Here is a 56,218-nt window from a genome sequence, read left to right as displayed (position 1 = left end):
GTGAGGACGCGGTAGCCGCCGGTGCCGGGCAGCAGCGGGCCGGGCAGGGTGATGACCCGGCCCTGCTCGGTGTCGCGGTCGGTGTGCCGTTCGCCGGGCACGATCAGGACCGGTTCGTGACCGGCGGCCCGGAAACCCCTGCCGAGTTCCCGCAGGGCGGTGCGCAGGCCGCCGGAGGCGGGGGCGACGAAGTTGGCGAGGCGGACGATGCGCAGGGACTGCCCGGTCATGCCGCCACCGCCGTCTTCCGGTCCGCGAGGACGTCGTCGTAGTGGGCGATCAACTGGTCGCCGACGGCGGCCCAGGTGCGGCCCTCGACCGTCGCGCGGGCGGTGGCGCCGTACGCGGCGCGCCGCGCGGGGTCGGCGGCCAGGGCGCGGACGGCCTCCTGTACGGCGGCGGCGTCGCGCGGCGGGACCAGCAGACCGGTACGGCCGTGGTCGACCAGGTCGAGCGGGCCGCCGACGGCCGGGGCGACGACCGGGACACCGCTGGCCATGGCCTCCTGGACGGTCTGGCAGAACGTCTCGAAGGGACCGGTGTGCACGAACAGGTCCAGTGAGGCGAAGATCCGGGCCAGTTCGTCGCCGGTGCGACGGCCGAGGAAGACGGCGCCGGGCAGGGCCTCGGTCAGATGGGCCTGGCTGGGTCCGTCGCCGACGACCACCACCCGTACGCCGGCCAGCCCGCAGACTCCGGAGAGCAGTTCGACGTGCTTCTCCGGGGCGAGCCGGCCGACGTAGCCGACGATCAGTTCGCCGTCGGGCGCGAGTTCCCGGCGCAGCGCCTCGTCGCGGTGCTGTGGCCGGAAACGTACGGTGTCCACGCCGCGCGGCCAGAGCCGTACCCGCGGTATGCCGTGTTCCTCCAGGTCCGACCGGGCGGCGCTGGAGGGGGCCAGCGTGCGGTCGGCGGCGCCGTGCACGGAGCGGATCCGCCGCCAGGCCGCGGCCTCCCCGGCGCCCATGTAGGTACGGGCGTAGCCGGCCAGGTCGGTCTGGTAGACGGCGACGGCGGGAAGGCCGAGCCGGGCGGCGGCCGCCATGCCACGGACGCCGAGGACGAAGGGACTGGCCAGGTGGACCACGTCGGGGCGGTGCGCGACGAGGGCGGCGGCGAGACGCCGGCTGGGGAGGGCGACGCGCACCTGGGGGTAGCCGGGGAGCGGGAGGGAGGGAATCCGGACGACCGGGCACGGGGCGTCCGTGTCCGGGCCGCTGCCGGGTGCGGGAGCGGGGGCGACGACGAGCGGGAGGTGACCGCGATCTACGAGGTGCCGGGCGGTCTGGAGCGCGCAGTGGGCCACGCCGTTCACATCGGGGGGAAAGGATTCGGTCACGATGACGACACGCATACGGGTGTTGTCGCCGCGCTGGACGTGCCCGCGTCAACTTCGATCTTTCGGCGCGGGGAACGTCCCATGAGCGTTGGGCTGCACACCCGAGCAGGTCAGGCAGCCGTCATGGCCACCTGACCCGCGGGTCATCCGGTGTTCACCCGGCGGGCGCTCGTCCGCCGGGGCAGATGTACGGGTGGGGGGCGGGCAGCCACGCCTCGCAGCCACGCCTCAGCCGGGGCTCACGCCCGGCCCCCGGCGATCCAGCCGAGGCTCACGCCCGGACCCAGCGGTTCGGTAGGCGCTCACGCCCGGTCCCCAGCGGTTCAGCCGAGGCTCACGTCCGGTCCGAAGCGGCTGCGTACCGCGGTCTGGACCTCGTCCTCCTCGGCCGGATCGGCGGCGAGGCGGCGCAGGCGCTCCACGACCCGGGCGTCACCGGTCTCGGCGTGCCGGGCGGCCAGTTCGCGGGTGGTCTCCTCGCAGTCCCACAGGCATTCGACGGCGAATCCGGTGGCGAAGGAGGGGTCGGTGGCGGCCAGCGCGCGGGCGGCGCGGCCGCGGAGATGGGAGGAGGCCGTCTCCCGGTAGACATGGCGCAGGACGGGGGCGGCGCAGACGATGCCGAGGCGTCCGGCGCCGTCGACGAGCGTCCAGAGGGTGGGCGCGTCCGGCCCCTCGCCGCGCACGGCCTCGCGGAGGGCGCCGAGGACGAGGTCGCGGTCCTGGGCGCCGCCGCGGCAGGCGAGCATGCGTCCGGCGGCGGCACCGAGCGCGTCGGGGCGCTGGGCCCAGCCGCGCGCCCGGTCGACGGCGGCGACGCTGCGCATCCGCTCGAAGGCGTCGACGGCGGCCTCCACGACGGGTGCCGTCCCGTCGACGACGGCTGCCTCGATCAGGTCGAGGGCGTCCCGGTCGTCGCTGTCGGCGAGGTAGCGCAGTGCGGTGCAGCGGGCTCCGTCGGTGCCGGTCCGGGCGGCCTGGAGGATCTCGGGCCGGTCCTCGGGACCGGCCACGGCGACCAGGCAGCGGGCGGCGGGCACATGGAGGGCGGCGCCGCGCTCCATGCCCTGCTGGGCCCACTCGAAGACGGCGCGGACGCTCCAGCCGGGGCGGGGGCCGGCGGGCCGCATCTGCCGCTGCCAGCGGTCGAAACAGCCGGCCTCCTGGGCGGCACGCACCCGTGCGGCGATCGACGCGCGCGGATCCTCGGCCCACAGCCGCCAGGGCCGCGGCTCGAAGGCGTCCCGTACGGCGGCGGCCAGCTCGGCCTCGCCCTCGGGATCGGTGGCGAAGCGGGCCAGGACGGGGGCGGCGAGGGCGCGCAGACCGGCGTCGTCGTCCCTCAGGGCCAGCTCGTCCAGGGCCCACGCCCAGTTGGAGCCGTGCGCGGCGTACCTGCGCAGCAGCTCCAGGGCGTCCCGCCTGCCGTAGGAGGCGAGGTGGCCGAGGACGGCCAGGGCCAGGCCGGTGCGGGACTCGTCGGTGTCGACGACGTCCTCGGGGTCGAAGAGGTGCGCCTCCACGGCGTCCAGCTCGCCGTTCAGGTCGAGGTAGAGCCGGGCGTAGTAAAGGGAGCGGTTCTCCACCTGCCAGTCGTGGCGGGGGTCGCGCAGCACACAGTGGTTCAGGGCCGCGAGCGCTTCGGCGCGCGGGGCCGTGAGCGCGTGCAGCGTGCCGTCACCACGGCCGCGCTGGAGCAGGCCGAGCAGCGTACCGCTGGGCGCTATGACCGGATCGAACATGGGAAACAGCCTCACATCAAGCGTCGACGCAACCGGGGAACACGCATTACCTGGCCGCGTGACACAACGTCGGAGCGCCCGCCGTCTCTTGCTTGCTGTAGACCATCTCTCTCTGCCTCTCGTCGGTGGCCCATGCGGACCGCATCACGGCCCGCGCGGTGCGGCAACACCTGCCCAGCCATCGCGTCCGTGAATCACGTCGTCATGATGACCCGCGGTGTGTGCTGCCGCGACCGTATTTCCGGCGGCCCTGTACCGCCTCCCCCGTTTTCCGTGTCGTACCTGATCAGTGCGTCGACGTCAGTGGACGCCGAACAGTTGCAGAAGCTCTGTCCTGCCGAACATCCGGGCCGTGTCGACGGCCGACGGCGTGCCTGCGGAAGGATCGGCTCCGCCCTCCAGGAGGGCCTTGATGACGTCCGTCTCACCCTTGAAGACGGCACCCGCGAGCGGGGTCTGGCCCCGGTCGTTGACCTGATCCACCGCCGCGCCACGGGTGAGCAGCGCGCGTACCGCGTCGGCGTGACCGTGGTAGGCGGCGAGCATCACCAGGGAGTCGCCGCGGTCGTTGGTGAGGTTGGCCGGAACACCCGCGTCGACATACGCCACGAGCGCCTCGGTCTGCCCCTGCCGGGCCAGATCGAAGATCTTGGTCGCCAGCTCCACGACCTCGGGGTCGGGAACTTCACTCATCGGCCGGACCACCTCTCCATGCTGATTCGGGGACTGCTTCGTACGGGTGAATCGCCAGCGTACTGGCTCGCGTGGCACATGACCCGATCTGCCCGAGGTAAAGATCAGCAGCAGTGCCCACCGGGCGCCCCGCACCGACATCACGCCTGGTCAACCGTGCTCTGACACACTCACCCGAGTGAGGGAAATCTACCGCTTTTCACCCAGTTGCACCTTTAATCGTATGGATACATCCTGTGATCCTGGAAGAACTCATGGTGACTGTCCCCCACCATCGACACCAGGAGGCCCCAAATGATCCTCTCGCTCTCAGGTGTGCTGCTGCTCGGCGTCGTCGTCTTCCTGTTCTTCCGCAAGGACGGACTGAAGGGCTCGCACGCCACGGTGTCGGCACTCTTCGGCTTCTACCTGTCGACCACAGGCATCGCCCCGAGCATCAAAGCCGGAGGAGAGAGCCTGGCCAGCCTCCTGGGCGGCATCAAGTTCTGACCCCTCCAGTCCCGCCCGCACGCACCATCAGGAGACAGCAGTGGCCCGGCGCCCTCTCCCCCGCATTCTGAGCAAGGACAGCGCCCAGATCGCCCGGACGCAGATCGCCCGGAGCAGGGAGCTGGCCCGGACGGCGGCGGACAGCGCCACCGACGTCCTCCAGCCGCTGATCACCGTGACGCGCGGGCTGCGCCTGCTGGCCTCGGCCGGCCGGCGCAGGTGGGCGGACACGCCCAAGGACAAGCGCGGGCCACTGCTGTTCTTCGTGGCTTCCATGGTCCTGATCGTGGCCCTGATGCCGTACGGGCCGCTGTTCGCCGTCATCGCCGTGATGGCGGCAGCGGCCTGGCACGGCCGCGACCGCACCCCGTCGGCGCCCGAGGGACCCGACGAGTCCCAGACCCAACGGCTCCAGGCGCTGTACGAGGCCCTGGTGCCGTGCTTCTCCAGCTCCGAGGACCCGGCGCCGCTGTACACGCACGGCGGGGAGTGGGAGAAGGCCTACGTGGCCCACGAGTTCGACGACGCCGGACGCATCGGCCACCTCGTGATCCGCTACCCCGCCTACTTCCCGGACGGCGAGCCCGCGGCCCGCGCGCGGATCGAGCAGTTGCTCACCGCGAAGGCCGGGCGGAGCCGCGAGTACCACTTCGCCTGGGACGAGGAGGGCAACCAGCTCACCGTCACCGCCCTCCCGCCGCTGCCCGCCGACATCCCCGCCCAGCGCTTCGTCACCGCGCCCGGCGAAACAGTCCTCGGCTTCACCGACCCCAGCGAGGTCCAGCGCACGCTCCCCCTCTCCTACGGGGAGGAACGGGTCGACGTGCCGCCGGTCGTCTGGCGCACCGGCATCCGCTCCACCGAGCCGCACCTGCTGGCCATGGGCCACCCCGGCAGCGGCACGTCCACCCTGTTGCGCTCGGTCGCCATCCAGGCCCTCCAGTACGGCGACGTGCTGATCGTCGACGGCGGCGGCACCGGCGAGTACGCCTGCCTGACCGGACGGAGCGGCGTCCTGGCCGTGGAGTGCGCGCTGCCCGGGGCGCTGGCCAGCCTGGAGTGGGCCGCGCGGGAGACCGAGCGGCGGCTCGTCGCGATCAACCTGGCGCGGCAGGCGGGCGACCCGCCGCCCCCGGACACCCGGCGCCCGCTGTGGATCGTGCTCGACCGCCCGGGTGTCTTCGCGCACCTCGCCCTGGCGGACGGCCGCAAGGACCCGCAGGCGCTGCTCCAGGTGCCGTTGCGGCACGGCCGCGCGGCGAACGTGACCGTGGTCGTGGCCGAGCAGTTCGACAGCGCGGAGGTGCTCAGCGACGCGGTACGGCAGCACACGCGCGCGCGTGTCGTGCTCGGTTCCGCCGCGCCGGAGGAGGTGGAGGCGGTGCTGGGGGCGTCACCGCACACGACGTCGATGGCGCACGTGCCGCCCGGGCGGGGGTACGCCCGGCTGGGGTCCGGTCCGGTGCACCGGCTCCAGGTGCCGCGTACGCCGGATCCGTACGACGACGCCACGAGTGACGCCGACCGGCAGGCGGTCCTGGAGCTGCTGCCACCGCGGACCACCGCCGTGGAGGAGGAGCCGACGGCTCTCTCGAAACCGACGGCGGGGAAGGCACCGGTCCCCGCGGAGGCTCTGGCGGCGGAGCCTTCGTAGCACCCTGGCGGCAGCGGAGCCCCGCGGCCGACGGGACTGCGGTTCCCCAGGGGACGCGGGGAACCGCGTGTCCGGCCACGACGGTCCCGCAGCCGGACACGCATCCGAACCCCGAACCGCCAGGGCCCCGGACCGCCAAGGTCCCGGACCCGCCCGCCCTACGCCACGAACGTCCTCGGCGCCTCGCCCGCCCCCGTCGCCCCCGACTCCACCAGCCGGGCCGCGGCGGCGAGCCGTGCCGCCGCCTCGTCCGCCACCGCTCCCCCGACGGTGAACGGAAGCCGGACATAGCCCTCGAACGCGCCGTCGACGCCGAAGCGAGGGCCGGACGGGACCCGTACGCCGGTCCGTTCGCCCGCTTCCGCGAGGCGGGACCCGGACAGGCCGCCCGCGCGCACCCACAGGGTCAGGCCGCCCCGGGGCACCTCGAACTCCCAGCCGGGCAGTTCCCGGCGCAGCGCGGCCACCAGGGCGTCCCGGTTCTCCCGGGCCTGCGCCCGGCGCAGCTCGACCGCCTGCTCCCAGCCCCCGGTGCTGAAGAGCCAGTTCACGGCCAGCTGCTCCAGCACCGGCGTGCCCAGGTCGGCGTAGGCCCGCGCGGCGACCAGGCTGCGCACGACGTCGGGCGCCGCCCGCACCCAGCCGATCCGCATCCCGGCCCAGAACGCCTTGCTGGCCGAGCCGACCGTGATCACCGTGGAGCCGGCCGGGTCGAAGCCGCACACCGGGCGGGGCATACCGCCGTCCCGGAACTCCTCCTCAAGCCACAGCTCGCTCATCGTCTCGTCGGCGACCAGCACCGTGCCGGCCGCGCGGGCCGCGTCCACCAGCCGGCGCCGCTGGTCCTCGTCGGCGAGCGCCCCGGTGGGGTTGTGGAAGTCGGCGACCACGTAGGCGATCCGCGGCGCGGCCTCGCGCAGCACCTGGCGCCAGCGGTCCAGGTCCCAGCCGGACAGGCCCTCGGCCATCGCGACGGGCACGAGCCGGGCGCCCGCCTCGCGCATCAGCTGCAGGATGTTGGCGTAGGACGGGGACTCCACGGCGATCCGCTCGCCCCGGCCCGCGAAGAGGTGGCAGATGGCGTCGATGGCGCCCATCGCACCGGTCGTCACCATGATCTGCTCCGGCATGGTGGGGATCCCGCGCGCGGTGTACCGCTCGGCGATCATCGAACGCAGCGCGGGCAGTCCGGCCGGGTAGTCGCCGTGGGTGTGGGCGTACGGCGGCAGTTCCTCGAGGGCGCCCTGCACGGCCCGGGTGAGCCACGGCTCGGGCGCCGGGAGCGAGGCGCAGCCGAGGTCGATCACCGAGCCCAGGGCCTCGGGCGGCAGGGGTTCCAGGCCGCGGGCGGGGATGGGGTTGCCGGCCGGTACGGCGGTCCAGCTCCCGGCGCCGCGCCGGGACTCCAGGAAGCCCTCGCCGCGCAGCGCCTCGTAGGCCGCCGCGACGGTGGTGCGGCTGACGGACAGGGCCAGGGCCAGTTCGCGTTCCGCGGGCAGGCGCGCGGCCACCGGGACCCGGCCCTCCAGCACGAGCAGCCGGACGCCGTCGGCGAGGGCGCGATAGGCGGGGGGACGGCGGGTGCCGGGGCCGGCCGGGCGGTCCTGCTGGGAGTTGAGGAGCCGGGCGAGCTGCGCGGCCCCCACGGCCGAGGTCCACTGCGCCATGAAGATCAGTCCACCTTCCCGGAATTGGCCATGGATGACGATTCATCCCAAGCCACAGAGTGTCATGCGTCAGGCCACAGCCACCACCCAGGGGGGTACGTCCATGTCCGCTCCCAGTCCATCCGCTCCCGGCCGCCACCTCGGACGGCGGCTGGTCCAGCTGTACGCCGGGCTCGCGCTCTACGGCGCGAGTTCCGCGCTGCTCGTGGCGGCGGGCCTGGGCCTGGAGCCGTGGAACGTGCTGCACCAGGGGCTCGCGGAGCTGACCGGGCTGAGCATCGGGGTGGTGTCGATCATCGTGGGCGCGACGGTGCTGCTCCTGTGGATCCCGCTGCGCCAGCGCCCCGGGCTCGGCACGGTCTCGAACGTGTTCGTGGTCGGCCTCGCCATGGACGGCACGCTCGCGCTGCTCCCGGACGCGCACGCCCTCACCGCCCGTGTCCCGCTGCTGCTCGCGGGGATCGTGCTGAACGGCGCGGCGACCGGCCTCTACATCGCGGCGCGCTTCGGGCCGGGCCCGCGCGACGGGCTGATGACGGGCCTGCACCGGCGCACCGGCCGGTCGATCCGGCTGATGCGGACGGCGGTGGAGGTAGCGGTGGTGGTCACCGGATTCGTCCTGGGCGGCACCATCGGGGTGGGCACCGTGCTCTACGCCGTGTCCATCGGACCGCTGGCGCAGGCCTTCCTGCGGGTGTTCGCCGTCCCGTCGGCACCGGCGGGCAGCACCGTCGTTGCCGCGGCGACACCCGGGCGCGCGATACTGCGACCGTGAGCCTCACGACATCACGCCCGCGGCACCCCTTCCTGGACCACCGGGGGCCGATCGCCTTCGCCCACCGGGGCGGGGCGGCCGACGGGCTGGAGAACACCGTGGCCCAGTTCCGGCGCGCGGTGGAGCTGGGCTACCGCTACATCGAGACGGATGTGCACGCCACGGCGGACGGCCGGCTGGTCGCCTTCCACGACGCGACCCTGGACCGGGTCACCGACGGCGCGGGCCGGATCGCCGACCTGCCCTGGGCGGACGTGCGGCACGCGCGCGTGGGCGGCCGTGAACCGGTGCCGCTGTTCGAGGAGCTGCTGGAGACCTTCCCCGAGGTGCGCTGGAACGTCGACGTCAAGGCGGAGCCCGCGCTGCGGCCCCTGCTGGACCTGGTCGAGCGCATGGACGCCTGGGACCGGATCTGCGTGGGCTCCTTCTCCGAGGCACGCGTGCTGCGGGCCCAGCGGCTGGCGGGGCCCCGGCTGGCCACCTCGTTCGGCACGCGCGGGGTGCTGAGCCTGCGGCTGCGCTCGTGGGGGCTGCCGGCCGCGGTGCGCCGGTCGGCCGTGGCCGCGCAGGTGCCGGAGGCCCAGTCGGGCGTGCCCGTCGTCGACCACCGCTTCGTCCGCGCCGCCCACGCGCGCGGGCTCCAGGTGCACGTGTGGACGATCAACGAGGCGGAACGGATGCACCGGCTCCTGGACCTGGGAGTTGATGGCATCATGACCGATCACATCGACACGTTGCGCAAGGTGATGGAGGACCGCGGCGTCTGGGTCTGACCACCCGGCCGCCCCGGCCCGGGCCTTCGCGGTTGAGCGGGGAAGCGAGGGCACGGGTGAGCACCGACACCGTGCGGGCGGAGGCCGCGGACGAGTCCGCCGGCCTCAGGCGCGAGCAGCGCGGCTGGTACGTCTACGACTGGGCGTGCTCCGTCTATTCGACGAGTGTCCTCACCGTCTTCCTCGGCCCGTACCTCACCTCGGTCGCCGAGCACGCGGCGGACGCCGACGGCTATGTGCACCCGCTGGGCGTCCCGGTCCGGGCCGGCTCCTTCTTCGCGTACGCGGTGTCCCTGTCGGTGGTCCTGGCCGTCGTCGTGATGCCCCTGGTGGGCGGCGCGGCCGACCGTACGGGCCGCAAGAAGCCGCTGCTCGCGGCGGCGGCGTACACCGGCGCGGCGGCGACCACCGGGATGTTCTTCCTGGACGGCGACCGGTATCTGCTCGGCGGGGTGCTGCTCGTCGTGGCCAACGCGGCGCAGTCCGTCGGGATGATGCTCTACAACTCCTATCTGCCGCAGATCGCGCCGCCCGAGCAGCGTGACGCGGTCTCCTCCCAGGGCTGGGCCTTCGGCTACGCGGCGGGCTCACTCGTCCTCGTCGCCAACCTGGTGCTGTACTCGGCGCACGACTCCTTCGGCCTCTCCGAGACCGCCGCCGTCCGGGTCTGCCTGGCCTCGGCGGGCCTGTGGTGGGGCGCCTTCACTCTCGTACCGCTACGCCGGCTGCGCGACCGCCACGCGCGCGTGGGCCAGGCCACGGCACCGGGGCTGCGGCAGCTGGCCGCGACGGTCCGGGACATGCGCCGGCATCCGCTGACCCTGGCGTTCCTGCTGGCGTACCTCGTCTACAACGACGGCATCCAGACGGTGATCACCCAGGCCTCGGTCTACGGCTCCGAGGAGCTGGGTCTCGGCCAGTCGACCCTGATCGGGGCGGTGCTGCTGGTGCAGGTGCTGGCCGTGGCGGGGGCGCTGGCGATGGGCCGGCTGGCGCGGACGTACGGCGCGCAGCGGACGATCCTGGGCTCGTTGGTGGCCTGGACGCTCACCCTGGCGGCAGGCTGGTTCCTGCCCGCGCGGGCGCCGGTGTGGTTCTTCGTGCTGGCCGCCGGGATCGGCCTGGTCCTCGGCGGCAGCCAGGCGCTGTCCCGGTCGCTGTTCTCCCATCTGGTGCCCCCGGGCAAGGAGGCCGAGTACTTCTCGGCGTACGAGATGAGCGACCGCGGGATGAGCTGGCTGGGGCCACTGCTGTTCGGCGTGACCTACCAGCTGACCGGCAGCTACCGGTCGGCGATCATCTCGCTGGTGGCCTTCTTCGTCGTCGGCTTCGTCCTGCTGGCGCGGGTCCCGGTGCGGCGTGCGATCTCCGAGGCGGGGAACCCGTTTCCGGAGAAGATCTAGCGCCGATTTAGCACTCGGCGTGAAAGGGCGGTAGTGTACGCGTTTGGCCTGCCAGGCGTACCGTTACTGCGCGTCAAAGATGCCGAAACGCTGGGTGACATCTGCTAGCAGATGTGACAAACCGGGCGCCTGTGGGTAGAACAAGGGGCGGCTACGACGGCGACGCATGACCCGGAACGGGACTCGGAACGGGAATCTTTACCGCCGACCGGACGTTGACCGGATGACGACGACAGCGACACCTGTCCTGTGGGCGACAAGCCCGGGAGGCACGATTCATGAGTGAGCGAGCTCTTCGCGGTACGCGCCTCGTGGTGACCAGCTACGAGACGGACCGCGGTATCGACCTGGCCCCGCGCCAGGCCGTGGAGTACGCATGCGAGAAGGGGCACCGGTTCGAGATGCCCTTCTCGGTCGAGGCGGAGATCCCGCCGGAGTGGGAGTGCAAGGTCTGTGGTGCCCAGGCACTCCTCGTGGACGGCGACGGCCCTGAGGAGAAGAAGGCCAAGCCCGCGCGTACCCACTGGGACATGCTGATGGAGCGACGCACCCGCGAGGAACTCGAAGAGGTCCTTGAGGAGCGTCTGGCGGTGCTGCGCTCGGGGGCGATGAACATCGCGGTCCACCCCAGGGACAGCCGCAAGAGCGCGTAACGCGCATACAGCACAACGACCGCGGGCGCCGTACGTCTCCTACGTACGGCGCCCGCGGTCGTTTGCCGGTTCTCGTGCGGGATGCTCAGCGCGTGAGCGGGGGCCTCTGCTCCCCCGGCTCGGGCCGGTCCTCCCTGAGGACCTCGCCCTGCACCACCTTGCCGTCCGGCCGGTGGATGCGGACCTGCTGGAACGCGTCGCCCAGGCTGCCCGGGACGGCCTTGCGCAGACTCCGCTCCAGGGCGTTCTCCGCGAAGCGGCTCGCCGCCTTCTGCACCGGCGGCAGCAGCAGGAGCAGGCCCGCCGCGTCCGAGACCAGGCCCGGGATCATCAGCAGCAGGCCGCCGAGCATCATCAGGCCGTTGCCGCCGCCGCGCGCCGGTGAGCCGCCCCGCTGCACCGCCTCGTTCAGACTCCGGAAGGCGCGGCGGCCCGCCCGCTTGATGACCACGGACCCCGCCACGAGGCCCGCGACCAGCAGCAGGAACACCGTGAGACCGCCCGCCGCGCCCGCGACCAGGGTCAGCAGCCAGATCTCCAGCACCAGCCACGCGGCGAGACCCAGCGGCAGGTACCTGCGCAGCCGGGAGCGCCGGCGGCGGGCGGTGTGCGGAGAGGTCGGAGCGCCAGTCGTCATGGTCCCAGTGTGCCTCGGCACGCCTCAGCGCGGGATAAGGGGGTGATCGGCCGGCGGGAACCGGCCGACCGGCGCAGCGGCGGGCCCGCCGCTACGCCTGCCTGTCCCTGCCGGTGAGCTTGCCGAGGCGGTCCCCGACGCCCCAGGAGGTGACCCGCCACAGGGCCTCGACCACGATGTCCCGGCTCATCTTGGAGTCGCCCAGTTCCCGCTCGACGAAGGTGATGGGGACCTCGACGACGTGGTAGCCGGCCTTCACCGCGCGGCGGGCCAGGTCGACCTGGAAGCAGTAGCCCTGCGAGGCGACCTCGCCGAGGCCGAGGCCCTCCAGCGTCTGGCGGCGGAAGGCGCGGAAGCCGCCGGTCACGTCCTTGATCGGCACGTCGAGCATGAGCCGCGAGTACGTGGAGCCGCCCCGTGAGAGGAACTCCCGGGACTTCGGCCAGTTCACCACGCGGCCGCCGGGCACCCAGCGGGAACCGAGGACCAGGTCGGCGCCCTTGAGCGCGGTGAGCAGCCGGGGCAGTTCCTCGGGCTGGTGGGAGCCGTCGGCGTCCATCTCGATCAGCACGCCGTAGTCCCGCTCCAGGCCCCAGCGGAAGCCCGCGAGGTAGGCGGCGCCGAGGCCCTCCTTGCCCTTGCGGTGCAGCACATGGACGTGCTCGTCGTCGGCGGCCAGTTCGTCGGCGAGCTTGCCGGTGCCGTCGGGGCTGTTGTCGTCCGCGATCAGCACGTGCGCCTCGGGGACGGCCTTGCGCACCCGGCCGACGATGGACTTGATGTTCTCCGCCTCGTTGTAGGTCGGGATGATCACCAAGGCCGTGCCGAGCGGGCCGAACTGCCTCCCCTGGGCCTCGGCCGCGAGGGTCCCGTCGCCGTCGTTCACTGCTGCCCCTTCATGTCGTACGCAGGGGTCCACCATAGTGGCCGCGGCCTGGGAAGAGGTGACAGCGCGTTCGTATGGTGGTGTCGGTTCCACAAGAGCGGGGTAAGAAGGAACTTTTCGGTACTTTTCCACCACGTGCTGAACATCTTCGTACCACGACGGATGGGGGCCCGGCGCCCTTCGGTCCGACCCGGGACCCGCTGGCTGCGGGTCGACCGGAAGCCGTTGTCTACTGAGCGCCCGGGCCCCACCCGGGTCACACCTGGCCGACCCGCGAGAACGTTCCCCTCGTCGGCGCGGGCGCTGAGCCTGGCTCCCAGCGACGGTGCTCCGGTGCGGCACACCGTCCCTGACCCAGCGGCGCTGCGACGAGTCGGCTGAACGTCCCCCGGTCGGGCGTCCGGTGGTGGACTCGGACGAACCTACCGGCCCCTGGCCGCCGACTGTCAACAGCCCTCTGAAGTGCGCGGACGGCACCGGTGGCGCGGCCGGTGGGGAGGATGCGCAGGTGGGGCGGCGGGGCCCCGGCGGCCGGGGCGGCCCACGCCACCCCGGGAGATCACTCGCCCGGCCGTACGAACACCGTCCGCCCGCCGACCACGGTCCGCAGGCAGACCGGCAGGTCACGGCCCGGAGTGAGGTCGGGCAGGCCGGGCGTGCCGGAGCGCGGATCGGTGGACCAGCGGGCGACCCGGTCGTCGGGGGCCTGGACGATCAGCTCGTCGGTGCGCCAGACGGCGTAGTCGGCGGGGGCGCCCGGGACCAGGACACCCGCGTCGTCGCGGCCGACGGCGCGCCAGCCGCCGCGCGTGTGCGCGGTGAAGGCGGCGCGGACGGAGATGCGGTGCTCGGGCGTGCGGTGGAAGGCGGCGGCACGGACCGTGCCCCAGGGGTCGAGCGGGGTGACCGGGCTGTCGGAGCCGAACGCGAGCGGTACACCGGAGCGGAGCAGGGCGGCGAACGGGTTGAGGGTGCGGGCCCGCTCCGCCCCCAGGCGCCGGGCGTACATGCCGTCCTCGCCACCCCACAGCGCGTCGAAGGCGGGCTGGACGGAGGCGATCAGGCCCAGCTCGGCGAAGCCGGCGACGGTGTCGGGGGTGAGCATCTCGGCGTGCTCGACTCGGTGCCGGGCGGCGCGGATCCGGGCGAGGCCCACCTTCTCGGCGGCGGCGCGCACGCCCTCCACCACGGTGGCCACGGCGGCGTCGCCGATGGCGTGGAAGCCGGCCTGGAGGCCCGCCTCGGTGCAGGCCACGACGTGGGCGGCGACGGCGTCGGCGTCCAGGTAGGCGGTGCCGCTGTGGCCGGCGTCGGCGTACGGCTCGTGCAGGCAGGCGGTGTGCGAGCCGAGGGCGCCGTCGGCGAAGAGGTCGCCCGCGGCGCCGGTCGCACCCAGTTCGCGGGCCTTCGCGGTGTCCTCTTCCGCCCAGTAACCCACGACGCGGGGGCCCGGCACCTCGGTGGCGAGCCGCAGCAGGCCGGTGAAGTCGTCCTCGGAGGAGATCCGTGGGCCGCCGCACTCGTGCACGGTGCCGATGCCGAGGGAGGCCGCGTGCGCCAGGGCGGTGCGCTGGGCCTCGGCGCGCTGGGCGGGGGTGATGGCGGCGAGGGCGGCCTCGCGGACGGCGTGGTGGGCGTCCTTGGTGAGCGGGCCGTCCTCGCGCGGGACGTCGGCGGCGACCAGGTCCAGCAGGGCGGTGCTGACGACCGCCGAGTGCACGTCGATGCGGGACAGGTACAGCGGGCGTCCGCCGGTGGCCTCGTCCAGCTCCGCGCGGGTCGGCGGCCGGCCGCCGGGCCAGCGGGCGGCGTCCCAGCCGTGCCCCAGCAGGACCCGGTCGTCGGGGCGGGCGGCGGCGAACTCGCGGACCCGGGCGAGGGCGGCCTCCAGGGAGGGGGCGCCGGACAGGTCGAGACCGGTCAGGGCGAGGCCGGTGGCGGTGGTGTGCACATGGGCGTCGGTGAAGGCGGGGGTGACCAGGGCGCCGTCGAGATCGACCACCTCGTCCACGCCGTCGGCGAAGGCGTCGGCCGCGCCTTCGGAGCCGACCCAGGCGACATGGCCCGCCTCGACGACCATCGCCGTCGCGAAGGGGTCCGCGGGGCTGTGGACCTCGCCGCGGCGGAGCAGGACGGTCTCGGGGGGCTCGGCGGTGCGGTTGCTCATGGCCGACAGTTTCTCCTGGCGCCGGGGCAGAGGCGCACCCGGGGCGCCCGCACGGCACCCGGCGCGGTCGGCACGGCGGCTGTCAGATCTTCGGCGGCCGGGCCTCGTACGGTGTCGAGAGGACCACCGTCGTCCGCGTCGAGACCCCTGCCAGCGAGCGCAGCCGGGCCAGCAGTTCCTCCAGTTCGTGCGGGGTGGACACGCGCACCTTGAGGATGTAGTTCTCGTCGCCCGCCACGCTGTGGCACGCCTCGATCTCGGGGACCCCGGCGAGGCGGTCGGCGATGTCGTCGGGGGCACTGGGGTCGAACGGCTTCACCGAGATGAACGCGGTGAGCGGCAGCCCGACGGCCTCGGGGTCGACCACCGCGGCGTAGCCGCGGATGACGCCACGCTGCTCCAGCCTGCGCACCCGCTGGTGCACGGCCGACGTGGACAGGCCCGTGGCCTTGCCCAGGTCGGTGTAGCTCATCCGCCCGTCCTTGACGAGCAGCTGCACGATCTGACGGTCCAGCTCCTCCATGCCGCCAAAACCTACAGTGCGCTTGATCTCCACGGATACCTCAGAGGTGCAGGTCATTGCCTGTTCGGGAGAAAATGCACCGGGACGGGCACCTGCACACGGCATGTGACGAAGACCACACGTCTCGAACACAGGCTCCGTGATGTCCTCGTGATTACCGCCGAGGGCGGACGGGAAGTGCTTGCTGTGGTCGAGGCCGCAGCGCCTTCACGGCCCAGCCTTAGGGGGAGAATCCCATGCAGAGTACCCATCGCCCTGGTCGATCCGCGTCCACGCACCGGCAGTCGGTCGCCGAACCCGAGCCGGAGGGCGTCGAACCCGACGCCTTCGAAGACGATCTGGACGCCTACGACACCTTCGAGATGTACCGGGTGATCTGCCCGGACTGCGCGCAGCCGATCGCGCTGCTGGCGGACGAGGAGGTGCTGCCGGAGCACGCGCTGTGCGCCTCGCCGTGGAACCCGTTCGGGCTCACGGTGTGCGCGGGCACCGGCCGTGCGGCGGCCGACGCCCGCCCCGCGGACGAATCCTTCGAGCCGCAGGAGCAGGACACCGCCCTGCTGCTCACGCTTCCCCAGGGTCTGAACTGGCGGACGCAGCCCTTCTCGCACGTCGGCGGCCCGGGCTCGCGCCCGATGCGCGTGCCGTCGATGCGCCGCCAGGCCGCCTGAGCCGGCTCACCCCGCCCACTCGTACGCGCCTTGCCGGGCACGCCGGCCGCCGTGGCGCGGGATCAGCGTGTCCGGGTCCCACGGAAACGGCGACCTCCTCGCGCACGCCCGGCAGCAGGCGACGCCCAGCATGACGATCACGTGCCGCCGGGCGCTGCACAGGAGTCGCCGTCTCCAGGCGGTCGGTCGCGCCCGACGTCACTTCCCGGGTGCGGCGCATCGCCCTCGCAGCTGTACGGCATGACGCCCGGCGGGGCGCATCCGTGCTCGGGGTGCTCGTCGAGCGGTACGGGAAGGCCGGCGGTCGCACACGACCCTGGGCGACGATGAGTTGACGGTGCGTCAGCCGTCGTGCGGGTGCCTGGGGAGGGACCCGGACGGGGATGAACTGAAGCTCGATTCCGTGGGAGGGTGACCTGCCCGGCCGTCGCCGCGTTGCCCTGGTATGACCCCCACGTACTCGGCAACCGGGCGTCAGCGCCGTATCTTCGTCCCCCGCCCCGGAGAATCGGTTCCGCCGGCCGCGCCGCCGGACCCGCCCATCTACCGCGACCTCATGCGGACCTGGGCCGACCGCGGCCGTACCCTGCCGGGCCGCCATGACCCGGAGTGGGTCAGGCTGGCGGCCCCGACGGTGCTCACGGGCCAGTTCAGCGACCTTCTGGCCCCGCCACGTGACGGGCGATGACCATCCGCTGGATCTGGTTGGTGCCCTCGACGATCTGCAGGACCTTGGCCTCGCGCATATAGCGCTCGGCCGGGAAGTCGGCGGTGTAGCCGTAGCCGCCCATTATCTGCACCGCGTCCGTGGTGACCTTCATGGCGGTGTCGGTGCAGTGCAGCTTGGCCATGGCGGCCTGCTTGGCGAACGGCCTGCCCGCGTCCCGCAGCCGGGCGGCGGCGAGGTACAGCGCGCGGCCGGCCTCGATCTGCGTGGCCATGTCGGCGATCATGAAGCGCAGACCCTGGAAGTCGGCGACGGGCCTGCCGAACTGGCGGCGCTGGGTGGCGTAGCGGACCGCCTCGTCCAGTGCGGCCTGGGCGAGGCCGATGGCGCAGGCCGCGATGCCGAGCCGGCCCGAGTCGAGCGCCGCCAGGGCGATCGAGAAGCCCTGGCCCTCCTCGCCGATGCGCCGGTCGTCCGGGACGCGGACGCCGTCGAGGTGCACCTGCGCGGTGGGTGAGCCCTTCAGGCCCATCTTCTTCTCCGGCGCGGCACCGCTCAGGCCGGGGGCGTCGCCGGGCACGAGGAAGGCGGTGATTCCGCGCGGGCCGTCCTCTCCGGTGCGGGCCATCACGGTGTAGAAGTCGGCGATGCCGCCGTGCGTGATCCAGGCCTTGGTGCCGTCGATCACCCAGCGGTCGCCCTCCCGGACGGCCTTGGTGCGCAGGGAGGCGGCGTCCGAACCGGAGGACGGCTCGGACAGGCAGTACGCGCCGAGCAGGCCGCCGCCCAGCATCGCGGGCAGGTGCTCGACCTGCTGCTGCTTGGTGCCGTAGGTGGCGAGGGCGTAGGAGGCGAGCGTGTGGACGCTGACGCCGAGGCCGACGGTGAGCCGGGCCGCGGCCAGCTCCTCCAGGACCTGGAGATAGACCTCGTAGGGCTGGTCGCCGCCGCCGTACTCCGAGGGGTACGGCAGGCCCAGCAGCCCTGATTCGGAGAGCAGAGTGAAGATCTCGCGCGGGAAGCGTCCCGCGTCCTCCTCCTCGGCGGCCCCGGGCGCGATCTCGCGCTGGGCGATCTCCCGGACGAGGGCGAGCAGATCCCTCGCCTCTTCCGTCGGCAGTTGACGCTCCACCGGCTGCGGGTCGCGGTCGGACATGGCGTCGGGCTCCTCCCTGTTCGGGCACCGGCGGTCCGGCCCGGGGTGGGGGGCGGCTCCGCCTGGTATCGCGCTTCGCCGAAGGCGCCCGCTCCCGGGTCTCGGAAGCTGCTGACCAGCGGCATGCGCAGTGAGTATGCCCGATCAGCGACCTCCCGTCACCAGTTAACGACCGCTTACTTCAGGAGTCCAGTCGGAGCCGTGCGCAGCGGCGATATTGGTCCGAACCATTGACCTACTGGTCTAGTCCTCCTAGGGTGCATGACCAACGCTTTACCGCGTTCATGCCAATCGGCGCGCGTTCCCCTCTCCCCCACGAGGAGACACCCGAATGCACACTCCCCACCGCTCCCTCGTCCGGGCCCTCGTCTCGGCCGCGTGTACCGCCGCCCTCGGCGCCGGCCTGCTGGCCGGGACGGGCACGGCGACCGCGGCGGCCCCGAGCGCCCCGCGGCTGGCGGCCGGCTCCAAGGTCGTCGGCTACTTCACCGAATGGGGCACCTACGACCGCAAGTACTACGTCAAGAACGTCGAGACCTCCGGCTCCGCCGCCAAGCTGACCCACATCAACTACGCCTTCGGCAACGTCACCGGCGGCAAGTGCGCCATGGGCGACTCCTACGCGGCCACGGACCGGGCCTACACCGCCGCCGAGTCGGTCGACGGCGTCGCCGACACCTGGGACCAGCCGCTGCGCGGCAACTTCAACCAGCTGCTGAAGCTGAAGAAGAAGCACCCCGGTCTGAAGGTCCTGTGGTCCTTCGGCGGCTGGACCTGGTCCGGCGGCTTCGGCGAGGCCGCGAAGAACCCGGCCGCCTTCGCCCAGTCCTGCTACGACCTGGTGAAGAACTCCAAGTGGGCGGGGGTCTTCGACGGTATCGACATCGACTGGGAGTACCCGAACGCCTGCGGCAACACCTGTGACACCAGCGGACGCGAGGCGTTCAAGAACCTCATGGCGGCCCTGCGGTCGAAGTTCGGCTCCGGGAACCTGGTGACCGCGGCGATCACCGCGGACGCCACCAGCGGCGGCAAGATCGACGCGGCGAACTACGCCGGCGCCGCCCAGTACGTCGACTGGTACAACCCGATGACGTACGACTACTTCGGCGCCTGGGACGCGACCGGCCCGACCGCCCCGCACTCCCCGCTGAACTCCTACTCGGGCATCCCCAAGGCGAACTACTACACGTCGGCGACGATCGCCAAGCTCAAGGGCCTCGGCATCCCGGCCTCGAAGCTGCTCCTCGGCATCGGCTTCTACGGGCGCGGCTGGACCGGCGTCACCCAGGCGGCCCCCGGCGGTACGGCCACGGGCCCGGCGGCCGGGACGTACGAGCAGGGCATCGACGACTACAAGGTGCTCAAGACCAAGTGCCCGGCGACCGGAACCGTGGGCGGCACCGCCTACGCCAAGTGTGGCAGCGACTGGTGGAGTTACGACACCCCGGCCACCATCGCCACGAAGATGACGTACAAGAACCAGCAGGGCCTCGGCGGCACCTTCTTCTGGGAGCTGAGCGGCGACACCGCGAACGGTGAGCTGATCAAGGCGATCAACTGACGGTTCCTCCCGGATCAGCCGTCCCGGCGGGCGGGCGGCGGGGCCGGGTGGGCGGGGTCCAGCTCCTCGATGGCGCGCAGGGCCCCGCCCAGCGTCTTCACCAGCAGCTCGCACATGGTCTCGCGGGACAGCCGGGGGCGGCTGATCCAGTCCAGGGTGGCGCCCTCCACGCTGCACACCCAGGACAGCAGACCCATCCGGGCCACCGGGGAGATGCCGGCGCGGCCATAGGCCCCCTCGGCGATCGTGGTGACGATCGCCTCGCGCACGCCGTCCCGGATCGCCTGCACCTCGGTGTCGAAGCCGACGCCGCCGCTGACGATGGTGCGGTAGGCGGCCTGGTGGTGCTCGGCGTAGCGCAGATAGCCGTCGATCGTGCGGTGCACACGGTCCACGGCGGGCAGCTGGACCCCGCCGGCGGCGGAGGTGACCAGGTCGGCGACGGAGTCCTCGATGATCGCGAGGTAGTAGCCGCGCTTGGACCGGAAGTAGTAGTAGATCAGGCCCTTGGCCACCTGCGCCTGGCGGGCGATGTCATCCATGGACAACGCGTCGTAGGACGTGTCGGCGAACAACTTCCGCCCGACGGCGATGAGTTCGGCGCGGCGCGCCACGGAGCGCTCGGTGCCGCGCGGACGGACGACAGCGCGCTGCTGCGGCATGTTCAAGACCGGCCCTGATCTGGGTACGACGGGACAGCCGCAGTATGTCAGAACAAGTCGCGCGCGTGAGCGGTCCGTTCAGAGGCAGGTGCGCGTCGGTTCAGAGCAGGCCGAGCTGGGTCACCAGCATCGCGAACACCGCGACGAGGACCCAGCCCAGGACGTGCTCGACGATCTTCGGGCCGTCTTCCTGGGGGCCGCCGGTGACGGCGCGGGTGGCGGTGGCCGGGTGTGCGGTCATGGTGTTACTCGCAGAGGTCGGACGTATACGGCGGAATCCCCCACCCATCCGTCCACCATGCCACCCGCGACGGCGTTCGCGGCGATGAGCTTGGTCACACGCCGCGCCCACCGGACCTCAGTACACGCCCACCGCGGCGAGCGCCTTGCGCTGGCGCGGGGTCGGGTGGGCCGGGAAGTAGAGGTAGCAGACCCCTCCGGTGCCGGAGACGACCTTGCCGGAGGCGTTGTACCGCTTGGTCCTGAGCCAGATGTTCTCCCACTCGCGCCGCTTGTAGACGCGCCGCACCGCCTCGTCGCTCGGCGAGGCGGGGTCGTTGGCGATCACGTCCCCGTCCGCGGTGAAGCCGATGACGGTCATCAGATGGCCGGAGGTGCCGTAACCGGCCCCCGTCAGCTCCTGCTTGAGGAACGACTGGGACGTTATGGCCGGGATGCCGGCCGCGATCAGCGTCTCCAGGTCGGTGAGGGAGGCGAGCCGGGTGACCACGCCCTGCAGTCCGTCGAAGGTGGCCGCGTAGGCGGCGTTGAACGGCCAGTTGCCACAGCCCTGGTACTGGTGGTCGTAGGTGAACCGGGCCGCGTGGCAGACCTGCGGGTCGGCGTAGGACGGGTCGACCCAGGACAGCTGCTCCGGCGTGAGCCGGCCGCCCCAGTACTCGATGATCATCTGTGAGGAGGTGGGGCTGCACCAGGCTTCGCCGCCGTTGTCGTACTCGGGGTACTGGCCCTTGTGGATCTCCTGCGAGTAGCGCGGGACGGCCAGTTCCTGGGCGAGGCCGGGGGTGGAGGCGGGCACGGTGAAGCGGTCGGGGATGTCGGAGCCCATGGCGCCGAGCCGCCAGACCGTCGGGGTCAGGTGCGTACCGGGGCGGCGGTAGAGGGTGAGGCGCAGCCGGTACGACGTCAGGCGCAGACCGGTGCTCGCGTCGTCGATGGCGAAGGTGTCCGTCCAGATCGTGCTCTTGCCGTCGGTCTGGTCGTCCACCGAGGTCCGCTTGACGTCCTGGTCGCCTGCGGCCCAGCGGCCCATCACGTACCAGGGTGTCCCGGTGCCGTCGGAGTACGTGCCGTGCAGCTCGACCTGGAGCCAGGTGCCGGCGGGGGTGTGCGCGTTCCAGGAGGCGATGACCTCGGTCGCGGGCACGGTGAGCCGGTGCACCGGGGAGGTCCAGGTGGCGTACTCCCAGGTGGCGGTGGTCCCGGTGTGCGGGTCGGTGTAGTCGGTACGGCCGGCGGGGGCGCCGATGACGACGCCGGGGCGGCTGCCGGAGACGGGCCGGGCGCCCTGGACGGTGCCGCAGCGCCAGTCGCGGAACGTGGTCCAGCAGTGGTAGTCGATCGGGCGGGCCTGCGCCTGACCGGGGTCGTCGGTGTCGGCGGGTCGCGGTGCGGCGGCGGCAGCGGGGGCCGCTGTGCCGGTCACCGCCGCGGCGACGGCCACGGCCAGAACGGTTCTGCGGGACGGCTGTTGGGCTCTGCTCATGGGCGCGATGACCCCCAGGGTGTCCGAGACGGGCTGATCCGGTGCGGTAACTATGAAGCAGGCCGGATCTCGCTGCCAGCACTTCGGCGCATGCCGCCGCACGAATATTGGCCTGGACCACTGGCGGGGGTGCCGGAAGGGGCGCGGGACCGTACCGCTGTGCGGCTCCCTCGCGCGGGCTCGACCGGCCCCACGCTCCCGCGCCCCGGCGCGCTCAGACGAGGTCCATCGCGGCGACCTCGTCCGGGCGACCGTAGCTGACCGGCCCCTGGAAGCGGCGGCGGGCCGTGGCGAACCACCACACCGTCGCCACCAGCAGGACGACGGCGAGCGCGATCGGCGCGTAGTTGAAGGAGTCGGCGGTGATCGGGGATGCCTGCGGAAGCATGAACAGGACGCTGCTGAGCAGGATCCAGGTCACCGCGAGCCAGCCGATCGGCCTGCCCCAGCGGCCCAGGTGCCAGGGACCGGGCCGGAACTCGTCGCCGAGCCGCAGCCGCAGGAAGATCGGCACGGCGTAGGCCAGGAAGAGGCCGACCACGTTGACGCTGACGATGGCGGTGAACGCCGTGTGCGACCACCAGCCCGGCACCACCAGGGCCAGCGAGCAGCCGACCGCGAGCCAGACCGCCTTCACCGGCGTGCGGGTGCGCAGCGAGACCGAGTGCCACCAGCGGGAGCCGGGCATGGCGCCGTCCCGGGAGAAGGCGAAGATCTGCCGGGTGTTGCTGGTGAGGTTGGCCAGACCGCAGAAGAGCATCGCGCCGATGACGATGAGCAGCATCGCCTTGGCGGTGGGCAGGCCGAGGCCGTCGATGAGGATCTGCACGGGCGGCGCGGCGGCTCCGGCCACCTTGGCGTAGTCGCCGATGCTGTAGACCAGTGCCAGCATCAGGACCAGGCCGGTGATCGCCGAATAGCCGATGGCGCGGGTGATGCCCTTCGGTGCGCTGACCGTCGCGTGGACCGTTTCCTCGGACATGTGGAAGCTGCCGTCGAACCCGGTGAAGGTCCAGCTCGTGACCAGCAGGCCGAGCATGCCGCCGTAAAGCCCGCTCGTGAAGCCGGTGTTGTTCTCGAAATGGGTGACGAAGGAGGCGTGCTGGTGATGATCGGGCATCACGGTGAGTGCGCCCACGATCACGACGAGTCCGATCAGCAGCCACCACACGGAAATGCGGTTCAGTACGGCGACGAGCTGGACGGTGTAGGTGTTGGCGAGCCCCTGGAGCACGATGATCAGGGCCGTGACGAGGACCGTCTGGTGCGCGGTCGGCTGGTAGGAGGGCCACTGCAACTGCACGAACACCTGGATGAAGGTGGCGGCGGCATAGCCGGTGGCGGCGGTGCCGCCGATCTGGCCTACGAAGTTCAGCCAGCCCGTGAACCATGACCAGGCGCCTTTGTGCCGCTTGGCGAGTTTACCGGCGGAGAAATACAGGGCACCGCTCGTCGGATAGGCGGAGGCGACTTCCGCCATGGCCGCGCCGATGAGCAGCACCATGAGCGAGACGCCGATCCAGCCGAACACGAGAATGCGGGGGCCGCCCGCGTTCATACCGAATCCGAAGGACGAGAAGATACCCGAGAGGATATTGATGATGGTGAACGAGATCGCGAAATTGTCGAACGCCTGGAAGCGCCGGGTGAGTTTCCGCGGATAACCCATCGCGTGCAGGGTGGCGTCGTCGTCGAGCACGACGGAGTCCGCCGCGCGGGCGCGGGCCCGGGGAGTCGACATCCGTTCCGACACAGATCGGCCTTTCTCTGGATGGGGGGTTGGGGGACGAGCGGATCAGGCGGGCCCGGGGACGGGCAGCCCGCAGGCGCGCCGCGCCCGGGAGAGCTGCTCGGCGGGGTCACCGAAGGCGCTCCACGGCATGCGCGAGGCGTACGGGCCCATCGCCGTGAAGACCGCCCGGGCCTCGAACGCGCGCTGGGCCATGACCAGCGCGTGCGCGAGGTAGGCCAGGTCGAGCACGGGGGTGAAGCGGTAACCGGCCACGGTGGGCAGCCAGTGCTGGTAGATCGCCAGTGCGGTGGAGCGCCACTGGGGCTGCTCCCAGACCCGGTCGGCGAGGAGCTGGGTGGGGTTGTAGCTCTCCACCAGGGCCACCAGGGGCAGCAGCCGGAGGGCGGAGTCGGCGGGCGCCCGCTGGCTGAGGAAGGCGGCCACGTCCCAGGCCGCGGTGACCGAGCCGCCGTACCGCGTGAAGAAGCAGGACAGGAAGCGGTGGTGGGCCTCGCGGTGCCAGGGGTCCAGGGACAGGATGTGCGCGAACAGCCGCCAGGGGCCGGGCGGGGCGGTGAGCAGGCCTTGCGGGGCCGGGTCGCGGAGCCGGTGCAGCCGGGCCATGGCGAGCCGGGCGACCCAGGGGGTGGGATCGGCCGGGGCTGCCTCGGCAGCCCGGTCGCAGGCGGTCAGCGCGATCCGCTCCAGCGCCTCGGCACGCTCGTCACGGGCGTCGGCGGCCCGCAGGGCGCGCTGCACCGCGACCCGCGCCCACATGAGCGCGGCCTCGGGGGTCGGTTCCTCGGCGAGCCAGCGTTCGACCAGGTCGGTGCCGGCCGCCTCGGAGGCGAGGACCAGCGAGCGGTGGGCGCGCAGGGCGAAGTCGGAACGCGTCTCGACGAGCGCCTCGTGGGCGTATCGGTGACGCCCGGCGCGCACATCGACGCATACGCTCGCCAGGACCCGGTCGTCGGCCGCCGGGTGCCATACATAGTGCCCTTCGAATAATTCCGCGGCCATGGTCCCCCTGCCGGTCCCCGTTCGACGCATCACGTTGCGCAGAAGGCACCTTACTCAGCGTGGGGCACACCCGAAACGCCGAATTCGACATATCGGTCAGGGGATTCGGACTGTTTATCGGTAGCCATTGACTGGCCGCCAGCCGATGGTTCAACGCGTGACAACCACGCGCGCCCGACCCCTGCTGAGAGATGACCGCCACTAGACTGTTTCACGGAAAACCCACAACGCCGACCTCATGCCCCACACACTGCACGACACCCCGGGAATCACCATTCACGACCTCGCCGCCCGGCTGCACGGGCTCCCGCCCTCACTGGGACCGGTCCGGCTCATCGCCGTCGACGGCCACGCCGGCTCGGGGAAGTCCACCTTCGCCGGGCGGCTGGCGCACGCACTGGGCGGGGCTCCGATGCTCCACCTCGACGACATCGCCAGCCATGAGCGGCTCTTCTCGTGGACCGACCGGATCATGACGCAGGTGATCGAGCCCCTGACGCGTGGCGAGAGCGCGCACTACACCCCTTATGACTGGCGGGCCCGCGCCTTCGGCGCCCCGCGCCCGCTGCCGGCCGCACCCGTCGTGCTGATCGAGGGCGTCGGCGCCGGCCGCCGCGCCCTGCGGCCGTACCTGGCCCGGCTGCTGTGGATGGAGGTGCCCCGGGAGGAGTCCTGGGCGCGCGGTCGGCAACGGGACGGCACGGAGCAACGGGAGTTCTGGGACGGCTGGGTCGCGGCGGAGCGCGCGCACTTCGCCGAGGACCCCTCGCGCCCCCATGCCGATCTGCTGGTGCTCCAGCGACCCGAGGGATACGAGGTGCTGCCGGGACCGGCGAGGACTCCCGAAGCCGGACCCGATGTGACGCTGGGTGACGGACCGTCCCGGATGTGGTGAAGTCGTGAAGAGCCTTGCGGGACAACTTCTCCCGGTGCCTCAACTACGCTTGACCGGGGGGCCGTACAGGTCTTACGTTCTCAATGTGCGGCTTTCGGAGTCGCTCATCGACGCGAAGCCCCCGGTTGTTCCCCCGTGACCGGGGGCTTCGTTCTGCCCGCCAAGAGGTGTTTCCAGACGCCCCGCGCACCCGCACTCTCACCCTCGGTCACGAAACGCCGTGCGCCCCGTCTGCTCCCACCTCGTCGAACGCCCCGTGCGGCACCCTTCGGCACGCGGAGTACCGCGGGTACGATGCCCTCGGTGCGACCTTCGAGCGGCTGCCTCGCGCACTGCAACTCCGGTCCGCGGCACAGCGGTTCGACCGCGGCGGCCGTCGGGCGACTGCCCGGTGGTGAACCACGGGGACACGGTCTGTGGGGGGACGTGATGGACTTCGGCACGCAGGGCCCCGAGGCCCCGGCCGACCTCGCCTGGCTGCGGGGGGTGGACGCCTACACGATGGGCGCCTACCCGCAGGCGGAGGAGGAGTTCCGCACCGCGGTGCGGATGGACCCGGGCATGGCGGACGCCTGGCTCGGGCTGCACGCGCTCCGGGTCGACACGACCACCGCGCTGCTGCGGATGTTCCGGCACCGCGACCGGTTCGGCGAACAGCGCGCCCGGCACCGCCGTAGCCTCAACTCCTGGTACTGGCTGGGCTGGTGGGTACAGCCGGTGCTGGAGAGCCCGCGCGATCTGCTGCTGGCGCACGCCTCCCACTGGCTGGACGGCCGGCACGTGCCCGAACTGGACCGCGCCCTCGCCGGACTGCCCCCGGTCGACGCCGACCCGCAGGTCCGCTTCCTGCACGCCTGCCGCGCCTATCTGGTCAAGGACTGGGAACAACTGGTCCGGCACACCGATCCGCTGCTGGACGACTCCCTGCTCTGCATCGAGGCCGGCCTGTTCGGCGGCATGGCCCGCGTCCGGCTGGAGATGTACGGCCAGGCCGAGCCGCTGCTGTCGACGGCGCTGATGCGGTGCCGCAGCGAGCAGCCGCAGCGCAAGGAGCTGCGCTACTGGCTGGCGAGGGCGCACGAGGGAACGGGACGCTCGGCCGCCGCGCTCCCCCTGTACCGCGCGGTGCACCGGGTCGACCCGGCCTTCATGGACACCTCCGCCCGGCTCGCCGCGATCTCCGAGGGCGACGGGTACGACGAGACGGTCGACTACGCCGCGATCGCACTGAGCGGCGCGGGGCAGGACGTGGTGGACGGACCGGACGGGTTCGATCCGCTCTTCGGCACGGAGGGCCGGGACCTGCGGCTGCCGGAGCCCGATCTGCCGACCGGGCCGCTGCCGTCGGTGGCCGATCCCTCGGTGCGGACCAGGACCGGGGTGCCCGGGGTGGCCGCCGCGCCGATCCCGGCCGGGCCCACCGACCCCGCTTTACTGGAGGAGGCGCTCGCCGAACTGGAGCGCATGGTGGGGCTCGAACCGGTCAAGCGCCAGGTCAAGGCGCTGTCCGCGCAGTTGAACATGGCGCGGCTGCGGGCCGGGCAGGGGCTGCCGGTCCAGCCGCCCAAACGGCACTTCGTCTTCTCCGGCCCGTCCGGTACGGGCAAGACCACGGTCGCGCGGATTCTCGGCCGGGTGTTCTACGCGCTGGGGCTGCTGGGCGGGGACCACCTCGTGGAGGCCCAGCGCGCCGACCTGGTCGGCGAGTACCTGGGGCAGACGGCCGTGAAGGCCAACGAGCTGATCGACTCCGCGATCGGCGGGGTGCTGTTCGTGGACGAGGCCTACTCGCTGTCGAACTCCGGGTACGGCAAGGGCGACGCGTACGGCGACGAGGCCCTGCAGGTGCTACTGAAGCGGGCCGAGGACAACCGGGACCACCTGGTGGTGATCCTGGCCGGCTACCCGGAGGGCATGGACCGCCTGCTCGCCGCCAACCCCGGACTGTCGTCCCGCTTCACCACCCGGGTGGACTTCCCCTCCTACCGGCCGCTGGAGCTGACCGAGATCGGCAAGGTGCTCGCGGCGGAGAACGGGGACCTGTGGGACGACGAGGCGCTGGACGAGCTGCGGTCCATCGCCGGGCACGTCGTCGACCAAGGCTGGATCGACGAACTGGGGAACGGGCGGTTCCTGCGGACGCTGTACGAGAAGAGCTGCGCGTACCGGGACCTGCGGTTGTCGGCGTACACCGGTGCGCTCACGCGGGACGACCTCGCGACGCTCCGGCTGCCGGACCTCATGCAGGCCTACGGTGAGGTCCTGTCGGGGCGGGCGCCCCAGGATCCGTCGGACATGTGAGACACCCCTGAGGGGCGCGGGAAGCTGCGCGACCGGCCCGGCACCGGCCGGCGGCCGCACAGCTCCGCGCCACCGCCCGGGCTAGCCGGCGAGCGCTCCCTCCGGCTCCCCGCTGACCCGGGGCTCCGGCATCTCCCGGTGCGCGGGGTCCCGGACCTCGCCCACCAGCATCTCCAGCACGTCCTCCAGGGCCACCAGCCCCAGCACCCTGCCGGTCGCGTCCGCCACCTGGGCCAGGTGCGTGGCCGCCCGGCGCATCACCGTCAGCGCGTCGTCCAGCGGCAGCTCGGCCCGGAGCGTGGCCATCGGGCGCCACACGTGCTGCGGGACGGCCCGGTCGGAGTCCTCCAGGTCGAGGACGTCCTTCACGTGCACGTACCCCATGAAGGGGCCCTTCTCGCCGGCCGCGACCGGGAAGCGGGAGTAGCCCGTTCGGGCGGTCAGCTCCACGATCTCGCCCGGGGTGACCGCCGGGGTCACCGTGACCAGGGCCTCCCGGCGCAGCAGGACGTCCGTCACCGGGCGCGAGCCCAGCTCCAGGGCGTCCTCCAGGCGCTCCTGCTCCTCCGGGTCGAGGAGGCCTGCCTGACCGGAGTCCTCCAGGAGCCGGTTGAGCTGCTCGGTGGTGACGACCGCCTCCACCTCGTCCTTCGGCTCGACCCGGAACAGCCGCAGGATGCCCTGGGCGCAGGCGCCGAGGGACACCGTGATCGGCTTGCAGAGGCGGGCGAACCAGACCAGGCCCGGGCTGAGCCACAGCGCGGCCTTCTCCGGGGCGGCCATCGCGAGGTTCTTCGGGACCATCTCGCCGATGACGAGGTGGAAGAAGACCACCGCCGCCAGCGCGATGACGTAGCCCAGCGGGTGGATCATGCCGTGCGGGAGGTGGATCCACTCGAACACCGGCTCCAGCAGGTGCGCCACCGTGGGCTCGGCGACCGCGCCGAGCGTCAGCGAGCAGACGGTGATGCCGAACTGGGCGGCGGCCATCATCTGCGGCAGGTGTTCGAGGCCGTACAGCACCTGCCGGGCCCGGGCGGTGCCGAGCGGTTCGATCTGGCTGCGGCGGACGGAGACGAGCGCGAACTCGGCGCCGACGAAGAAACCGTTGGCGAGCACGAGCAGCGCCGCGAAGACCAGTTGGAGGACGCTCATCGGGCGGCCTCCATCACGTTCACCGCCGGGGCCGTCCTGACCAGGCGGACCCGTTCGGCGCGGTAGTGGCCGACCTGGCGGACCGAGAGCCGCCAGCCGGGCAGCTCGGCCCGGTCACCAGGGGCCGGAATCCGGCCGAGCAGGTCGGCGACCAGGCCGGCGACGGTCTCGTACGGCCCCTCGGGCACGTCGAGGCCTATGCGCTGGAGGATGTCGACGCGGCAGCTTCCGTCCACGTCCCAGGCTGGTCTGCCGTCCTCGGGCGGGGCGGGGGCCAGCTCGGGCACGTCCTTGGCGTCGTGCTCGTCGCGGACCTCGCCGACCAGCTCCTCGACGATGTCCTCCAGGGTGACCACGCCGGCCGTGCCGCCGTACTCGTCCACGACGACCGCGATGGGCTGCTCACTGCGCAGCCGGGCGAGCAGGGGCTGGACCGGCAGGGTCTCGGGGACCAGGAGCGCCTTGCGGGCGATCCGGCCGACCGGCGTGCGCAGCCGGTCGTGCACCGGGACCGCCAGCGCGTCCTTGAGGTGGGCCATGCCGACGATCTCGTCGATCTTCTCCCGGTAGACGGGGAAGCGGGACAGGCCGGTGGCCCGGGTGAGGTTGACGACGTCCTCGGCGGTGGCCGAGTCCTGCAACGCGCTCACCTTCACGCGCGGGGTCATGACGTGCTGAGCGGTCAGCTCGCCCAGGGACAGGGTGCGGACGAACAGGTCGGCCGTGTCCTGCTCCAGGGCCCCGGCCTGGGCGGAGTGCCGGGCCAGGGAGACGAGTTCGCCGGGGGTGCGGGCGGAGGCCAGCTCGTCGGCGGGTTCGACGCCGAGGGCGCGGACCAGCCGGTTGGCGACCGTGTTCAGCGCCGAGATCACCGGGCGGAACAGACGGGCGAAGCGGTGCTGGGGGCCGGCGACGAAGCGCGCGACCTGCAGCGGCCGGGACACCGCCCAGTTCTTGGGCACGAGTTCGCCGATCACCATCTGGATCGCGGAGGCCAGCAGCATGCCGACGACCACGGCGACGCCGGAGGCGGCACCCTCGGGGATGCCGAGGGCGGCGAACGGGCCGCGCAGCAGCTCGGCCAGGGCCGGTTCGGCGAGCATGCCGACGACCAGGGAGGTGATGGTGATGCCGAGCTGGGTGCCGGAGAGCTGGAAGGACAGCTCCTTCAGCGACTCCACGACCGTACGGGCGCGGGTGTCGCCGTCGGCGGCGGCCTTCTCGGCCTCCGGGCGCTCGACGGTCACCAGGCCGAACTCGGCCGCCACGAAGAAACCGTTGGCGAGAATCAGCAGGAACGCCGCTCCGAGGAGCAGCAGGGGGATGGTCACGCTGCCACCGCCTTCCCGCTGAGTCGGGCAGGGGTGGCGCAGGTACTACAGGACGATCCGTCCATCGCCGGAGGGAGTCACTCCTCGGGTAGCAGGAACCCCTGTGCACCGGGCGGCGCGCAGGGGCGGAGGCGCAGCGAGACGGCCTCCGCCCACCAGATTAATCAAGATCTGGGCTCATGCGGCAGGGCGGCGGGCGCCGAGTGGGCCTCGGCGAGCGCGCGCAGGGCCTTGGCGTCGGCGATGGCACGCTGCCTGGCGATGCCCGGCTGGATGCCCAGCGCGGGCAGGCTGGTGCCGTCACTGAGGTCGAGGAACACCCACGGGTCACCCGGCCGGAGGTTCACCCGGAGGATCTCCTCCCAGGCCAGGCGGCGCTTGCTGACGATGTTGACGACGGTGACGCCGGACTCCTCGGCGACGACCTTCACCCGGGCGAGCTGGGCCAGGACCCAGAAGATGAGCGCGCCGGTGATGACGAAGCTGAGCTTCGAACCCGGGCCGAGGTGCTCCAGCAGCAGGGCGATCCCGCTTATCACCAGGAAGATCACGACACCGGCGGTGAGCAGGATCGCCCGGGTGTGTCCCGGTCTGAAGGTGACGGGGAGGCGGGGAAGAGGGGGCAGGTCGGACATCTCGGGCGTACCTCTTACAGGCGGCAGGCGTGGATGGCCGTGGTCAGGATGGCGCGGGCACCGATGGCGTACAGGTCGTCCATGATCCGCTGGGCCTCCTTGGCGGGGACCATGGCGCGGACCGCGACCCAGCCCTCGTTGTGCAGCGGGGAGACGGTCGGGGACTCCAGGCCGGGGGTGAGCGCGACGGCCTTCTCCAGCTGCTCGACCCGGCAGTCGTAGTCCATCATCACGTACGTCCGGGCCACCAGAACGCCCTGGAGACGGCGCAGGAACTGCTGGACCTTCGGTTCCTCGGCGTCGGCGCCGGTGCGGCGGATGACGATCGCCTCGGACTTCATGATCGGCTCGCCGAAGACCTCCAGGCCCGCGTTGCGCAGGCTGGTGCCGGTCTCGACGACGTCGGCGATGACCTCGGCGACACCCAGTTCGATCGCGGTCTCCACGGCGCCGTCAAGGTGGACGACGGAGGCGTCGATCCCGCGGTCCGCGAGGTGCTTGTCGACGATGCCCTCGTAGGAGGTGGCGACCGTCTTGCCCTTGAGGTCCTCGATGCCGCTCGCCGTTCCGGGCTTGGCGGCGAAGCGGAAGGTGGAGCGGGCGAAGCCGAGCGGCAGGATCTCCTCCGCGTCCGCGCCGGAGTCGATCAGCAGGTCACGGCCGGTGATGCCGATGTCGAGGCGACCGGAGGAGACGTAGATCGCGATGTCGCGGGGGCGGAGGTAGAAGAACTCGACCTCGTTCTCCGGGTCGACGATGCGCAGTTCCTTCGACTCACGGCGCTGCTGGTAGCCGGCCTCATGCAACATCTCCGCCGCAGGGCCGGACAGTGAACCCTTGTTGGGGACGGCGATGCGCAGCATGAGGTCGGCTTCCTTTGCGTGAAGGGGTTTTCTACGGCTGATTGCGGCAGGCGGCTTACAGGTGGGCGTAGACGTCGTCCAGGGAGATCCCGCGGGCGACCATCATCACCTGGACGTGGTACAGCAGCTGCGAGATCTCCTCGGCCGCCGCCTCCTTGCCCTCGTACTCGGCGGCCATCCAGACCTCGGCGGCCTCCTCGACGACCTTCTTGCCGATGGCATGGACACCCTTGCCGACCAGCTCGGCGGTGCGGGAGGTGGCGGGATCGCCGTGGGCGGCCTTCTGCTGGAGCTCGGTGAAGAGCTCCTCGAACGTCTTCTTGGACATGGTGCTGCCCACCCTACGCGGTCGGCCCCACTCCTCAGTGCCAGGGTTCGGATACTGAGCGGAGCGTGGCCGCGGTCGCTACGGCGGCGGTCACCGCCTCGTGGCCCTTGTCCTCGTTCGAGCCCTCCAGGCCGGCCCGGTCCAGGGCCTGCTCCTCGGTGTCGCAGGTGAGCACACCGAAGCCGACGGGCACGCCGGTCTCCACGGACACCTGGGTGAGGCCCTGGGTGACGCCCTGGCACACGTAGTCGAAGTGGGGGGTACCGCCACGGATGACGACGCCGAGGGCGACCACGGCGTCGTAGCCACGGCCCGCGAGGACCTTGGCGGCGACCGGCAGCTCGAAGCTGCCGGGGACCCGGATCAGGGTCGGCTCGTCGATGCCCAGGTCACGCAGGGCGCGCAGGGCGCCGTTCACCAGACCGTCCATCACCTGCTCGTGCCACTGCGCCGCGATGACGGCGACCCGGAGGTCGCTCACATTGCGTACGGACAGTTCGGGTGCACCCTTGCCGCTCACGTCTCTCCTCAGTGCTTTCGTGCTTACTGGTTGCCGCAGGTGGCCGCGGCCGCGGAAGCCGACACGGCGGGCGTGTCGAGCCAGGGCAGGTCGTGCCCCATCCGGTCCCGCTTGGTGCGCAGGTACCGGAGGTTGTGCTCACCGGCCTGGACGGGCATCGACTCGCGGCCGGTGACCTTCAGGCCGTGGCGCAGCAGCGCCTCGGTCTTGTCGGGGTTGTTGGTCATCAGCCGGACGCTCCGTACGCCGAGGTCGGCGAGGATCCGCGCGCCGGCGCCGTAGTCGCGGGCGTCGGCGGGCAGGCCGAGTTCCAGGTTGGCGTCCAGCGTGTCGTGGCCCTGTTCTTGGAGCTCGTAGGCGCGCAGCTTGGACAGCAGGCCGATGCCGCGTCCCTCGTGTCCGCGCAGGTAGACCACGACGCCCCGGCCCTGGGCCTGGATGCGTTCCAGGGCGGTGTCCAGCTGGGGGCCGCAGTCGCAGCGCAGGGAGCCGAAGACGTCGCCGGTGAGGCATTCGGAGTGGACGCGGACCAGGACGTCCTCGCCGTCGCCGATCTCGCCGTGGACGAGGGCGACGTGCTCGACGCCGTCGACGGTGGACCGGTAGCCGTAGGCGGTGAAGGTGCCGTGCCGGGTGGGCAGACGGGTCTCGGCCTCGCGGCGGACGGTGGGCTCGCTGCTGCGGCGGTAGGCGATCAGGTCCGCGATGGAGATGATCGTCAGGCCGTGCTTGCGGGCGAACGGGATCAGCTCGGGCAGCCGGAGCATCCGGCCGTCCTCACCGGCGATCTCCACGATGGCGCCGGCCGGGCGGAGTCCCGCGAGCCGGGCGAGGTCGACGGCGGCCTCGGTGTGGCCGTTGCGCACGAGGACGCCGCCGGACCGGGCGCGCAGCGGGAAGACGTGGCCGGGGCGGACGAGGTCGGTGGGCTGCGCCGTGCCGCTCGCGAGCAACTGGAGCGTCGTGGCGCGGTCGGCGGCCGAGATGCCGGTGCTGACACCGTGGGCGGCGGAGGCGTCCACCGAGATGGTGAACGCGGTCTTCATCGACTCGGTGTTGTCCTGGACCATCTGCGGCAGTCGCAGCCGGTCCAGCTCCTCGCCCTCCATGGGGGCGCAGATCAGGCCCCGGCATTCGCTCATCATGAAGGCGACGATCTCGGGGGTCGCCTTCTCGGCGGCGATGACGAGGTCGCCCTCGTTCTCCCGGTCCTCGTCGTCCACGACGACCACCGGGCGGCCCGCCGCGATGTCGGCGATGGCCTGCTCGACCGGGTCGAGGGCGAAGTTCTCGGTGTCGTCGGTGCCGTACAGCAGCGGTGCCGAGGTCATGCCGGCGCTCCTTCCAGTGCGGGCTGCGGGCCCCGGCGGGAGCGCAGCCACCAGTCGCGCATGCCCCACAGGACGAGTGCGCCGTAGATGACGTAGACGAAGCCGGAGAAGGCGTAGCCGTTGGCGAAGTTGAGGGGGACGCCGACGAGGTCGACGAGCAGCCAGGCGATCCAGAACTCGACCATGCTCTTGGCCTGGGCGTACATCGCGACGATGGTGCCGACGAAGATGTAGGCGTCGGGCCAGGGGTCCCAGGAGAGCTTCGGGTAGGCCGTGAAGAGCAGGGCGACGGCGACCGTGCCGGCCGCGGCAGCGGCGAGCATGACCGCGCGCTCCCGCCAGGTGGCGAAGCGGGGGGCGATCTGGCCGTCGTCGGACCGGTCCTTGCTGCGCTGCCACTGCCACCAGCCGTACAGCGCGACGGCCATGACGACGACCTGCTTGCCGGCGCTGCCGGTCAGGTGGCCGTAGAAGGCGGCGAACAGCACCAGGCCGGACAGGAACTGCACGGGCCAGGTCCACAGGGAGCGGCGCCAGCCGAGGGCCAGGGTGATGAGGCCCAGGATGTTGCCGATCATGTCGGACCAGATGATGTGCTGGCCGAAGAGGGTGAACGCCTCGGAGTTCATCCAGTTCACTTGCCGGCCCCCTGCCCGGCCGCGAGCAGCCGCTCCACGTACTTGGCGATGACGTCGACTTCGAGGTTGACCGGGTCGCCGGGCTGCTTCACGCCGAGCGTGGTGAGGGCGAGGGTGGTCGGGATGAGGCTGACGGTGAAGTAGTCGGGGCCGGCCTCCACGACGGTGAGGCTGATGCCGTCGACGGTGATGGAGCCCTTCTCCACGACGTAGCGGGAGAGGTCCGCGGGGAGGGAGATCTTCACGATCTCCCAGTGCTCGGAGGGGGTGCGGGCCAGGATCTCGCCGGTGCCGTCCACGTGTCCCTGGACGATGTGTCCGCCGAGGCGGGCGCCGACGGCGGTGGGGCGCTCCAGGTTGACGCGGGAGCCGAGGGTGAGCGCGCCCAGGCTGGAGCGCTTCAGGGTCTCGGCCATGACGTCGGCGGTGAACTCGTCGCCCTCGTGCTCGACGACGGTGAGACAGACCCCGTTCACGGCGATGGAGTCGCCGTGGCGTGCGCCCTCGGTCACGACGGGGCCGCGGAGCCGGAAGCGGGAGGAGTCGCCGAGGTTCTCGACGGCGGTGACTTCACCCAGTTCTTCGACGATTCCGGTGAACACTTCCCGGGTCCTCCTGCCTCTTCGGGCACGGACTCCGGGGCCTGTCGATGACGACAGAAAGGGACGGACGAGCACACACCGGGGGCGTCGCCGAAGGGACACGTCCGCGCAGGGACGCGTCCAGATACGGCGGCGCGCACACGGAAGACGCATGCCTGCCCGCCGCGCACTGCCTCCCATCCGGACTTTAACCGTCGGTCCAGGAATTTCACCTGGTCAACCGGCCGCTGGAAGCGACCGGGTCGCGGACTGTAACCGCCGGTTCGGAGTTTCACCGACCCCGGAGTGCGCTGCTTCTGGTACAGGGCCAGTGTGCCACGCCCGATAGGCGTCCAGGCGGGTGAAGGGTGTGGGGTCGCTCACAGTGCGTGTCACCGCCCTTGCGTCACGCAGCCGGAGCGGTCAACTGGCGGACGGGGAAGGAGTATTGGCATCGGTCCGGACCATTGACCGTACTGGTCTAGTCCTTTTAGGGTGCGGACGGGCCCGGCGGCGGTGACGACGGCCCTTGCCCGCCGCCGGGCCGCCACCGCGCCGAGTACAGTCACCCGCATGACGGCACCGGTGATCCGCGCGATCGAGTGGGACGGGACGGCGTGGGACGACCCCTCCGCGGACCAACTCCACGATCTACTGGCGGACATGAGTCTGACCTGGCGCTTCGTCGTCGTCGAACGGCTCGACCGGGAGCCTGCCGGGCACCACTACATGCAGGTGTGTCTCAACGACGATCTGAGCTACCAGGTGGAGTACCGGGAGGGCGGCCCGGACCGGCACTTCCAGGCCCGAGTGCCGCGCGAGCACGAGGTGTTCGCCGTCGAGCCCGTGGCCGAGGTGGTACAGGCCTGGGCGTTCGAACGACCGGGCTGGCGGGAGGCGCTGCCGTGGGTACCGTGGCGGCCTTCGGGGGAGCCGCAGGGGCCCTGAGGTCTTCTGAGGTCCTGGGGCAACCGGGAGAGCCGCTTCGGCGTCGAGATCACGCCACAGTTCGGAGCGCCGTTTGAGTCGAGGCGGGCCGGCCTGAGGTCACGGGCGTCGCCGGAAGAGCCGTCCGGGGACCGGTGTCCGCCCCGTCGCGACCGCCCCCGGTCCGGGGTCGCGAGCGCTCCGGTGACGTGTCAGCCGCCAGAGCGCTCCGGTGGCGCGAACAGCTCGTCCTGCGCCCGCTCCCGGGCGGTGAGGAGCGCGCCGCGGAGTACGGCCGTCCCGCCGAGGCTGCTCGCCCGCACCTCGGTGACCAGCGGCGACATCCGACGCAGCCGCTCCTCCACCAGCCCGGCGAGCACCGCGCCCCCGGCCTGGCCGACCTCCCCGCCGAGCACCACACAGCCGGGGTCCAGAACAGCCACCACGGATGCGGCACCGACGGCGATCCGGTCGGCGAGGATGCGGAGGAAACGGGCGGCGGGAAGGTCACTCGGCAGGGTCACCGTGGGCGCGCCGTCCAGCTGCGCCCGCGGGGGCGCCACGCATCCGGCCTGCCCCGGCGCCGCTGTCATGGCCGACGCCGACGCGGCACCCGAGCCGGGCCGCGCCACCGGCACCGCCCCGGACACGGGCACCGCCCCCGGCACCGCCTCCCCCGCCTTCTCCACCTCCGCCACAGCGCACCGCACCGCCGCCGCCGCGCCGGGGCCGTCCGGTGTGGCAGGGGTCGGGAGGCCGCACTCGGCTGCCAGGGAGGCGACCGCCGCCGCGCCGGTGAGGGAGTGGAAGCCGCCGCCGCAGTCGGTCGCCGAGGGCAGCGTGGCGGTTCCCGGGACCGGCAGGAAGCCGATCTCACCGGTGCCGCCGGAGGCCCCGCGGCGCAGGGTGCCGTCCAGGACGACCGCGGCGCCGACGCCATGGCCGAGCCAGAGCAGGACGAAGGTGTCCCGGTCGCGCGCGGCGCCCTCGCGCTGTTCGGCCAGGGCGGCGAGGTTGGTCTCGTTCTCGACGGTGACGCGTGCGCCGGGCAGCCGCTCCTGGAGGGTGACGGCCAGACTGCGGTGCCAGGCGGGCAGCCCGGCCGAGTCACGGAGGTCTCCGGTGGCCGGGTCGATCAGACCGGGCGCGCCGATGCCGACGGTGTGCAGGCTCCCCCACGCCCGAACGCCCTCGCGCGGGGGCGCCCCCGTGGCGCCGGCCTCCTTCGCGGCGCTCTCCACCGCCGCCACCGCCTGCTCCACGGCGGGCCCGGTCCCGGCGTCGGGGTCGATCGGCACGGACGCCTCGGCGAGCACCCGCCCGACCAGGTCGGAGACGAGGACGAAGACGCCCTCGGTGCGGACGTCGAGCGCGGCGAGGTGGGCGCGGTCGGCGACGATGCCGTAGAGCCGCGCGTTCGGGCCCCGGCGCTGCTCGCCGGATTCGCCGACCACCGTGATCAGTCCGGAGGCCGTGAGCCGGTCGACCAGGTCGGCGACCGTGGGCCGGGACAGTCCGGTCAGCTGCTTCAACTGCCCTGCCGTGAGCGGGCCTTCCTGCTGCAACAGCCTCAGGGCCAGCCGGTCGTTGAGGGCCCGGGCGGTGCTGGGTGATGCGGGCATGACGGGAATCCTCCCAGATCGCCGTGGCAGGGCGAGGTCCTTGTATCCGCTATCTATCAGGCAGGGTTCCTGATAGTTTACGGCGCGTTGCAGTGGAGCGGCGCCCATGGGGCCGGGCACTCCCGTGGAGGGGACAGGATCATGAGTGACGTGATGCGTGCGGGCGATGAGGTCAGGCGCGCCCGGTACGCCGTGGCGGCCGTCTTCGCCGTGCACGGCGCGGTGACCGGCTCCTTCGCGACGCGCGTGCCCTGGGTCCAGGACCACACCTCGCTCGGCGCGGGCCAGTTGGGGTTCGCCCTGGCCTTCACGGCACTCGGCGCCTCGTGCGCGATGCCGCTGGCGGGCGGGATCACCCACCGTTTCGGCAGCCGTGCGGCCCTGCGCGGGCTGCTCGCGCTGTGGACGCTCTCCCTGATCCTGCCGTCGATCGCGCCGAACCTGGTCACCTTGTGCCTGGCGATGTTCGTCTACGGGGCGAGCGCGGGCATGGCCGATGTCGCGATGAACGCGCTCGGTGTGGAGGTCGAGCGGCGGCTCGAAAAGTCGATCATGTCGGGGCTGCACGGCATGTGGAGCGCGGGCGCCCTGATCGGCTCGGCGGCCGGCACCCTCGCCGCGCACCTCGGCACGGACGCGCGCGTGCACTTCGCCCTGGCCTCGGCCGTCCTCACCGTGCTCGGTCTGGTGGCCTGCAGCTGGGTGCTGGACCTCCAGCCCGCCGAGGACGAGGAGCCGCCCCCGCGGTTCGCGCTGCCGCCGCGCTCCGCCCTGCTGATCGGCGCGGTCGGCTTCTGCGCGGTCTTCGCGGAGGGCGCGAGCCTGGACTGGTCGGCGGTGTTCCTGCGGGACCGGCTGGACAGTTCGGCCGGGCTGGCGGCGGCCTCCACGACCGGGTTCATGCTGACCATGGCGGTGGCCCGGATCGCCGGGGACGCGGTGGTGAACCGCTTCGGCGCGGTCCGCACGGTGCGGGCCGGCGGTGTCCTGGCCGTGCTGGGCGGGCTGCTGATCGTGCTCGCCGGGCATCCGGTGGTGGCGATGGCCGGATTCGCGCTGATGGGACTCGGCATCGCGGTGGTCGTACCGCTGTGCTTCGCGGCGGCCGGGCACGCGGGCCCGAACCCCAGCCAGGCCATCGCGGGCGTGGCGACCATCACCTACACCTCGGGGCTGATCGCGCCGAGCCTGATCGGCGGGGTGGCCCAGGCGACCAGCCTGATGGTGTCCTTCGTGGTGGTGACGGCGCTGGCGTGCGGGCTCGCGGTGTTCGCCGGCGTGCTGCGCACCGCCGAGCGCGGCGGCGGCGAGGTCAGCCGGCGGGCCGCAGCAGTTCCCGACCCACGGCCCTGAAGGCCTCGCTCCAGGGCGCGGGGCGCAGGGTCGCCGCGTCCAGCCGGACCAGCACCCGGGTGCCCCGCGCGTAGGTCTCGGTCCCGTCGGCCGAGCAGAACCGGAAGCCGTAGGTGAGGCCGGTGGTGCCGAGCCGTTCCAGCCAGAGGTGGACGGCGTAGGTGCCGGGGCGGGTGACCGGCGCCTCGTAGCCGATGCGCAGCTCGCGGACCGCGTTGCAGGCGTCGCCGGCCGCCGCCCAGTCGCCGTCGAAGCGGACGCCGTGCTCGTTCCACAGCTCGGTCCAGGCGCGCTCGACCATCAGCGGGTAGCGGGCGTTGTGCAGCAGCCCGAGCGCGTCGAGGTCGTCGAAGTGAACGGTGACGGGGATCAGCCGGCCGTAGGAGACGGCGGGGGCGGTCGGGGCTTCGGCGGTCACGGGAAGGGCTCCTGAGCAGCGCTGCTGGGGTGGCGACACCCCCGTACGCCACCATACTAAGCGACCGCTCAGGAGCCCGGCCGGGAAGCCCCCGGGTCAGCGCGGGTCAGCCCGCTATCGAGTCCAGTTGCTCGGCCGCGGGCCGCAGCGCCCAGAGGTCTCCCCCGGGCGGCGCCTCCAGCTTCGGCACGGCCGCCCTGGCCGACCGGTCACCGGCGTCGGCCGCCGCGTGCACCACGTCGGCCGCCGCGTAGCGGTGGAACTCCAGCTCGGGGTGCGGCCAGGCTTCGGCGCCGGTCGCGGCGGGCAGCAGGTAGTCGACCGCCTTGAACAGGCTCTGCCCGTCCGGCCCCGCGTAGGCCCACAGGTTCACCCCGACGTGCCGGCCGATGGCCGCGAGCCGGGTGTAGGCGACCAGATCGAAGGTCGAGTAGTGCCAGCTCCGCGTGCGGGTGAGCTCCTGGGGCTGGCTGCCGTCGGCCGCGATCTGCGGGTCGATCCGCTTCGCACGCGCGTCCAGCACGGTCCGCCGGGCGAGCGCGGTGTCGCCGGTGGCGTAGGCGAGGGCGGCGAGCTGCATGTCGTAGAAGGTGCCGTGGTTGTTGGCGGCGGCACCCTCCTGCCGGCCGAAGTCGCTGTTCTTCAGCCAGTCGCGGAAGTCCTCGTTCCACCGGGTCATCGCGGTGCGGTCGGCGGCCGTCCAGCCGGGTGCGCCGGTGGCGAGGATCGCCTGCGCGTCCAGGACGCTGGTGTAGGACTGCGAGAAGTCGATGATGCCGATGGCCCGGCCGTCGTACTTGCACGGGATGAACTGGGCGTGGTCCAGGTCGGGGTTCATTCGGGTGGCCGGGTCGAGGAACCAGGTGCGCAGGATCTGCCCGGCCTTCTCGGCGTAGCTCCGCTCGCCGGTGTAGTACCAGGCGAGCGAGAGGTCGTACGTCGCGTCGAAGACCTTCTCCACGTCCTGCCGGTCGGTCCCGCTGTCGACCTCCGGATTGCGCTGGCCGTCGCGCTGGACGTACGGGCAGCCCCAGGGGTTGTCGGCGGTGGGGGCGGTCGTGGGCCACCAGTACGGGGCCTGGCTCAGATAGTCGTGGACGTCGCCGCCGGGGGCGGGCTTCGGCTTGTCGACGACCGTCCACGGGCCCTGGCCCAGCCAGGCGTCGGCGCGGGTGGTCAGGTCCGTGAGGGCGTGCCGGAGCCGGGGGTCGTGGGACAGGCGGGCCCGGGTCTGCTGGAGGCGGACGCCGTCGAGGACCGCGGTCCGCGGAACCGGCCTGGACGGGGACGGCGCGGCGTGGGCGGAGGGGACGAGCAGGGCTCCGAAGGCCACCACGGCGGCGAGGAGCACGGCCGCACGGGGTCTTCCACTCATTCAGGCACTCCGATCTTCGCTCGACCCGATCAGAATCGATCAGGTATGTGAACGCAGTTCATGAGGAGGACCGTGTGAGCGTAGAGCCGCCAGGTACCCCTGACAATGGTTCGGACCCTCTTCACGTACAGAGAAAGCGAAACCCCTCATGGATCTCGGCGTGCGCTGGAAGCTGCACGGTGACGGGCGCACGCCCGCGCCCGGAGCGGTGGTACGCCCCGACGAACGGCTGTCCTGGCCCCGCACCGTGGGCCTGGGCGCCCAGCACGTGGTCGCGATGTTCGGCGCCTCGTTCGTGGCCCCTGTACTCATGGGCCTGGACCCCAACCTCGCGATCATGATGTCGGGCGTGGCGACCGTGATCTTCCTGCTCGCCACCCGCGGCCGGGTGCCGAGCTACCTCGGCTGCTCCCTGTCCTTCGTGGGCGTGGCCGCCGTCATCCGCGCCCAGGGCGGTACGAGCGCGACCGTGACCGGCGCGGTCCTCGTGGTCGGTGTCGTGCTGTTCCTGGTCGGTCTCGCGGTGCAGCGCTTCGGGGCGCGGATCATCCACGCCGCCATGCCCCCGATCGTCACCGGCGCGGTCGTCATGCTGATCGGCTTCAACCTGGCCCCGGTGACCGCGTCCACCTACTGGCCGCAGGACCAGTGGACCGCCCTGCTGGTGATGCTCTTCACCGGTCTGGCGGTCGTCTGTCTGCGCGGCTTCTGGTCCCGCGTCGCCATCTTCCTGGGCCTCGTGTTCGGGTACGCCCTCTCCTGGGCGTCCGACCGGGTCTTCGGCAGGATCCACTCGGTGGACGCGAGCGGCAAGCTCACCGACCACTGGCGCCTGGACCTCTCCGGCGTCTCCAAGGCCGACTGGATCGGCCTGCCGTCCTTCCACGGCCCGACCTTCCAGTGGTCGGCGGTCCTGGTCGCGCTGCCGGTCGTCATCGCACTGGTCGCGGAGAACGCGGGCCACGTCAAGGCGGTCGGCGAGATGACCGGCGACCCGCTGGACGACAAGCTCGGTACGGCGATCTCGGCGGACGGCGTCGCCTCCGTGCTGTCGACGGCCGTCGGCGGCCCGCCCAACACCACCTACTCCGAGAACATCGGCGTGATGGCCGCGACCCGCGTCTACTCCACCGCCGCCTACTGGGCCGCCGCCGGCTTCGCACTGCTCTTCGGCGTCTGCCCCAAGTTCGGCGCGGTCGTCGCCGCGATCCCGGGCGGGGTGCTCGGCGGCATCACCGTCATCCTCTACGGCATGATCGGCCTGCTCGGCGCCCAGATCTGGCTGAACGCCAAGGTGGACCTGCGCAACCCGCTGAACCTGGTCCCGGCCGCGGCGGGCATCATCATCGGCGTCGGCAACGTGAGCATGAAGTTCACCGACACCTTCTCGCTCAGCGGCATCGCGCTCGGCACGCTGGTCGTCATCACCGGCTATCACGCGCTGCGCGCCTTCGCCCCGGCCCACCTGAAGAAGCAGGAGCCGCTGCTGGACGAGGGCACCTCCTCCTACGACAGGGAGGCGGACACGGACACGGCCGCCCCGCGCGCCGAGTCGTAGTCCGGCGTTCCCCCGTTCCGGCGAAGCACCGGGCCGGTCGGCACACCGGCCGGCCCCGGGCTGGGACCCTTCCCCCATGGTGCAGCTGGAACACCTCACCGCCCCCGTCGACGCCGTCGTCGCACGGATGCGCGCGCTGGACGCGGCCCTGCCCCCACGGGACGGCGTCGCCGTGTTCAACCGGGTCTACCTCGCCGTCACCGAGGAGATCGACCGGCGCCTGGACGCCGGGGAGTTCCCGGACCCGCGCGCGGCGACCGCGCTGGACGTGCGGTTCGCCGAGCGCTATCTGGCGGCGGTGGACGCGGCCGCGGCGGACCGCCGCCCGCCCGCCTGCTGGCGGCCCCTGTTCCAGTTCCGCCGCCATCCCGGAGTACGACCGCTGCAGTTCGCACTGGCGGGCATCAACGCGCACATCGGGCACGACCTGGCCCTGGCCGTGGTCGACGCCTGTCGCACGCTCGGCTGTGAACCGGCCGACCTGGAGGACGAGTTCGACCGCGTGGGCGATCTCCTGGTGTCGCTGGAGGAGCGCATCCGCGAGGATCTGATGCCAGGCCCCGACCTGTTCCAGATCGCCGACCCGCTCACCCATCTGCTGGGCTCCTGGAGCCTGGAGCGGGCCCGGGACGCGACCTGGGCGGCGGCCCGGGCCCTGTGGGCGCTGCGCCACTGCGCCGACGTGGCCGAGGAGTTCACCGAACGGCTGGACGCGGCGGTGGGGTTCGCGGGCCGGATGCTGCTGACACCGCTGGCCGACTGAACCTCCAGGGGGTTGAAGAAGGCGCGGGCGGCCGGAGTCGGTGGCCGGCCGCCCGCGCCTCGGTCCGTCTCCCGGGTCAGTCCTCGGGGAGCTCCACCGGCGCGATCTCGTCGTAGACGTCACCCGGGCCCGGGTTCGCCGCGTCGGTCTCGCCGCCGAAGTGGTGCATGACGCCCCAGACCGCGTTCAGCGCGGTCTGCACGGCACCCTCGGCCCAGCCGGCCGTCCAGGAGATGTCGTCGCCGGCGAGGAAGATGCCGCGCTTGTCCTCGGGCAGCCGGTCCTGCATGAAGTGCGTGAACAGGCGCCGCTGGTAGCGGTAGTGGCCGGGCAGGTTGGCCTTGAACGCGCCCATGAAATAGGGCTCGTTCTCCCAGGAGACGGTCACCGGGTTGCCGATGATGTGCTTCCTGATGTCGACCTTCGGGTAGATCTCGCCGAGCGACTTCAGCATGACCTCCATCCGCTCGTTCGCGGACAGCGGCAGCCACTTCAGGCTGTCGTCGCACCAGGTGTAGGACAGGCAGATGACGGCGGGCTTGTCCGGGCCGTCGTCCAGCAGGTAGGTGCCGCGGGTCATCCGGTCGGTGAGCGTCATCGACATGACGTCCCGGCCCGTCTCCTCGTCCTTGTCCAGCCAGAACGGCCGGTCCACGGGCACGAAGAGCTTGCTGGACTCCATGTAGTGGGTGCGCTCGATCGCGGTCCAGTGGTCGATCGGGAACAGCGAGTCGTCGCAGGCGATCTTGGACAGCAGCATCCAGGACTGGGCGGTGAAGATCGCCGCCTTGTAGGTGCGGATGTCGCCGTTCGCGTCGGTGACGGTGATCCGGTTGCCGGCGGTGCGGTGCAGCCGGGTCACGGCCGGCAGCGGCTTGCCGCCCTCGTGCAGCTTGGCGAGCGAGGTGCCGTACGGCCAGTGGACGATCTTCTCCGGCTCGCGCTCCCACAGGCGCAGCGGGAGCTGCTGGGAGCCGCCGACGATGCCGCGGTGGTGGTCGTCGGCCTCGGTGTAGACGACGCGGAGGATCTCCAGGATGGAGTTCGGGAAATCGGTGTCCCAGCCGCCGGTGCCGAAGCCGACCTGACCGAAGATCTCACGGTGCCGGAAGGACTTGAACGCCTCGGAGTCGCAGAGGAAGCCGTAGAAGGTCTGGTTGTCCAGCTTCTCGACCAGCTTGGCCCAGATCTCGCGGATGCGCGGGACGTCCCGCTCGCGCATCGCGCGGTTCATGTCGGAGAAGTCGGCGCCCTCCTCCAGGCACTTGTTCCAGGCGTCGGCGACGTCCCGGTACACGTGGGGCAGGTCGTCGATCGTCTCGGCGTAGTGCGACTCGCCCTTGAGATCGACCACGGTGGACGGGGTCGCCTCGGCCAGGGGGTTCGGGAAGGGCCTGGTCTCCAGGCCGACCAGGTCGATGTAGTGCTGGAGCGCGGTGGAGGACGGCGGGAAGCGCATCGCGCCCATCTCGGCGGTCAGCGACTCGTCGCAGCCCTCGAAACCGACCGTGCGCAGCCGGCCGCCGATCTGGTCGGCCTCGTAGACGACGGGCTTGAGGCCCATCTTCATCAGCTCGTACGCGGCCACGATGCCGGACAGGCCGCCACCGATGATCGCGACCTCGGTGCCGTGCTCGGTCGCCGGTATCTGGCCGAGGCCCGCCGGGTGGGCGAGGAAGTCGTCGTAGGCGTAGGGGAAGTCCGGGCCGAACATGGTGATCGGCGGCTGCTGCTCGTCGGTGTGCTCGACGGCGTTGGGCACCGTGGACGTCATGGGGTACGGACTCCTTGCACGGGGGTGGTTCGGGGAAGGCTCGGGTGTCAGACGAGGGACCCGTACAGACCGGGGCGGCGGTCCTTCAGGTACGGGTTGTGCTCGCGGGAGGCGGCCAGGAAGGCGGGGTCCGCGTCGGCGAGCACCAGCTGCTCGGCACGGCCGGCGCGGGCGCGGGCGACACCGTCGGGACCGGCGAGGACGGAGAGGCCGACGAACTCGAACTCGCCCTCCTGGCCGACCCGGTTGACGTAGGCGACGTACATCTGGTTCTCGAAGGCGCGCACCGGGATCATCGACTCGGCGACGAACTGGAAGGGGTGCATCTGCGCGGTCGGCACGACCAGGAGGTCGGTGCCGGCCAGGGCGTGGGCGCGGACGTTCTCCGGGAACTCGACGTCGTAGCAGATCAGCAGGCCCACGGTGAGGCCGTTCAGCTCGGCCTGGACGACCTGCTGCCCGCCCGGCGTGAAGTGGTCGCGCTCGAAGCAGCCGAAGAGGTGGGTCTTGCGGTAGTTCGCGAGCCGGGTGCCGTCGGCGGAGATCAGCTGGGCGGAGTTGAAGACGGCGTCCCCGTCGCGCTCGGGGTAGCCGTAGGCGAGGGCGAGGCCGTGCCGGGTGGCGATCTCGGCGATCGCGTCGGCGGAGTCGCCGTCGGCGGGCTCGGCGAGGCGGGCGATGTCGTCGCCGATCGCGTACCCGGTGAGGAACATCTCCGGCGCGGCCAGCAACCCGGCGCCCGCGGCGGCGGCCCGGCCCGCGGCCTCGTCGAGGACCTTGAGGTTCTCGGTGACCGAGCCGGGACGGCCGGAGCTCTGGAGCAGGGCGGTGCGCATGCGTGATCCTCACCGGAACGGGGGGTTTGGGGGGTCAGGAAGAAGGTACGTTCGGCGCGCTCGGCCGGACAAGAAGGAGCCGTTGCGCGCCCGTGCGCGGTTTGTTGCGCCGAGGAGGGGCTGTGCGGCGATTCGTTGCGCGGGCCGGTGAGATGACGGGTCGCGCGGGCCGGTGAGGGTGACGGGAGGAGCCCGGAAAGGGCTGGGGGCGCCTTGTCGTCGGCCGGGTGCGGGTGGTCCGGGGTGCTCGCGCGGTTCCCCCGCCCCTTCGGGGCGCTGTCCCGCGCCCGGTGACGACAGGGCGCCCCGAGCCGTGGTCCGCACCTACCCCGGCGCCCCGGAGGAGAACCGCCTCAGCAGCGGCGACAGGACCAGCACCGACTTGGTCCGCTCCACGAACGGCTCCCCGGCGATCCGCTCCAGCACCCGCTCGAAGTGACGCATGTCGGACGCGAAGACCTGCGCGACGGCGTCCGCGTCCCCGGTGACGGTGGACGCGGCCACGACCTCCTGGTACCGCTCCAGCCCCCGCTGGATCGTCTCCGGCGAGGTGTTCCGCCGGCAGTAGATCTCGATGAACCCCTCGGTCTCCCAGCCGAGCGCCGCCGGATCCACCCGCACGGTGAATCCGGTGATGGCTCCGGTGGCCCGCAGCCGGTCCACGCGCCGCTTCACCGCGGGCGCGGACAGGCCGACCATCTGCCCGATGTCCGCGTAGGAGCGGCGGGCGTCCTCGGCGAGGGCGTGCACGATGCGTTCGTCGAGATCGTTCAGCACAGGGGGTCGTTCACTTCTCAGGTCCGGTCACTTCTCTGCCGTCAGCGCGGGAGCGTCATCGGCCGCGAGACGGGAACGGCGGTAGCCGTAGAGGAAGTAGAACACGAGCCCGGCGGCCATCCAGAATCCGAAGACCACCCAGGTGATGGTGTCGAGGCTGAACATGTTGTACGCGCAGAACAGGAAGCCCAGCACCGGCAGGACCGGGCCGAACGGCACCCGGAACGTGCGCTCCAGCTCCGGTCGCTTGACCCGCAGCACGATCACCGCGATGTTGACCAGCCCGAAGGCGAACAGCGTGCCGATGCTGGTGGCGTCGACGAGCTTGCCGAGCGGGATGAGGGCGGCGAGCGCACCGCAGAAGAGGGACACGATCACCGTGTTGAGCCGGGGCGCGCCGGTCTTCGGGTGGATCCTGCCGAGCGCCTTCGGCACCAGGCCGTCGCGGGCCATCGCGAAGAGGATGCGGGTCTGGCCGTAGAGCACCGTGAGCACCACGCTCGCGATGGAGATGACCGCGCCGAGCGCGAGCAGCGTGCCCCAGAAGGTCTGACCGCTGACGTCGTTCATGATCCCGGCGAGGGCGGCCTCGGAACCGTCGAACTTCTTCCAGTTCCAGGCGCCGACGGCGACGGCCGCGACGAGCACGTACAGCGCGGTCACGATGATCAGCGACAGCATGATCGCCCGCGGCAGGTCCCGCTTGGGGTCCTTCGCCTCCTCACCCGCGGTGGAGGCGGCGTCGAAGCCGATGTAGGAGAAGAACAGCGTGGCACCGGCGGCGCTGACCCCGGTCATGCCGAGCGGCATGAAGTCGGCGTAGTTGCCGGACTTGAAGCCCATGACGCCGATCGCGCAGAACAGCACCAGCGCGGCGATCTTCACACAGACCATGATGGTGTTGGCGCGGGCGGACTCCCGCGCGCCACCGAGCAGGAACACCATCGCCAGCAGCACGACGATCAGGGCCGGCAGGTTGACGATGCCGCCCTCGCCCGGCGCCGAGGACAGGGTGGCCGGGATGGTGACGCCGATGGTGCCGTCCAGCAGTTCGTTCAGGTACTCGCCCCAGCCGACGGCGACCGCGGCCACCGAGACGCCGTACTCCAGCACGAGACACCAGCCGCAGACCCAGGCGACCAGTTCGCCCAGCGTTGCGTACGCATACGAGTAGGAGGAGCCGGCGACCGGGATGCTGCCGGCCAGTTCGGCGTACGACAGGGCGGAGAACAGCGCCGTGAGACCGGCGATGACGAAGGCGAGGGTGACCGCGGGACCGGCCTTGGGGACGGCGTCACCGAGGACGACGAAGATGCCGGTGCCGAGGGTGGCACCGATGCTGATCATGGTCAGCTGCCACAGCCCGAGGGAGCGCCGGAGCTGCCCACCCTCACCGTGGCCGCCCTCCGCGACCAGGCGTTCCACGGGCTTGCGACGCATGAGGCGCGCGGCGACGCCCGGGGACGCGGGGGCGGCCGAAGTCTGGTGGTGCGGGGGTGCGCCTTGATCGAGCACGCGCTGGCTCCTTATCGCTGCCGGTGGTTGCGGGGCGGGCCGGCGGGAACGCCGGCCCTCGTGGGCGGGAACCGGCGGGGCCTGCGAGGCAGGAACCCGCCGAGCGGGGTCCCCGCCACGCCACGTACTAGCGCAGCACCCTATGAGGCGGGCCTTCACGGGCGTAATGCAGCAACCTTGCGTATACCCGCATGATCCTTGCGTTCATCGGGGCGTGGTGACAAATCGTTGCGCGCCACCTGTCGACCGTTGCACAGTCGTCCCAGGGGCCTCGTTTCCCGCCCGGCGCGAGACGGCTTGCCGCCCGGCGCCGGGCACGCCGACGGCCCCCGTCGTTCCCGGGCGGGGGATCGGCGGGGGCCGTCGGGGCGGAGCGTGGGTCAGCTCCAGCTGGCGTGCAGCGGCTTGCCCTCGGCGTAGCCGGCCGCGCTCTGGATGCCGACGATGGCCTTCTCGGCGAACTCCTCCAGGGAGCCGGCACCGGCGTAGGTGCAGGAGGAGCGCACGCCCGCGATGATCGAGTCGATCAGGTCCTCGACGCCCGGGCGGGCCGGGTCGAGGAACATCCGGGAGGTGGAGATGCCCTCCTCGAACAGCGCCTTGCGGGCGCGGTCGTACGCCGACTCCTCCGAGGTGCGGTTGGCCACCGCCCGCGCGGAGGCCATGCCGAACGACTCCTTGTAGGCGCGGCCGTCGGCGTCGTGCTGGAGGTCACCGGGCGACTCGTAGGTGCCCGCGAACCAGGAGCCGACCATCACGTTGGACGCGCCGGCGGCGAGCGCCATGGCGACGTCGCGCGGGTGGCGGACACCGCCGTCGGCCCACACGTGCTTGCCGTACTTCCTCGCCTCGGCCGCGCACTCCAGGACGGCGGAGAACTGGGGGCGGCCCACGCCGGTCATCATGCGGGTGGTGCACATGGCGCCCGGCCCGACACCGACCTTGACGATGTCCGCGCCGGCGTCGACCAGGTCCTTGACGCCCTCGGCGGAGACGATGTTGCCCGCGGCGATCGGCACCCGCGGGTCGAGCGCGCGCACCACCCTGATGGCGTTGATCATCGACTCCTGGTGGCCGTGCGCGGTGTCGATGACGAGCGTGTCCACGCCCGCGTCGAGCAGCTGCTTGGCCTTGCCCGCGACGTCGCCGTTGATGCCGACGGCGGCGGCGATCCGCAGCCTGCCGTTCGCGTCCACGGCCGGCGTGTACAGCGTGGCGCGCAGCGCGCCCTTGCGGGTGAGGATGCCGGCGAGCCTGCCGTCCTTGTCGACGGCCGGTGCGTAGCGGCGGTTGTGCTGGTCGAGGGTGTTGAAGGCCTCGCGCGGGTCGATGTCGGCGTCCAGCAGGAGCAGGTCCTTGGACATGACCACTTCGAGCTGGGTGAAGCGGTCGACACCGGACAGGTCGGCGTCGGTGACGACACCGACGGGCCGGTGGTTCTCGTCCACGACCACGCCGGCGTTGTGCGCCCGCTTGGGCAGCAGCGCCAGGGCGTCGGCGACGGTCTGGTGCGGGGCCAGCACGATCGGGGTGTCGAGCACCAGGTGGCGGCTCTTGACCCAGGAGATCACGTCGGTGACGACGTCGATCGGGATGTCCTGCGGGATGACCACCAGGCCGCCCCGGCGGGCCACCGTCTCGGCCATGCGGCGGCCGGCGATGGCGGTCATGTTGGCGACGACGAGCGGGATGGTGGTGCCCGTGCCGTCCGGCGAGGCGAGGTCCACGCCCTGACGCGAGCCGACCGCGGAACGGCTCGGCACCATGAACACGTCGTCGTACGTCAGGTCGTACGCGGGCTGGATGTCATTGAGGAAACGCACGTGCTGCACATCCCAGTCGATCAGAGGCGACCCCCTGACAGGTGTGCCAGGGGGAAAGAGCACGTACTTCATTGTCCCATGTCGGGGCCGCTGTCCTGCCCTGACGGATCATCCAGGGTCCTCGCCGATCAGCTAGGAGGTTCCTCCAAGGGCGAGGGCGACGGTGAGCGCCGGCGCCACGCTCATGGCCTGCGTGAACACCGCCTGGGCGGTCTCCCACTCCTGGGGCCGCTCCTTCGCGTAGCCCTCCCAGCCCCGTACGACGACCAGGAGCCCTCTGCCCTGGGCCTCCTGCGGCCACACGGACGGGTCGGACAGGGAGTCGGCCAGCGCGTCCCAGTTCCGGCCGAACCAGTCGGGCAGCGACAGGGCCCGGGCGGCACGGTCCATCAGGCCGGCCTTGTCCGTGACGCCGTCGAGGTCGAGCGCGACCACGAAGCGGCCGGTCAGGTCTTCGCTCATCTCAGTACCGCCCGGAACGGCTCGTAGTGATCATCGGTGTAGTAGAACTCCCCGCCCTGCCCGGTGACGATGCGCCGGGCCCCGCGGTCCTGGGAGCCGGGGGTCGGCACGGTGTACTCGTGGTAGTAGCCGCGCCGGTGCCGCGGCAGGCGTCCCTCGAAGTTCCCGAAGACGGTCCCGTCTTTGGCGTAGGGGAAGGGGCCGCCCCTGTCGATGAGGGCGAGTGTCTGTCGGGCCTCGGCCGGGAGGCGGGACTCCTGGACGGTGGCCATGCCGCGCGCCCAGGCCGGGGACGCCCGGGAGGCGGGGCCGGAGGCGCCGGCGCACCCCGCCAGGAGAACGGCGAGACAGACCAGCAGCCCGGCGAGAGCACGGGGGACGAACCGTGGCAGCATGCGGACGATGCTGCCACGGCCGTCCCGCCACGGCCCGCTCCCGGACCCGGTCGGACCCGGTCGGACCCGGTCAGATCCCGTCGGGGTCCTGACGGCTCAGCGCCGGCTTCGGGGTCGGGCCCGCCGTCATCAGGTAGTCGGCGGCCGAGGTGTCCGTCACCAGGCTGGTGACCAGCCCGGAGCGCAGCACCGCGTCGATCGCGGCGGCCTTGCGCTGCCCGCCCGCGATGGCCACGACCTCAGGGACACGGCGCAACTGGTCGGCCTTGACCGTGATGCACCGCTCCCCCAGGTCCCGTCCGACCCGGCGCCCCTCGGCGTCGAAGAGGTGTGCCGACATCTCGGCGGCGACCCCGAGCGAGGCGTAGTGCGCGCGCTCCTCGTCGCTGAGCATGTCGTGCACGGTCGAGATGCCCGGCTCCCAGGAGCCGATGGAGACACAGGCGACCGTGACCTTGTCGAAGTACTCGAAGGCCCGGGCGATCCCGGTCTGGTGACGCAGCGCCGCCGCGGTGGCCGCGTCCGGCAACAGCATCGGCGCGTAGATGGGGTGCGCGTCGCCGCCGGACACCTGGGCGGCCCGGCGGACGGCCTCCACCGAGCCGCGCTCGGCGGTCCCGGCGTCGTACACGCCCGTCAGCTGCACCACCGTGCACGGCGGCAGCCGGTCGAGCGCCGCCGCCATGTGGATGGTGGACCGGCCCCAGGCCAGCCCGAGCACGTCCCCCTCGTTGACGAGTTCGCCGAGCAGGTCGGCGGCGACCTCTCCGAGGTTCTCGGGGTCGGGAGTCTCCTCGGCCTCGGCCGGGGACTCGACCACGACGGCGTGCCTCAGGCCGTAGCGGGCGCGGAGCGCGTCGGAGCGCTCGGCGTCCAGTTCGGCCGGCACGCGGATCTCGATGCGTACGAGGTCCCTTTCGAGGGCAGTCTCCAGTACCCGGGCCACTTTGAAGCGGCTGACGCCGAACTCCTCCGCGATCTGGATCTTGGACTTGCCTTCGAGGTAGAAGCGGCGGGCCATGGCCGCCGCCTGCACCAGCTCAGCGGGTCCCATCCGCATGGCTGACCGGCCCGCCGACATACCCGACACGGCGATCTCCTCACTGCTGTTCACACTCTGGATTCGCCGTTCATCCTTGCAGATTCGGGGCGACTGATCTGCCCTGATGGGCGCCGTTCACTTAACCGTTCACTTGGCCGTGGCTCAGTGGTCGCATGCCCAGGACGCCTTGCCGGTGGCCGCCTCCGCCTGGGCGCGCAGCGCGCGTACGGCCTCCGCCGGGTCCTTCGCACCGTAGACGGCCGAGCCGGCGACGAACACGTCCGCCCCCGCGTCCGCGCACCGCTCGATCGTCGAGGCCGAGACCCCGCCGTCGACCTGCAACCACAGTTCCAGACCGTGCTTCTTGATCAGCTCACGGGTGCGGCGGATCTTCGGCAGCATGATGTCGAGGAACGCCTGTCCGCCGAAGCCGGGCTCCACCGTCATGATGAGCAGCATGTCGAGTTCCGGCAGCAGGTCCTCGAACGGCTCGATGGGCGTCGCCGGCTTGAGCGCCATGGAGGCGCGGGCACCCTTGGCGCGGATCTCCCGGGCGAGCCGCACCGGTGCGGCGGCGGCCTCCACGTGGAAGGTGACCGACGACGCCCCCGCCTCGACGTACTGAGGCGCCCACCGGTCGGGGTCCTCGATCATCAGGTGGCAGTCCAGCGGGGTGTCCGTCGCACGGGCCAGGGACTCCACGACCGGCACGCCGAGCGTGAGGTTCGGGACGAAGTGGTTGTCCATGACGTCGACATGGAGGAAGTCGGCGCCCCGGACCGCCTCGGCCTCGTCCGCGAGGCGGGCGAAGTCGGCGGACAGGATGCTGGGGTTGATCTGCACGGCCATGACCCAAGCCTGCCATGTCGCTGCGCTGGGCTGTAGCGGCGGTCCTCGGGTTGTGGTTCGGCTGCCGGCCCGGTGGGCGCTGGTCGCGCAGTTCCCCGCCCCCCTTCGGGTCGCGCTGTCCTGCCCGGCGTCAGGCGGTTCTGCGGATCAGGGACAGGTACATCGCGTCCGTGCCGTGGATGTGGGGCCACAGCTGGATGTCGGGGCCCTCTCCGAGGTCGGGCACGCCGGGGAGGAGCGGGCGGGCGTCGATCAGTTCGGTGTCCGGGCGCTGCTTGAGCACGTCGGCGACGACCGCGCGGGTCTCCGCCAGGTGCGGGGAGCAGGTGGCGTAGCCGACGACGCCGCCGACACGGACGGAGTCGAGGGCGGTGCGCAGCAGGCCACGCTGGAGCGGGGCGAAGTTGTCCAGGTCCTCGGGGCGGCGTCGCCAGCGGGCCTCGGGGCGGCGGCGCAGGGCGCCGAGGCCGGTGCAGGGGACGTCCACCAGCACCCGGTCGAAGCTGCCGGGCCGCCACGGCGGGCGGGTGCCGTCGGCGGCGATGACCTGGTACGGCCCCGGGTTGCCGTGCAGGGCCCGGGCCACCAGTCCGGCCCGGTGCGGCTGCTTCTCCGAGGCGAGCAGGGCGGCCCCGCGCTCGGCGGCGAGCGCGGCCAGCAGCGCCGCCTTGCCGCCCGGTCCCGCGCAGCCGTCGAGCCACTTCTCGTCAGGGCCGTCGAGCGGGGCGTTCGCCAGCGCGAGGGCGACCAGCTGGCTGCCCTCGTCCTGGACGCCGGCGCGCCCCTCGCGCACGGCCTCGACCGCGCCCGGCTCGCCGCCCTCGGCGAGCCGGACGGCGTACGGCGACCAGCGCCCGGGCACGGCGGCGTCCTCGTGGAGCAGCTCCTCGGTGGTGGCCCGGCCCGGCCGGGCGACGAGCGTCACCTCGGGCCGCTCGTTGTCCGCCGCCAGCAACCGCTCGATGCCGGCCCGGCCGCCGCCGAGGGAGTCCCAGAGCGCGGAGACGACCCAGCGGGGGTGCGAGTGCACGACGGCGAGGTGGTCCTCGGGATCCTCGTCGTAGGGCGGCGCCACCTTCGCGATCCAGCCGTCCAGATCGTCCTGGGCCACCTTGCGCAGCACGGCGTTGACGAACTTGGCCCGTCCGTCGCCGAGTACGACCCGGGCCAGCTCGACCGAGGCGGACACGGCCGCGTGCGTGGGGATGCGCGTGCCGAGCAACTGGTGCGCGCCCAGGCTCAGCACGTCGAGGACCGGGGGGTCGACCTCGCGCAGCGGCCGGTCGACACAGGCGGCGATGACGGCGTCGTACGTGCCCTGCCGGCGCAGCGTGCCGTACACCAGCTCGGTGGCGAGGGCGGCGTCCCGGGCGTCGAAGTCGCCCTGCTCGCGGGCCTTGCGCAGCAGCGGGGGCAGCACGAGGTTGGCGTACGCGTCCCGCTCGTCCACCGCGCGCAGCGCCTCGAAGGCCAGGATGCGGACGGGGTCCTTCTGGGGACGGCGGTAGGGCTTGGCGGGCTTGCGGGGCCGCCGGGACTGCTCGCTCACGAAAAAGGTGCTCCGGGTGTGAAGAGGGGATGCGCCTCCAGCGTACGTCGCCGCACCCGGGGGCCCGCCGCCCGGGCTGCACTGTGCCGCCGCCCGGTCGACACACGGCGCGTGCACGTCCGACCACTGTGGGAGGTGCAGGTCCGACCATTGCCGGGGTGCACGCCCGACCACTGCCGGACGTGCACGCCCGACCGCCGCCGGAGCGTCAGCCGTCGCTCGCCCGTTCTCAGCCCGGCCAGGGCGCCCGCCGCCCTCACGGCTACTTACCCCGCCCGGGGCGTCAGCCGCCCAGCGTCTCGCCGTCCGCGATGCGTACCCCGCGGGCCCAGTCGGCCGCGCGCATCGGCTTCTTGCCCTGGGCCTGCACCCAGAGCAGTTCGACGGCGTACGACCCCGTGCCCACGTGCACGCTGTTCTTGCCCACGGCCAGCCGGCCCGGAGCGAGGTCCGTGCGCTCGGGCACGGGCGTGACCTGGACGAGCTTGAGCCGCTCACCGCGGAAGGTGGTCCAGGCGCCGGGCGCGGGCGTGCAGCCGCGCACGACCCGGTCGACGCGCAGTGCGGGCGCCGCCCAGTCCACCTGGGCGTCCTCGACGGTGATCTTCGGCGCCACGGTGATGCCCTCGGCGGGCTGCGGTACGGCCTTCAGCGTGCCGTCCTCGATGCCGTCCATGGTGGCCGCGAGCAGCCCGGCGCCCGCGAAGGCGAGCCGGGTGAGCAGGTCGCCGCTGGTGTCGGTGGGGCGGATCTCCTCGGTCACGGTGCCGTAGACGGGCCCGGAGTCCAGCCCCTCCTCGATGAGGAAGGTGGACGCCCCGGTGATCTCGTCGCCCGCCATGATGGCGTGCTGGACCGGCGCGGCGCCGCGCCAGGCGGGCAGCAGCGAGAAGTGCAGGTTGACCCAGCCGTGGGCGGGGATGTCCAGCGCGGCCTTCGGCAGCAGGGCGCCGTACGCGACGACCGGGCAGCAGTCCGGGGCGATCTCCCGCAGCCGCTCCAGGAACTCCGGGTCCCGGGGCTTCAGCGGCTTGAGCACCTCGATCCCGGCCTCCTCCGCCCGCTCGGCCACGGGTGACGCGACCAGCCTGCGTCCGCGCCCGGCCGGCGCGTCGGGCCGCGTGACGACAGCGGCCACCTCGTGCCGCCCGGAGGCGAGCAGGGCGTCCAGAGCGGGAACGGCGACCTCGGGGGTACCGGCGAAGACGAGCTTCATGGGCGGGATCGGGCCTCTCGGGCGGGGGTCGGCGGGCAGCGCACCAGTCTATGACCATGGGCGGCGCGCGAGCGGGTGGGCGGCGTACGCATATGCCCGTACGCCCCCACCCCGTGACCAGCGGAGCGTAAGCGCGTTGGTCAAGGAAGAGTTGACCACATCGGGCCGCTTTCGCGGCCCAATTCCTTTCAACGCCGGTTCGAGAGGCTTGTTCATGGCCGACCACGCAACCCACGACGCCCAGGCCCGGGCCAGCCTGCACTTGCTGGTGCGGGACATCGAGAGGGTCCGCCGGCAGGTGGACGCGCTGCGCACGCTCACCGCCCAGTTGGGCAACGTCTACCGCCCGCGCCGCTCCGGCCCGTCCACGGGCTTCGTCGTCTACGGACGCGCTCCCGCCCCGACGGTCCGCCTCGCCCAGGAACTCCGGGACAGTGTCGAAACCCTGGTCACGGCCGCCGTGGACTTCGACCGCTCGCTCGGCTTCTCGTGGGACGCGGTGGGCTCCGCGCTCGGGGTCACCAAGCAGGCGGTGCACCGCCGGTACGGCGCCCGCCGCGCCGCGGCCCAGGCGGCGGCGGAGACGGAGCGGACGACGGAGCCGTCCGGCACCCGCACGATCAATGTGAACACCGGGCTGCCCACGGTCCCCGCGGCCCGCTCCATGCCCACACAGCCGACGGCGGGCAGCCCGACACTGCGCGACGACGCCCGCCCGACGGCCTTCCCGGCCCCCCGCAACGGCTGACACCCCCCTCCGCTGCCCTCCCGGGCCACGGCCGGGAGG

The 56,218-nt window shown here is 72.2% G+C and carries 53 protein-coding genes and 1 riboswitch (1 of these 54 cut by a window edge); of the genes, 15 read left to right on the top strand and 38 right to left on the bottom strand.

Annotated elements, in window-relative coordinates; translation table 11 throughout:
* The 4 genes from C3492_RS34165 to C3492_RS34145 form a co-directional block, all read right to left on the bottom strand.
* Positions 1–230, bottom strand: partial view of a glycosyltransferase gene (locus C3492_RS34165; protein WP_103816515.1) — the 5' portion only. It extends 946 nt beyond the left edge of the window; only the first 230 of its 1,176 coding nucleotides appear in the window; the start codon lies at positions 228–230; the stop codon falls past the left edge of the window.
* Positions 227–1,354: a glycosyltransferase family 1 protein gene (locus C3492_RS34160; RefSeq protein ID WP_103816514.1), complete on the bottom strand. Its 1,128-nt coding sequence runs from the start codon at positions 1,352–1,354 to the stop codon at positions 227–229. Before C3492_RS34160 ends, C3492_RS34165 begins: the two co-directional genes overlap by 4 nt.
* 308 nt (positions 1,355–1,662) lie before the next feature.
* Entirely contained in the window at positions 1,663–3,081 is a 1,419-nt protein-coding gene (locus C3492_RS34155) for a hypothetical protein (protein ID WP_103816513.1), read from the bottom strand.
* Between the two features lie 300 nt (positions 3,082–3,381).
* On the bottom strand, positions 3,382–3,774 hold the full coding sequence (locus tag C3492_RS34145; protein WP_103816547.1) for an ankyrin repeat domain-containing protein: 393 nt from the start codon (positions 3,772–3,774) through the stop codon (positions 3,382–3,384).
* A gap of 294 nt (positions 3,775–4,068) precedes the next feature.
* On the opposite strand from C3492_RS34145, the gene C3492_RS34140 reads away from it, so the two are divergent.
* Both C3492_RS34140 and C3492_RS34135 read left to right on the top strand, forming a co-directional pair.
* On the top strand, positions 4,069–4,263 hold the full coding sequence (locus C3492_RS34140; protein WP_014671463.1) for a hypothetical protein: 195 nt from the start codon (positions 4,069–4,071) through the stop codon (positions 4,261–4,263).
* Positions 4,264–4,303: 40 nt separating this feature from the next.
* Positions 4,304–5,917, top strand: a complete 1,614-nt coding sequence (locus tag C3492_RS34135) for a hypothetical protein (RefSeq protein ID WP_103816512.1) — start codon at positions 4,304–4,306, stop codon at positions 5,915–5,917.
* Between the two features lie 158 nt (positions 5,918–6,075).
* On the opposite strand, the gene C3492_RS34130 is transcribed toward C3492_RS34135, so the two are convergent.
* A complete protein-coding gene (locus C3492_RS34130; protein ID WP_103816511.1) occupies positions 6,076–7,584 on the bottom strand; it encodes a PLP-dependent aminotransferase family protein in 1,509 nt (502 codons plus the stop codon).
* 103 nt (positions 7,585–7,687) lie between these two features.
* On the opposite strand from C3492_RS34130, the gene C3492_RS34125 reads away from it, so the two are divergent.
* The 4 genes from C3492_RS34125 (at position 7,688) to C3492_RS34110 (ending at position 11,188) form a co-directional block, all read left to right on the top strand.
* Positions 7,688–8,359, top strand: a complete 672-nt coding sequence (locus C3492_RS34125) for a YitT family protein (RefSeq protein ID WP_103816510.1) — start codon at positions 7,688–7,690, stop codon at positions 8,357–8,359.
* Positions 8,356–9,132: a glycerophosphodiester phosphodiesterase gene (locus tag C3492_RS34120; protein WP_103816509.1), complete on the top strand. Its 777-nt coding sequence runs from the start codon at positions 8,356–8,358 to the stop codon at positions 9,130–9,132. The genes C3492_RS34125 and C3492_RS34120 overlap by 4 nt, the downstream gene beginning before the upstream one ends.
* A 56-nt stretch (positions 9,133–9,188) precedes the next feature.
* Entirely contained in the window at positions 9,189–10,535 is a 1,347-nt protein-coding gene (locus C3492_RS34115; RefSeq protein ID WP_103816508.1) for an MFS transporter, read from the top strand.
* 278 nt (positions 10,536–10,813) lie between these two features.
* Complete coding sequence (locus C3492_RS34110) at positions 10,814–11,188, top strand: RNA polymerase-binding protein RbpA (RefSeq protein WP_003977404.1); 375 nt, start codon at positions 10,814–10,816, stop codon at positions 11,186–11,188.
* A gap of 85 nt (positions 11,189–11,273) precedes the next feature.
* On the opposite strand, the gene fxsA is transcribed toward C3492_RS34110, so the two are convergent.
* From fxsA to C3492_RS34090, 4 genes are all read right to left on the bottom strand, one after another.
* On the bottom strand, positions 11,274–11,825 hold the full coding sequence (fxsA, locus tag C3492_RS34105) for an FxsA family membrane protein (RefSeq protein ID WP_103816507.1): 552 nt from the start codon (positions 11,823–11,825) through the stop codon (positions 11,274–11,276).
* A 91-nt stretch (positions 11,826–11,916) separates the two neighbouring features.
* A complete protein-coding gene (locus C3492_RS34100; protein ID WP_103816506.1) occupies positions 11,917–12,711 on the bottom strand; it encodes a polyprenol monophosphomannose synthase in 795 nt (264 codons plus the stop codon).
* 559 nt (positions 12,712–13,270) lie between these two features.
* Entirely contained in the window at positions 13,271–14,878 is a 1,608-nt protein-coding gene (locus C3492_RS34095; protein ID WP_103816505.1) for an amidohydrolase, read from the bottom strand.
* An 82-nt stretch (positions 14,879–14,960) separates the two neighbouring features.
* Positions 14,961–15,401: an Lrp/AsnC family transcriptional regulator gene (locus C3492_RS34090; protein WP_014671472.1), complete on the bottom strand. Its 441-nt coding sequence runs from the start codon at positions 15,399–15,401 to the stop codon at positions 14,961–14,963.
* A 236-nt stretch (positions 15,402–15,637) separates the two neighbouring features.
* Between C3492_RS34090 and C3492_RS34085 the strand changes: the two genes are divergently transcribed.
* A complete protein-coding gene (locus tag C3492_RS34085) occupies positions 15,638–16,072 on the top strand; it encodes a hypothetical protein (RefSeq protein WP_103816504.1) in 435 nt (144 codons plus the stop codon).
* A 650-nt stretch (positions 16,073–16,722) separates the two neighbouring features.
* Here C3492_RS34085 and C3492_RS34075 read toward each other — a convergent pair.
* Positions 16,723–17,895, bottom strand: a complete 1,173-nt coding sequence (locus tag C3492_RS34075; protein ID WP_103816503.1) for an acyl-CoA dehydrogenase family protein — start codon at positions 17,893–17,895, stop codon at positions 16,723–16,725.
* 331 nt (positions 17,896–18,226) lie between these two features.
* Between C3492_RS34075 and C3492_RS34070 the strand changes: the two genes are divergently transcribed.
* Positions 18,227–19,459, top strand: coding sequence for a glycoside hydrolase family 18 protein (locus C3492_RS34070; protein WP_103816502.1), 1,233 nt, complete (start codon positions 18,227–18,229; stop codon positions 19,457–19,459).
* Between the two features lie 14 nt (positions 19,460–19,473).
* On the opposite strand, the gene C3492_RS34065 is transcribed toward C3492_RS34070, so the two are convergent.
* From C3492_RS34065 to C3492_RS34045, 5 genes are all read right to left on the bottom strand, one after another.
* Positions 19,474–20,121 carry a TetR/AcrR family transcriptional regulator gene (locus C3492_RS34065; protein ID WP_181140694.1) on the bottom strand — a complete coding sequence of 216 codons (648 nt, stop codon included), beginning with the start codon at positions 20,119–20,121 and terminating at the stop codon, positions 19,474–19,476.
* A gap of 100 nt (positions 20,122–20,221) precedes the next feature.
* The gene (locus tag C3492_RS34060) at positions 20,222–20,362 is read right to left on the bottom strand and encodes an SCO1431 family membrane protein (RefSeq protein ID WP_103816500.1); all 141 of its coding nucleotides are present in this window, start codon (positions 20,360–20,362) and stop codon (positions 20,222–20,224) included.
* A gap of 117 nt (positions 20,363–20,479) precedes the next feature.
* A complete protein-coding gene (locus C3492_RS34055; RefSeq protein ID WP_181140693.1) occupies positions 20,480–21,847 on the bottom strand; it encodes a peptidase C39 family protein in 1,368 nt (455 codons plus the stop codon).
* A gap of 214 nt (positions 21,848–22,061) precedes the next feature.
* On the bottom strand, positions 22,062–23,588 hold the full coding sequence (locus tag C3492_RS34050) for an amino acid permease (RefSeq protein WP_374938405.1): 1,527 nt from the start codon (positions 23,586–23,588) through the stop codon (positions 22,062–22,064).
* Positions 23,589–23,642: 54 nt separating this feature from the next.
* Positions 23,643–24,599 carry a hypothetical protein gene (locus C3492_RS34045; RefSeq protein ID WP_103816498.1) on the bottom strand — a complete coding sequence of 319 codons (957 nt, stop codon included), beginning with the start codon at positions 24,597–24,599 and terminating at the stop codon, positions 23,643–23,645.
* Between the two features lie 238 nt (positions 24,600–24,837).
* Between C3492_RS34045 and C3492_RS34040 the strand changes: the two genes are divergently transcribed.
* Both C3492_RS34040 and C3492_RS34035 read left to right on the top strand, forming a co-directional pair.
* Positions 24,838–25,494: a uridine kinase gene (locus C3492_RS34040; RefSeq protein ID WP_181140692.1), complete on the top strand. Its 657-nt coding sequence runs from the start codon at positions 24,838–24,840 to the stop codon at positions 25,492–25,494.
* A gap of 429 nt (positions 25,495–25,923) precedes the next feature.
* Entirely contained in the window at positions 25,924–27,795 is a 1,872-nt protein-coding gene (locus tag C3492_RS34035) for an AAA family ATPase (protein ID WP_103816497.1), read from the top strand.
* An 81-nt stretch (positions 27,796–27,876) separates the two neighbouring features.
* On the opposite strand, the gene C3492_RS34030 is transcribed toward C3492_RS34035, so the two are convergent.
* From C3492_RS34030 to C3492_RS33990, 9 genes are all read right to left on the bottom strand, one after another.
* Entirely contained in the window at positions 27,877–28,950 is a 1,074-nt protein-coding gene (locus C3492_RS34030) for a hemolysin family protein (protein ID WP_103816496.1), read from the bottom strand.
* The gene (locus C3492_RS34025) at positions 28,947–30,281 is read right to left on the bottom strand and encodes a hemolysin family protein (protein ID WP_103816495.1); all 1,335 of its coding nucleotides are present in this window, start codon (positions 30,279–30,281) and stop codon (positions 28,947–28,949) included. Before C3492_RS34025 ends, C3492_RS34030 begins: the two co-directional genes overlap by 4 nt.
* Before the next feature lie 164 nt (positions 30,282–30,445).
* Complete coding sequence (locus C3492_RS34020) at positions 30,446–30,916, bottom strand: PH domain-containing protein (RefSeq protein ID WP_103816494.1); 471 nt, start codon at positions 30,914–30,916, stop codon at positions 30,446–30,448.
* A 14-nt stretch (positions 30,917–30,930) separates the two neighbouring features.
* Positions 30,931–31,779, bottom strand: a complete 849-nt coding sequence (gene hisG, locus C3492_RS34015) for an ATP phosphoribosyltransferase (protein ID WP_030644802.1) — start codon at positions 31,777–31,779, stop codon at positions 30,931–30,933.
* Between the two features lie 55 nt (positions 31,780–31,834).
* Positions 31,835–32,107 (bottom strand): phosphoribosyl-ATP diphosphatase, encoded by a 273-nt coding sequence (locus C3492_RS34010; protein ID WP_023552153.1) that lies wholly within the window; start codon positions 32,105–32,107, stop codon positions 31,835–31,837.
* Positions 32,108–32,141: 34 nt separating this feature from the next.
* Complete coding sequence (gene ribH, locus C3492_RS34005) at positions 32,142–32,627, bottom strand: 6,7-dimethyl-8-ribityllumazine synthase (protein WP_103816493.1); 486 nt, start codon at positions 32,625–32,627, stop codon at positions 32,142–32,144.
* A 23-nt stretch (positions 32,628–32,650) separates the two neighbouring features.
* On the bottom strand, positions 32,651–33,958 hold the full coding sequence (locus C3492_RS34000; protein WP_103816492.1) for a bifunctional 3,4-dihydroxy-2-butanone-4-phosphate synthase/GTP cyclohydrolase II: 1,308 nt from the start codon (positions 33,956–33,958) through the stop codon (positions 32,651–32,653).
* The gene (locus tag C3492_RS33995; protein WP_103816491.1) at positions 33,955–34,596 is read right to left on the bottom strand and encodes a nicotinamide mononucleotide transporter family protein; all 642 of its coding nucleotides are present in this window, start codon (positions 34,594–34,596) and stop codon (positions 33,955–33,957) included. Before C3492_RS33995 ends, C3492_RS34000 begins: the two co-directional genes overlap by 4 nt.
* Positions 34,593–35,198: a riboflavin synthase gene (locus C3492_RS33990; RefSeq protein ID WP_103816490.1), complete on the bottom strand. Its 606-nt coding sequence runs from the start codon at positions 35,196–35,198 to the stop codon at positions 34,593–34,595. The genes C3492_RS33995 and C3492_RS33990 overlap by 4 nt, the downstream gene beginning before the upstream one ends.
* A 162-nt stretch (positions 35,199–35,360) precedes the next feature.
* Positions 35,361–35,491: riboswitch (FMN riboswitch) on the bottom strand.
* Between the two features lie 259 nt (positions 35,492–35,750).
* On the opposite strand from C3492_RS33990, the gene C3492_RS33985 reads away from it, so the two are divergent.
* On the top strand, positions 35,751–36,125 hold the full coding sequence (locus C3492_RS33985; protein ID WP_103816489.1) for a hypothetical protein: 375 nt from the start codon (positions 35,751–35,753) through the stop codon (positions 36,123–36,125).
* Positions 36,126–36,316: 191 nt separating this feature from the next.
* Here the strand turns inward: C3492_RS33985 and C3492_RS33980 are convergent, their stop codons facing one another.
* A complete protein-coding gene (locus C3492_RS33980; RefSeq protein ID WP_103816488.1) occupies positions 36,317–37,726 on the bottom strand; it encodes an ROK family transcriptional regulator in 1,410 nt (469 codons plus the stop codon).
* Between the two features lie 141 nt (positions 37,727–37,867).
* On the opposite strand from C3492_RS33980, the gene C3492_RS33975 reads away from it, so the two are divergent.
* A complete protein-coding gene (locus C3492_RS33975; RefSeq protein WP_103816487.1) occupies positions 37,868–39,079 on the top strand; it encodes an MFS transporter in 1,212 nt (403 codons plus the stop codon).
* On the opposite strand, the gene C3492_RS33970 is transcribed toward C3492_RS33975, so the two are convergent.
* Positions 39,039–39,497, bottom strand: a complete 459-nt coding sequence (locus tag C3492_RS33970; RefSeq protein WP_103816486.1) for a thioesterase family protein — start codon at positions 39,495–39,497, stop codon at positions 39,039–39,041. The two genes, C3492_RS33975 and C3492_RS33970, sit on opposite strands and share 41 nt — an antisense overlap.
* A 106-nt stretch (positions 39,498–39,603) precedes the next feature.
* Positions 39,604–40,872 carry an alginate lyase family protein gene (locus C3492_RS33965; protein ID WP_103816485.1) on the bottom strand — a complete coding sequence of 423 codons (1,269 nt, stop codon included), beginning with the start codon at positions 40,870–40,872 and terminating at the stop codon, positions 39,604–39,606.
* A gap of 148 nt (positions 40,873–41,020) precedes the next feature.
* On the opposite strand from C3492_RS33965, the gene C3492_RS33960 reads away from it, so the two are divergent.
* Positions 41,021–42,430, top strand: a complete 1,410-nt coding sequence (locus C3492_RS33960; RefSeq protein WP_103816484.1) for a uracil-xanthine permease family protein — start codon at positions 41,021–41,023, stop codon at positions 42,428–42,430.
* Between the two features lie 76 nt (positions 42,431–42,506).
* Positions 42,507–43,193 (top strand): DUF5995 family protein, encoded by a 687-nt coding sequence (locus tag C3492_RS33955; protein ID WP_103816483.1) that lies wholly within the window; start codon positions 42,507–42,509, stop codon positions 43,191–43,193.
* A gap of 76 nt (positions 43,194–43,269) precedes the next feature.
* Here C3492_RS33955 and C3492_RS33950 read toward each other — a convergent pair whose 3' ends face one another.
* The 11 genes from C3492_RS33950 to fmt all read right to left on the bottom strand — a co-directional run bounded on the left by C3492_RS33950 (position 43,270) and on the right by fmt (position 55,431).
* A complete protein-coding gene (locus C3492_RS33950; protein WP_103816482.1) occupies positions 43,270–44,967 on the bottom strand; it encodes an NAD(P)/FAD-dependent oxidoreductase in 1,698 nt (565 codons plus the stop codon).
* A gap of 47 nt (positions 44,968–45,014) precedes the next feature.
* A complete protein-coding gene (locus C3492_RS33945) occupies positions 45,015–45,803 on the bottom strand; it encodes a carbon-nitrogen hydrolase family protein (RefSeq protein ID WP_103816481.1) in 789 nt (262 codons plus the stop codon).
* A 324-nt stretch (positions 45,804–46,127) separates the two neighbouring features.
* Complete coding sequence (locus C3492_RS33940) at positions 46,128–46,580, bottom strand: Lrp/AsnC family transcriptional regulator (protein ID WP_014671501.1); 453 nt, start codon at positions 46,578–46,580, stop codon at positions 46,128–46,130.
* A 27-nt stretch (positions 46,581–46,607) separates the two neighbouring features.
* On the bottom strand, positions 46,608–48,095 hold the full coding sequence (locus tag C3492_RS33935) for an amino acid permease (protein ID WP_103816480.1): 1,488 nt from the start codon (positions 48,093–48,095) through the stop codon (positions 46,608–46,610).
* A gap of 380 nt (positions 48,096–48,475) precedes the next feature.
* Positions 48,476–49,918, bottom strand: coding sequence for a GuaB1 family IMP dehydrogenase-related protein (locus tag C3492_RS33930; RefSeq protein ID WP_181140691.1), 1,443 nt, complete (start codon positions 49,916–49,918; stop codon positions 48,476–48,478).
* Between the two features lie 132 nt (positions 49,919–50,050).
* Positions 50,051–50,380, bottom strand: coding sequence for a barstar family protein (locus C3492_RS33925; RefSeq protein WP_103816478.1), 330 nt, complete (start codon positions 50,378–50,380; stop codon positions 50,051–50,053).
* Positions 50,377–50,775, bottom strand: a complete 399-nt coding sequence (locus C3492_RS33920; protein ID WP_103816477.1) for a ribonuclease domain-containing protein — start codon at positions 50,773–50,775, stop codon at positions 50,377–50,379. The genes C3492_RS33925 and C3492_RS33920 overlap by 4 nt, the downstream gene beginning before the upstream one ends.
* A 70-nt stretch (positions 50,776–50,845) precedes the next feature.
* On the bottom strand, positions 50,846–51,889 hold the full coding sequence (locus tag C3492_RS33915; RefSeq protein WP_103816476.1) for a sugar-binding transcriptional regulator: 1,044 nt from the start codon (positions 51,887–51,889) through the stop codon (positions 50,846–50,848).
* A 90-nt stretch (positions 51,890–51,979) separates the two neighbouring features.
* On the bottom strand, positions 51,980–52,666 hold the full coding sequence (rpe, locus tag C3492_RS33910; protein WP_103816475.1) for a ribulose-phosphate 3-epimerase: 687 nt from the start codon (positions 52,664–52,666) through the stop codon (positions 51,980–51,982).
* A gap of 130 nt (positions 52,667–52,796) precedes the next feature.
* Entirely contained in the window at positions 52,797–54,215 is a 1,419-nt protein-coding gene (locus tag C3492_RS33905) for an RsmB/NOP family class I SAM-dependent RNA methyltransferase (RefSeq protein WP_103816474.1), read from the bottom strand.
* A 283-nt stretch (positions 54,216–54,498) separates the two neighbouring features.
* On the bottom strand, positions 54,499–55,431 hold the full coding sequence (fmt, locus tag C3492_RS33900; protein WP_030644756.1) for a methionyl-tRNA formyltransferase: 933 nt from the start codon (positions 55,429–55,431) through the stop codon (positions 54,499–54,501).
* 214 nt (positions 55,432–55,645) lie between these two features.
* On the opposite strand from fmt, the gene C3492_RS33895 reads away from it, so the two are divergent.
* Positions 55,646–56,179, top strand: a complete 534-nt coding sequence (locus tag C3492_RS33895) for a hypothetical protein (protein ID WP_103816473.1) — start codon at positions 55,646–55,648, stop codon at positions 56,177–56,179.
* Positions 56,180–56,218 lie beyond the last annotated feature (39 nt).

Origin of the sequence: Streptomyces sp. Ru62 (genome assembly GCF_002920615.1) — a bacterium.
Classification (GTDB): Bacteria; Actinomycetota; Actinomycetes; order Streptomycetales; family Streptomycetaceae; genus Streptomyces.
The sequence above is the reverse complement of the archived record's forward strand: the minus strand, read 5'-3'. Positions and strand labels throughout refer to the sequence as shown.

What these genes read in the sequence shown, in the direction of transcription:
- C3492_RS34035 (WP_103816497.1), top strand. Translation starts at nt 25,924, where the DNA reads ATGGACTTCGGCACGCAGGGCCCCGAGGCCCCGGCCGACCTCGCCTGG.
- fmt (WP_030644756.1), bottom strand. Translation starts at nt 55,431, where the DNA reads ATGAAGCTCGTCTTCGCCGGTACCCCCGAGGTCGCCGTTCCCGCTCTG.
- C3492_RS34065 (WP_181140694.1), bottom strand. Translation starts at nt 20,121, where the DNA reads ATGCCGCAGCAGCGCGCTGTCGTCCGTCCGCGCGGCACCGAGCGCTCC.
- C3492_RS34060 (WP_103816500.1), bottom strand. Translation starts at nt 20,362, where the DNA reads ATGACCGCACACCCGGCCACCGCCACCCGCGCCGTCACCGGCGGCCCC.
- C3492_RS34145 (WP_103816547.1), bottom strand. Translation starts at nt 3,774, where the DNA reads ATGAGTGAAGTTCCCGACCCCGAGGTCGTGGAGCTGGCGACCAAGATC.
- C3492_RS33965 (WP_103816485.1), bottom strand. Translation starts at nt 40,872, where the DNA reads ATGAGTGGAAGACCCCGTGCGGCCGTGCTCCTCGCCGCCGTGGTGGCC.
- C3492_RS34070 (WP_103816502.1), top strand. Translation starts at nt 18,227, where the DNA reads ATGCACACTCCCCACCGCTCCCTCGTCCGGGCCCTCGTCTCGGCCGCG.
- C3492_RS34085 (WP_103816504.1), top strand. Translation starts at nt 15,638, where the DNA reads ATGCAGAGTACCCATCGCCCTGGTCGATCCGCGTCCACGCACCGGCAG.
- C3492_RS34030 (WP_103816496.1), bottom strand. Translation starts at nt 28,950, where the DNA reads ATGAGCGTCCTCCAACTGGTCTTCGCGGCGCTGCTCGTGCTCGCCAAC.
- C3492_RS34160 (WP_103816514.1), bottom strand. Translation starts at nt 1,354, where the DNA reads ATGCGTGTCGTCATCGTGACCGAATCCTTTCCCCCCGATGTGAACGGC.
- C3492_RS34095 (WP_103816505.1), bottom strand. Translation starts at nt 14,878, where the DNA reads ATGAGCAACCGCACCGCCGAGCCCCCCGAGACCGTCCTGCTCCGCCGC.
- C3492_RS34000 (WP_103816492.1), bottom strand. Translation starts at nt 33,958, where the DNA reads ATGACCTCGGCACCGCTGCTGTACGGCACCGACGACACCGAGAACTTC.
- C3492_RS34020 (WP_103816494.1), bottom strand. Translation starts at nt 30,916, where the DNA reads ATGTCCGACCTGCCCCCTCTTCCCCGCCTCCCCGTCACCTTCAGACCG.
- C3492_RS33960 (WP_103816484.1), top strand. Translation starts at nt 41,021, where the DNA reads ATGGATCTCGGCGTGCGCTGGAAGCTGCACGGTGACGGGCGCACGCCC.
- C3492_RS34140 (WP_014671463.1), top strand. Translation starts at nt 4,069, where the DNA reads ATGATCCTCTCGCTCTCAGGTGTGCTGCTGCTCGGCGTCGTCGTCTTC.
- C3492_RS34055 (WP_181140693.1), bottom strand. Translation starts at nt 21,847, where the DNA reads ATGAGCAGAGCCCAACAGCCGTCCCGCAGAACCGTTCTGGCCGTGGCC.
- C3492_RS33955 (WP_103816483.1), top strand. Translation starts at nt 42,507, where the DNA reads ATGGTGCAGCTGGAACACCTCACCGCCCCCGTCGACGCCGTCGTCGCA.
- C3492_RS33895 (WP_103816473.1), top strand. Translation starts at nt 55,646, where the DNA reads ATGGCCGACCACGCAACCCACGACGCCCAGGCCCGGGCCAGCCTGCAC.
- C3492_RS33985 (WP_103816489.1), top strand. Translation starts at nt 35,751, where the DNA reads ATGACGGCACCGGTGATCCGCGCGATCGAGTGGGACGGGACGGCGTGG.
- C3492_RS34075 (WP_103816503.1), bottom strand. Translation starts at nt 17,895, where the DNA reads ATGTCCGACCGCGACCCGCAGCCGGTGGAGCGTCAACTGCCGACGGAA.
- C3492_RS33950 (WP_103816482.1), bottom strand. Translation starts at nt 44,967, where the DNA reads ATGACGTCCACGGTGCCCAACGCCGTCGAGCACACCGACGAGCAGCAG.
- C3492_RS33945 (WP_103816481.1), bottom strand. Translation starts at nt 45,803, where the DNA reads ATGCGCACCGCCCTGCTCCAGAGCTCCGGCCGTCCCGGCTCGGTCACC.
- C3492_RS34090 (WP_014671472.1), bottom strand. Translation starts at nt 15,401, where the DNA reads ATGGAGGAGCTGGACCGTCAGATCGTGCAGCTGCTCGTCAAGGACGGG.
- C3492_RS34110 (WP_003977404.1), top strand. Translation starts at nt 10,814, where the DNA reads ATGAGTGAGCGAGCTCTTCGCGGTACGCGCCTCGTGGTGACCAGCTAC.
- rpe (WP_103816475.1), bottom strand. Translation starts at nt 52,666, where the DNA reads ATGGCCGTGCAGATCAACCCCAGCATCCTGTCCGCCGACTTCGCCCGC.
- C3492_RS34045 (WP_103816498.1), bottom strand. Translation starts at nt 24,599, where the DNA reads ATGGCCGCGGAATTATTCGAAGGGCACTATGTATGGCACCCGGCGGCC.
- hisG (WP_030644802.1), bottom strand. Translation starts at nt 31,779, where the DNA reads ATGCTGCGCATCGCCGTCCCCAACAAGGGTTCACTGTCCGGCCCTGCG.
- C3492_RS34155 (WP_103816513.1), bottom strand. Translation starts at nt 3,081, where the DNA reads ATGTTCGATCCGGTCATAGCGCCCAGCGGTACGCTGCTCGGCCTGCTC.
- C3492_RS33925 (WP_103816478.1), bottom strand. Translation starts at nt 50,380, where the DNA reads ATGAGCGAAGACCTGACCGGCCGCTTCGTGGTCGCGCTCGACCTCGAC.
- C3492_RS33920 (WP_103816477.1), bottom strand. Translation starts at nt 50,775, where the DNA reads ATGCTGCCACGGTTCGTCCCCCGTGCTCTCGCCGGGCTGCTGGTCTGT.
- C3492_RS34040 (WP_181140692.1), top strand. Translation starts at nt 24,838, where the DNA reads ATGCCCCACACACTGCACGACACCCCGGGAATCACCATTCACGACCTC.
- fxsA (WP_103816507.1), bottom strand. Translation starts at nt 11,825, where the DNA reads ATGACGACTGGCGCTCCGACCTCTCCGCACACCGCCCGCCGCCGGCGC.
- C3492_RS34010 (WP_023552153.1), bottom strand. Translation starts at nt 32,107, where the DNA reads ATGTCCAAGAAGACGTTCGAGGAGCTCTTCACCGAGCTCCAGCAGAAG.
- C3492_RS34130 (WP_103816511.1), bottom strand. Translation starts at nt 7,584, where the DNA reads ATGGCGCAGTGGACCTCGGCCGTGGGGGCCGCGCAGCTCGCCCGGCTC.
- C3492_RS33980 (WP_103816488.1), bottom strand. Translation starts at nt 37,726, where the DNA reads ATGCCCGCATCACCCAGCACCGCCCGGGCCCTCAACGACCGGCTGGCC.
- C3492_RS34050 (WP_374938405.1), bottom strand. Translation starts at nt 23,588, where the DNA reads ATGTCGACTCCCCGGGCCCGCGCCCGCGCGGCGGACTCCGTCGTGCTC.
- C3492_RS34125 (WP_103816510.1), top strand. Translation starts at nt 7,688, where the DNA reads ATGTCCGCTCCCAGTCCATCCGCTCCCGGCCGCCACCTCGGACGGCGG.
- C3492_RS33975 (WP_103816487.1), top strand. Translation starts at nt 37,868, where the DNA reads ATGAGTGACGTGATGCGTGCGGGCGATGAGGTCAGGCGCGCCCGGTAC.